General features: G+C 43.1%; 50 protein-coding genes (2 of these 50 running past the window's edge). 30 read left to right on the top strand and 20 right to left on the bottom strand.

The window, feature by feature from the left end; genetic code table 11:
- From DN53_RS11335 to DN53_RS11280, 12 genes are all read left to right on the top strand, one after another.
- A protein-coding gene (locus tag DN53_RS11335) for an isochorismate synthase (protein ID WP_242502123.1) crosses the window boundary here: on the top strand, positions 1-719 show its 3' portion. Its footprint begins 343 nt before the window's first position; 719 of the gene's 1,062 nt are visible here — the last part of the coding sequence; its start codon lies off the left edge, out of view; it ends in the stop codon at positions 717-719.
- 54 nt (positions 720-773) lie between these two features.
- Complete coding sequence (menD, locus tag DN53_RS11330; RefSeq protein ID WP_129654399.1) at positions 774-2,510, top strand: 2-succinyl-5-enolpyruvyl-6-hydroxy-3-cyclohexene-1-carboxylic-acid synthase; 1,737 nt, start codon at positions 774-776, stop codon at positions 2,508-2,510.
- 35 nt (positions 2,511-2,545) lie between these two features.
- Positions 2,546-2,887, top strand: coding sequence for a DUF2853 family protein (locus tag DN53_RS11325; RefSeq protein ID WP_129654398.1), 342 nt, complete (start codon positions 2,546-2,548; stop codon positions 2,885-2,887).
- Positions 2,888-2,962: 75 nt separating this feature from the next.
- The gene (locus tag DN53_RS11320) at positions 2,963-3,793 is read left to right on the top strand and encodes a CvfB family protein (RefSeq protein WP_129654397.1); all 831 of its coding nucleotides are present in this window, start codon (positions 2,963-2,965) and stop codon (positions 3,791-3,793) included.
- A 161-nt stretch (positions 3,794-3,954) separates the two neighbouring features.
- Complete coding sequence (locus tag DN53_RS11315; RefSeq protein ID WP_129654396.1) at positions 3,955-4,554, top strand: SPOR domain-containing protein; 600 nt, start codon at positions 3,955-3,957, stop codon at positions 4,552-4,554.
- A 74-nt stretch (positions 4,555-4,628) separates the two neighbouring features.
- Positions 4,629-5,465, top strand: coding sequence for a 1,4-dihydroxy-2-naphthoate octaprenyltransferase (gene menA, locus DN53_RS11310; protein ID WP_313790137.1), 837 nt, complete (start codon positions 4,629-4,631; stop codon positions 5,463-5,465).
- Positions 5,466-5,498: 33 nt separating this feature from the next.
- A complete protein-coding gene (locus tag DN53_RS11305; protein WP_129654394.1) occupies positions 5,499-6,254 on the top strand; it encodes a LytR/AlgR family response regulator transcription factor in 756 nt (251 codons plus the stop codon).
- Positions 6,255-6,799: 545 nt separating this feature from the next.
- Positions 6,800-8,761 (top strand): sensor histidine kinase, encoded by a 1,962-nt coding sequence (locus tag DN53_RS11300; RefSeq protein WP_129654393.1) that lies wholly within the window; start codon positions 6,800-6,802, stop codon positions 8,759-8,761.
- A gap of 49 nt (positions 8,762-8,810) precedes the next feature.
- Positions 8,811-9,863, top strand: coding sequence for an o-succinylbenzoate synthase (menC, locus tag DN53_RS11295; RefSeq protein WP_129654392.1), 1,053 nt, complete (start codon positions 8,811-8,813; stop codon positions 9,861-9,863).
- Positions 9,854-10,792: a CPBP family intramembrane glutamic endopeptidase gene (locus tag DN53_RS11290; protein ID WP_129654391.1), complete on the top strand. Its 939-nt coding sequence runs from the start codon at positions 9,854-9,856 to the stop codon at positions 10,790-10,792. The genes menC and DN53_RS11290 overlap by 10 nt, the downstream gene beginning before the upstream one ends.
- A complete protein-coding gene (locus DN53_RS11285) occupies positions 10,770-11,849 on the top strand; it encodes an AMP-binding protein (protein WP_129654390.1) in 1,080 nt (359 codons plus the stop codon). Before DN53_RS11290 ends, DN53_RS11285 begins: the two co-directional genes overlap by 23 nt.
- Before the next feature lie 72 nt (positions 11,850-11,921).
- On the top strand, positions 11,922-13,676 hold the full coding sequence (locus DN53_RS11280; protein ID WP_129654389.1) for a carboxypeptidase-like regulatory domain-containing protein: 1,755 nt from the start codon (positions 11,922-11,924) through the stop codon (positions 13,674-13,676).
- Positions 13,677-13,724: 48 nt separating this feature from the next.
- Here the strand turns inward: DN53_RS11280 and DN53_RS11275 are convergent, their stop codons facing one another.
- Entirely contained in the window at positions 13,725-15,500 is a 1,776-nt protein-coding gene (locus DN53_RS11275; protein ID WP_129654388.1) for a carboxypeptidase-like regulatory domain-containing protein, read from the bottom strand.
- Positions 15,501-15,653: 153 nt separating this feature from the next.
- Here DN53_RS11275 and DN53_RS11270 point away from each other — a divergent pair, with 153 nt between their 5' ends.
- The 3 genes from DN53_RS11270 (at position 15,654) to DN53_RS11260 (ending at position 21,090) form a co-directional block, all read left to right on the top strand.
- The gene (locus tag DN53_RS11270) at positions 15,654-17,000 is read left to right on the top strand and encodes a M24 family metallopeptidase (RefSeq protein ID WP_129654387.1); all 1,347 of its coding nucleotides are present in this window, start codon (positions 15,654-15,656) and stop codon (positions 16,998-17,000) included.
- A gap of 170 nt (positions 17,001-17,170) precedes the next feature.
- A complete protein-coding gene (locus tag DN53_RS11265) occupies positions 17,171-18,919 on the top strand; it encodes a carboxypeptidase-like regulatory domain-containing protein (protein WP_129654386.1) in 1,749 nt (582 codons plus the stop codon).
- Between the two features lie 2 nt (positions 18,920-18,921).
- Positions 18,922-21,090 (top strand): TonB-dependent receptor plug domain-containing protein, encoded by a 2,169-nt coding sequence (locus tag DN53_RS11260; protein WP_129654385.1) that lies wholly within the window; start codon positions 18,922-18,924, stop codon positions 21,088-21,090.
- Between the two features lies 1 nt (position 21,091).
- Here the strand turns inward: DN53_RS11260 and DN53_RS11255 are convergent, their stop codons facing one another.
- Positions 21,092-22,720: an acyl-CoA carboxylase subunit beta gene (locus DN53_RS11255; RefSeq protein WP_129654384.1), complete on the bottom strand. Its 1,629-nt coding sequence runs from the start codon at positions 22,718-22,720 to the stop codon at positions 21,092-21,094.
- Positions 22,721-22,783: 63 nt separating this feature from the next.
- Between DN53_RS11255 and DN53_RS11250 the strand changes: the two genes are divergently transcribed.
- From DN53_RS11250 to ettA, 3 genes are all read left to right on the top strand, one after another.
- Positions 22,784-23,767 (top strand): Gfo/Idh/MocA family protein, encoded by a 984-nt coding sequence (locus tag DN53_RS11250; RefSeq protein ID WP_129654383.1) that lies wholly within the window; start codon positions 22,784-22,786, stop codon positions 23,765-23,767.
- A 72-nt stretch (positions 23,768-23,839) separates the two neighbouring features.
- Positions 23,840-24,016: a CAL67264 family membrane protein gene (locus DN53_RS11245; protein WP_236640936.1), complete on the top strand. Its 177-nt coding sequence runs from the start codon at positions 23,840-23,842 to the stop codon at positions 24,014-24,016.
- A 33-nt stretch (positions 24,017-24,049) separates the two neighbouring features.
- On the top strand, positions 24,050-25,741 hold the full coding sequence (ettA, locus tag DN53_RS11240) for an energy-dependent translational throttle protein EttA (RefSeq protein ID WP_129654381.1): 1,692 nt from the start codon (positions 24,050-24,052) through the stop codon (positions 25,739-25,741).
- 9 nt (positions 25,742-25,750) lie between these two features.
- Here ettA and DN53_RS11235 read toward each other — a convergent pair whose 3' ends face one another.
- A complete protein-coding gene (locus DN53_RS11235; protein WP_129654380.1) occupies positions 25,751-26,431 on the bottom strand; it encodes a hypothetical protein in 681 nt (226 codons plus the stop codon).
- Between the two features lie 69 nt (positions 26,432-26,500).
- A complete protein-coding gene (locus DN53_RS11230; protein ID WP_129654379.1) occupies positions 26,501-27,295 on the bottom strand; it encodes an MBL fold metallo-hydrolase in 795 nt (264 codons plus the stop codon).
- Between the two features lie 165 nt (positions 27,296-27,460).
- Between DN53_RS11230 and DN53_RS11225 the strand changes: the two genes are divergently transcribed.
- The gene (locus tag DN53_RS11225; RefSeq protein WP_129654378.1) at positions 27,461-28,348 is read left to right on the top strand and encodes a hypothetical protein; all 888 of its coding nucleotides are present in this window, start codon (positions 27,461-27,463) and stop codon (positions 28,346-28,348) included.
- A gap of 75 nt (positions 28,349-28,423) precedes the next feature.
- Here DN53_RS11225 and fumC read toward each other — a convergent pair whose 3' ends face one another.
- Positions 28,424-29,821, bottom strand: coding sequence for a class II fumarate hydratase (gene fumC, locus DN53_RS11220; protein ID WP_129654377.1), 1,398 nt, complete (start codon positions 29,819-29,821; stop codon positions 28,424-28,426).
- Positions 29,822-29,959: 138 nt separating this feature from the next.
- Here fumC and DN53_RS17945 point away from each other — a divergent pair, with 138 nt between their 5' ends.
- Positions 29,960-30,133, top strand: a complete 174-nt coding sequence (locus tag DN53_RS17945; RefSeq protein ID WP_165357395.1) for a hypothetical protein — start codon at positions 29,960-29,962, stop codon at positions 30,131-30,133.
- Positions 30,134-30,186: 53 nt separating this feature from the next.
- Here the strand turns inward: DN53_RS17945 and DN53_RS11215 are convergent, their stop codons facing one another.
- From DN53_RS11215 to prfB, 4 genes are all read right to left on the bottom strand, one after another.
- Positions 30,187-32,682: a TonB-dependent receptor gene (locus tag DN53_RS11215; RefSeq protein WP_129654376.1), complete on the bottom strand. Its 2,496-nt coding sequence runs from the start codon at positions 32,680-32,682 to the stop codon at positions 30,187-30,189.
- Positions 32,683-32,783: 101 nt separating this feature from the next.
- Positions 32,784-33,254, bottom strand: a complete 471-nt coding sequence (locus DN53_RS11210; protein ID WP_129654375.1) for a hypothetical protein — start codon at positions 33,252-33,254, stop codon at positions 32,784-32,786.
- 49 nt (positions 33,255-33,303) lie between these two features.
- The gene (arsC, locus tag DN53_RS11205; RefSeq protein ID WP_129654374.1) at positions 33,304-33,645 is read right to left on the bottom strand and encodes an arsenate reductase (glutaredoxin); all 342 of its coding nucleotides are present in this window, start codon (positions 33,643-33,645) and stop codon (positions 33,304-33,306) included.
- A 35-nt stretch (positions 33,646-33,680) separates the two neighbouring features.
- Positions 33,681-34,776 (bottom strand): peptide chain release factor 2 gene (gene prfB, locus DN53_RS11200; RefSeq protein WP_129654373.1). Its coding sequence is split into 2 segments (ribosomal slippage): positions 33,681-34,712 and positions 34,714-34,776, totalling 1,095 coding nucleotides; the frame shifts between segments, so codons are not numbered across the junction.
- Positions 34,777-34,956: 180 nt separating this feature from the next.
- On the opposite strand from prfB, the gene DN53_RS11195 reads away from it, so the two are divergent.
- The gene (locus DN53_RS11195; RefSeq protein WP_129654372.1) at positions 34,957-37,359 is read left to right on the top strand and encodes a zinc-dependent metalloprotease; all 2,403 of its coding nucleotides are present in this window, start codon (positions 34,957-34,959) and stop codon (positions 37,357-37,359) included.
- 12 nt (positions 37,360-37,371) lie between these two features.
- Positions 37,372-38,397 carry a threonine aldolase family protein gene (locus DN53_RS11190; RefSeq protein WP_129654371.1) on the top strand — a complete coding sequence of 342 codons (1,026 nt, stop codon included), beginning with the start codon at positions 37,372-37,374 and terminating at the stop codon, positions 38,395-38,397.
- Position 38,398: 1 nt separating this feature from the next.
- Here the strand turns inward: DN53_RS11190 and DN53_RS11185 are convergent, their stop codons facing one another.
- A complete protein-coding gene (locus DN53_RS11185) occupies positions 38,399-38,725 on the bottom strand; it encodes a YbaB/EbfC family nucleoid-associated protein (protein WP_116218894.1) in 327 nt (108 codons plus the stop codon).
- 145 nt (positions 38,726-38,870) lie between these two features.
- Here DN53_RS11185 and DN53_RS11180 point away from each other — a divergent pair, with 145 nt between their 5' ends.
- The 3 genes from DN53_RS11180 to DN53_RS11170 all read left to right on the top strand — a co-directional run bounded on the left by DN53_RS11180 (position 38,871) and on the right by DN53_RS11170 (position 43,423).
- Positions 38,871-40,925, top strand: coding sequence for a S9 family peptidase (locus tag DN53_RS11180; RefSeq protein ID WP_242502122.1), 2,055 nt, complete (start codon positions 38,871-38,873; stop codon positions 40,923-40,925).
- A 72-nt stretch (positions 40,926-40,997) separates the two neighbouring features.
- Positions 40,998-42,038 (top strand): cysteate synthase, encoded by a 1,041-nt coding sequence (locus DN53_RS11175; RefSeq protein ID WP_116218892.1) that lies wholly within the window; start codon positions 40,998-41,000, stop codon positions 42,036-42,038.
- A gap of 125 nt (positions 42,039-42,163) precedes the next feature.
- Positions 42,164-43,423: a cysteate-C-fatty acyltransferase gene (locus DN53_RS11170; RefSeq protein ID WP_129654369.1), complete on the top strand. Its 1,260-nt coding sequence runs from the start codon at positions 42,164-42,166 to the stop codon at positions 43,421-43,423.
- Between the two features lie 14 nt (positions 43,424-43,437).
- On the opposite strand, the gene DN53_RS11165 is transcribed toward DN53_RS11170, so the two are convergent.
- Both DN53_RS11165 and DN53_RS11160 read right to left on the bottom strand, forming a co-directional pair.
- Positions 43,438-43,959: an SMI1/KNR4 family protein gene (locus tag DN53_RS11165; protein ID WP_129654368.1), complete on the bottom strand. Its 522-nt coding sequence runs from the start codon at positions 43,957-43,959 to the stop codon at positions 43,438-43,440.
- Entirely contained in the window at positions 43,952-44,170 is a 219-nt protein-coding gene (locus tag DN53_RS11160) for a helix-turn-helix domain-containing protein (protein ID WP_129654367.1), read from the bottom strand. Before DN53_RS11160 ends, DN53_RS11165 begins: the two co-directional genes overlap by 8 nt.
- Before the next feature lie 147 nt (positions 44,171-44,317).
- Between DN53_RS11160 and DN53_RS17940 the strand changes: the two genes are divergently transcribed.
- On the top strand, positions 44,318-44,476 hold the full coding sequence (locus DN53_RS17940) for a hypothetical protein (RefSeq protein ID WP_165357392.1): 159 nt from the start codon (positions 44,318-44,320) through the stop codon (positions 44,474-44,476).
- A 25-nt stretch (positions 44,477-44,501) separates the two neighbouring features.
- Here the strand turns inward: DN53_RS17940 and DN53_RS11155 are convergent, their stop codons facing one another.
- The 6 genes from DN53_RS11155 to DN53_RS11130 form a co-directional block, all read right to left on the bottom strand.
- A complete protein-coding gene (locus DN53_RS11155; protein WP_129654366.1) occupies positions 44,502-44,885 on the bottom strand; it encodes a hypothetical protein in 384 nt (127 codons plus the stop codon).
- A 121-nt stretch (positions 44,886-45,006) separates the two neighbouring features.
- Positions 45,007-45,633 carry an FMN-dependent NADH-azoreductase gene (locus DN53_RS11150; protein WP_129654365.1) on the bottom strand — a complete coding sequence of 209 codons (627 nt, stop codon included), beginning with the start codon at positions 45,631-45,633 and terminating at the stop codon, positions 45,007-45,009.
- Between the two features lie 54 nt (positions 45,634-45,687).
- Complete coding sequence (locus DN53_RS11145) at positions 45,688-46,272, bottom strand: Crp/Fnr family transcriptional regulator (protein WP_129654364.1); 585 nt, start codon at positions 46,270-46,272, stop codon at positions 45,688-45,690.
- A 64-nt stretch (positions 46,273-46,336) separates the two neighbouring features.
- Complete coding sequence (locus tag DN53_RS11140) at positions 46,337-47,149, bottom strand: DUF2490 domain-containing protein (protein ID WP_129654363.1); 813 nt, start codon at positions 47,147-47,149, stop codon at positions 46,337-46,339.
- Positions 47,146-48,264 carry a GTP cyclohydrolase gene (locus DN53_RS11135; RefSeq protein ID WP_129654362.1) on the bottom strand — a complete coding sequence of 373 codons (1,119 nt, stop codon included), beginning with the start codon at positions 48,262-48,264 and terminating at the stop codon, positions 47,146-47,148. Before DN53_RS11135 ends, DN53_RS11140 begins: the two co-directional genes overlap by 4 nt.
- Positions 48,265-48,330: 66 nt before the next feature.
- On the bottom strand, positions 48,331-49,317 hold the full coding sequence (locus tag DN53_RS11130; RefSeq protein WP_129654361.1) for a transporter: 987 nt from the start codon (positions 49,315-49,317) through the stop codon (positions 48,331-48,333).
- An 85-nt stretch (positions 49,318-49,402) separates the two neighbouring features.
- Between DN53_RS11130 and DN53_RS11125 the strand changes: the two genes are divergently transcribed.
- Genes DN53_RS11125 through DN53_RS11110 form a run of 4 tightly spaced genes read left to right on the top strand, consistent with a single transcriptional unit; the run spans position 49,403 to position 54,848 of the window.
- Positions 49,403-49,663 carry a DUF4834 family protein gene (locus tag DN53_RS11125; protein ID WP_129654360.1) on the top strand — a complete coding sequence of 87 codons (261 nt, stop codon included), beginning with the start codon at positions 49,403-49,405 and terminating at the stop codon, positions 49,661-49,663.
- Positions 49,664-49,687: 24 nt separating this feature from the next.
- Positions 49,688-52,120 carry a YfhO family protein gene (locus tag DN53_RS11120; protein WP_129654359.1) on the top strand — a complete coding sequence of 811 codons (2,433 nt, stop codon included), beginning with the start codon at positions 49,688-49,690 and terminating at the stop codon, positions 52,118-52,120.
- Positions 52,120-53,388, top strand: coding sequence for a glycosyltransferase family 4 protein (locus tag DN53_RS11115; protein WP_129654358.1), 1,269 nt, complete (start codon positions 52,120-52,122; stop codon positions 53,386-53,388). The genes DN53_RS11120 and DN53_RS11115 overlap by 1 nt, the downstream gene beginning before the upstream one ends.
- On the top strand, positions 53,388-54,848 hold the full coding sequence (locus DN53_RS11110; protein WP_129654357.1) for a lipopolysaccharide biosynthesis protein: 1,461 nt from the start codon (positions 53,388-53,390) through the stop codon (positions 54,846-54,848). Before DN53_RS11115 ends, DN53_RS11110 begins: the two co-directional genes overlap by 1 nt.
- A gap of 70 nt (positions 54,849-54,918) precedes the next feature.
- Here the strand turns inward: DN53_RS11110 and DN53_RS11105 are convergent, their stop codons facing one another.
- Both DN53_RS11105 and DN53_RS11100 read right to left on the bottom strand, forming a co-directional pair.
- A complete protein-coding gene (locus DN53_RS11105; RefSeq protein WP_129654356.1) occupies positions 54,919-56,082 on the bottom strand; it encodes a hypothetical protein in 1,164 nt (387 codons plus the stop codon).
- Positions 56,083-56,194: 112 nt separating this feature from the next.
- Positions 56,195-57,671: the 3' portion of an OmpA family protein gene (locus tag DN53_RS11100; protein WP_129654355.1), read on the bottom strand. It continues 458 nt past the right edge of the window; only the last 1,477 of its 1,935 coding nucleotides appear in the window; its start codon lies beyond the right edge, outside the window; the stop codon is at positions 56,195-56,197.

Genomic DNA, 57,671 nt, shown 5'->3' with positions numbered 1-57,671 from the left:
CTGTAGGCCGATTGGGAAAGGTGGTCCTCTCCAGAAAATTGGAAAAGGAAACCGAGAAACCCATAACCGAAATTTTCGACAAACTTCTGCAGTCGTATCCTAATGCGTTCTGTTATCTTTTTTTCCATCCTAAAGTGGGTACCTGGTGCGGTGCCACTCCAGAAACCTTGGTGCAGATTCAAAACAAAACAATGCGCACCATGTCCTTGGCGGCCACCCTTCCGTTTGTTCAAGGTGAAACCCCAAACTGGGGCCAAAAGGAACTGGAGGAACAGCAAATGGTCTCGGACTACATCAAGGAACGTTTGACACCCTCCATGGAAACCTTGGATGTAGCAGCGGCCAAATCGGTAAGGGCTGGAAACCTTTGGCATTTGCGCTCCGAAATCAAAGGGGTGTTGTCCCAAGAAAGTTCAGTGAAGGAAATCATTTCCCTATTGCATCCCACCCCTGCGGTTTGTGGTATCCCTACCCAAGCGGCCAGGACCTTTATCTTGGAAAATGAAGGCTATCAACGAACCTATTACACAGGATTTTTGGGGGAACTCAATCTTAATGCCAAGGCAGAAGTTTCCTTGTTTGTAAACTTAAGGTGTATGGAGCTTCAGGGTAGCACAGCTTCAATCTTCGTAGGAGGGGGTATTACCCAAGCCTCTGACCCTGAACGGGAATGGATTGAGACCCAGAATAAAAGTAGGACCATGCTCAATATCCTATAATTTGGTGTGGCATAATTTAGGGCAATCCCATTTTCAGATGTATTTTTGTATTCCATGATGTACTCAGATATCCCCTCGGCGCAGACACTGGTCCTACATTTTAAATCCCGAGGTATCAGAAATATTGTGATTTCCCCGGGATCTAGAAATGCTCCTTTGACTGTTGGGTTCACCAAGCATCCATTTTTTAAGTGCTTTAGTATTGTGGATGAACGATGCGCGGCTTTTTTTGCTTTGGGCATGGCGCAGCAATTGCAGGAACCGGTTGCCGTAGTTTGTACATCGGGCAGTGCGTTGTTGAATTATTACCCTGCCGTGGCCGAAGCATTTTACAGTGACATTCCGCTAATCGTGGTTTCGGCAGATCGTCCCAGTTATCGGATCGATATTGGGGACGGACAGACCATCCGCCAAGAAAATGTATTGGAAAAGCATGTTGGGTACTCCGCCAACTTAAAACAGGATGTTTCCCATGCCTCTGCTGCTGTTTCCAAATTGGGAGGGGAACGCTCAAAAGAAAATCAAGAAGATATACAGGCCTATAACGAAGAAGCTATTCAAAGAGCGCTGCAAACCGCTCTCCTTGAAAAATCCCCGGTACATATCAACATTCCTTTTGAGGAACCTTTGTATGGGACGGTATCAGAGCCTACCATAGCCATTCCAGCGGATAAACAAAGAGTGGAATTGGAAGGAGTCCAAATGGATTGGGACCGTTTGGCTTCGGTTTGGAAAGCCAGTAAACGGAAAATGGTATTGGTAGGGGTAAACCAGCCGAATGCAATAGAGAAGGAAGTGCTTGAAACCTTAGCCAATGATGGCAATACCTTGGTTTTTACGGAGACCACTTCCAATCTGCACCACCCCGATTTTTTCCCTAGTATTGATAGTATTATCGCCCCTATAGAAAAATCAACGGACAGGGAAACTCTTTTTCAGGATTTGCAACCCGATTTGTTGGTTACTTTTGGTGGACTCATCGTTTCCAAAAAGATCAAGGCATTTTTACGAAAGTATCAACCCAAGACCCATTGGCATGTGGATCCAAAAAAAGCTTTTGACACTTTCTTTTGTCTGTCTGAGCATTTAAAGGTAGACCCCAACACTTTTTTCAAGGAGATACTTTCTGATGAAAGTGCTCCCAGCACCTATAAAACCAAATGGCTCAAGATAAAAGAATGCTATGAAGAGAAGCGCCAGGCGTACCTGAACCAGATTCCGTTCACGGATTTTTCGGTTTTTGATGAGGTACTCCGAGGAATACCCAAAGGGTATCAGGTGCACTTGGCCAATAGTTCCACCATACGATATACCCAATTATTCCCAATGCATCCTTCACTGAAGGTATTTTGTAATCGAGGCACAAGTGGGATAGATGGCAGTACCTCCACGGCCGTGGGTGCCTCCATTTTTTCAGAAGAGCCCACACTCTTGATTACGGGCGATCTGAGTTTTTTCTATGACAGCAATGCGTTGTGGAACGCTCACATACGTCCAGATTTTAGGATTATATTGATCAATAATTCTGGAGGGGGCATATTTAGGATCCTTCCCGGAAATGAGGATACGGATGAGTTTTCTACCTTTTTTGAAACCCATCATGGCCATACGGCCGAGCATTTGGCAAAGATGTACGGGTTCTCGTATCAAAAAGTGGATGATGGAGAACAATTGAAGAATGGTTTGACCAATTTTTATGATGCGTCGGACAGTCCCAAGATTTTGGAGGTTGCCACCCCTCGATTGCTGAACGATAAAATTTTGCTTGGCTACTTCGATTTCATATCTTAGAGCAAGTATACATCATCAACAATAACCATTTAAAAATGAGCAAACGAGACGAACTCATCCAGAAGTACGCAGAGGAGATCAAAACAAAATTCGGAGAGGAACCCAACATGGACCTTTTGACCAAGGTAACCATAGGATTGGGACCTTCCATTTATAATCTGGACGCTTCAAAAGTTTCTGGATCCAATGAAAAGGAGATGGAGACGGTAAAGACCAATTTCCTGATCAAAAAACTAGGACTTTCGGATGGTCCCCAATTGTCCGAAGCCATCAATACCGTCATAGATGCCTATGGCCGGTCGGATAAGAATAAATATCGTGCCGTGATCTATTATATGTTGGCCAAGCATTTTAAGAAGGAATCCATCTATAATTAAGAAAAAAGCATCACAAGTAAGGCTGCTGAAAGGGCAGCTTTTTTTATACCCATAATTTCAATCTACCTTTGCCCCATGATTCAACTAGGCAACTATAACACCCTACAGGTACTGCGGAGTACCAGCGTAGGCCTCTTTTTGGGAGATGATGAAGGAACGGAGATCCTTCTTCCCAACAAATATGTTCCGGAAGATTTTAAGATAGATATGGATATGGAAGTGTTCTGCTATCTGGACAATAATGAACGCCCCGTAGCCACAACATTGAAGCCGCTCATTATCAGAAATGGCTTTGCTTTTCTGGAAGTGGCAGAGGTAGGGGAGTTTGGGGCCTTTATGGACTGGGGCGTGGAGAAACATCTGTTGGTTCCGTTCAAGGAGCAGACCGTGCGAATGGAAGAAGGGAGAAAGTATGTGGTGCACTGTTATTTGGATGAAAAAACGTTCCGGTTAACAGGTTCCAGTAAGGTGGACAAGTTTTTGTCCAATGTGGAAGTAGCCTATGAGGTAAATGATGAAGTAGATTTGCTGGTCTACAGGAGAACCCCGCTGGGATGGGAAGTCATTGTGGATGAAAGGCACAAAGGCCTCATTTTTGAAAGTGATGTATTCCGGCCCATTTCCATTGGGGACGCTCTTAAAGGATACATCAAAAATGTGAGGGAGGACAAAAAAATAGACCTGTCCCTTCAACCCATTGGAGCAAAAATGTTGGAGCCCACGGCCAAAATGATCTATGATAAGTTGGTGCAGAGCGATGGATTTCTGCCCTTGCATGATAAATCATCCCCAGAAGAAATACAGCAAGTTTTGCGCATGAGCAAAAAGGCTTTTAAAAAAGGGATTGGCATTCTGTACCGTCAGCGAAAAATCAATCTTCAGGAGGATGGCATCCACTTGTTGTAAGTAAAATACCATAAAGGCCCAAATAGCAAGGATTTATAAGGGATTTTGATACCATTGGGTTTTTTTCTTTCGCCAAAAACTTTACATTTGTAAGTGTGTATATTAACTCATTGACAGTTATGCGCTTAGCAGAACTGTAGAACCCGTAACCTTTTAGCAATATGCCTTTTATTGAAGAAAGCGATTTGTTGGACCTTCATAAGGATATCGATAAGGCCCAGATTATCAACGAAAGACTTCTAGATCAGATAAAATATAAGAACAAGGATTTGCGAAAAATAAAGTTGCAACGGAACATTCTTTTGGGTTTCGTTGGCCTTTTTGTAATTGGCACCTTGGCCATCACATCCTTTACCGCAGGGTTGAGCAGCAAACAATCCTATGAGAACCAGAACAATCTTTTGGTCAGTATAGACAGTCTGGATGCCATCAAGACCCGAATAGACAACCTCAAAAGTCAAAATGAAGAGCTCAGCTTGGTCAAGGAGTTTTACTTGGCGAAAGAGTTTCTGAACAAGGAAACCATCTATTCCGTGCAGGTAAAGTCGTTTGTGGACAATAATGTAACGCTTGCCTCAGAGGCATTGACCAATACACTATTTGTAAAGACCAATCCGTTTTATGCCTATTCCCTCGGGAACTTTGAGACCTTGGATGAAGCACAATCTTTCCGGAAACAATTGGTACAGATGGGCTTTCAGGATGCCTTTGTGGCCTCGTACCAAGACGGAAAACGAATTAAAATAGAAGATCCGTATTAATCTTGGGAAATTTTAAGGCCTGGGTACAGGCTGCTAGACTACGCACCCTTCCGTTATCTTTATCTGGAATAATAATGGGTACCGCCTTGGCTACCAAACAAGGTGTTTTCAATGGGACGATTTTTATTCTTGCATTGTTGACCACAGTTGGTTTTCAGGTCACCTCCAACTTTGCCAATGACTATGGCGACGGGGTAAAGGGAACCGATAATGAAGACCGGATAGGTCCGGCCCGTGCCCTGCAAAGTGGGTGGCTTACCCGTTCTGCGTTGAAGAAAGGAATCATCGTATCAATCGGAATTTCATTTTTGTTGGCCATTGGTTTGATTTACATCGCTTTTGGGTTGGACAATCTACCTTACATTCTATTATTTTTAATACTTGGCATTCTTAGCATTTGGGCAGCATTGAAATATACCATGGGTTCCAATCCTTATGGGTATATGGGCTTGGGCGATGTGTTCGTGTTTTTGTTTTTTGGACTTTTGGGCGTGTTGGGAAGCATGTTTCTCTATACAAAAAGCATAGCTTGGACGTCTTTATTACCTGCGATTGGCATAGGGGCATTGTGTGTGGGAGTCCTTAATTTGAACAACTTGCGGGATGTGGTTTCCGATGGAAAACACGGAAAAAACACCTTAGTGGTAAAAATGGGGTTTCAAAATGGAAAGAAATATCATTTCCTATTGTTGGTGTCCGCTCTTATTAGTTTTATGGCCTATATCTTTATTGAAAGATTGGGCATTACACAATCCTTTTTTATGATTGCCTTTGTGCCCATAGTGGCCCACTTGATAAAAGTCATGTCCACGCAAGTGCCAGGAGCATTGGATAATGAGCTTAAAAAACTGGCTCTCAGTACTTTTCTGTTATCCGTGCTCTTCTATGCGGCAGTAAATTATTTTTTGTAATTTTGAGATATAACCAGATAAACTTTAAGGAACGTGGAGCAACCGATTAAAATTTTAATTGTAGAGGACAACGTCATCATTGCAGATGATATGCAGTCCATGTTGGAAGAGATTGGTTATGAGATCGTGGACAATGTCATTGTTTACGAGCAAGCCGTTGAGGTATTGAAGAACAACCATGTAGACTTGGTTTTGATCGACATTATCTTGGCTTCTGACAAAACAGGGATAGATCTTGGAAAGCATATTCGTGATGTGTACAATATTCCATTCATTTTTGTGACCTCCAACTCCGATAGGGCCACGGTTGAAAATGCCAAAACGGTAAAACCGGATGGGTATTTGGTAAAGCCATTTGAGCAACAAGATTTATATACTTCCATAGAAATAGCCCTTTCCAACTTTAATTATTCAAAAAAGGCGGAAATAAAGGAAACGGATAGTGAGGATGGAGATACCATTACCTCCAATTCAGTACTCAAGGATTCCATATTCGTCAAAAAGCAGCATTTGTATTACCGAATCCAGTTTGGTGACATCCAGTTTATCAAAGCGGACAACGTGTATTTGGAAGTCAATACGGTGGACAAGAAATTCTTGGTACGTTCTCCCTTGAAGGATTATTTGGAGAAATTGCCCAAGAACAAATTCTACAGGGCACACAAATCCTACATCGTGAATGTGGACCATATAGATGCCATCAACTCCAAGGATATTATGATCAATAACAACCTGATTCCCATTTCCAAGGATTTCAAAGAGTTTATTCTCTCCTCAATGAACAGTTAATAGTTGAGGAAACATATGATATGATAAAGTGCCCAATAGGGCACTTTTTTTATGCAACAATCTTTTTTAAATACATGACCACAACTTTCAACCGGTTCACAACAAAGTTTTCATGCTTTGGAAGGATGCCGGTACTTTAGCAGTGTAATTAATTCAGAAAGTAATTTTTTCATTTTCATATAGTGTTCTCGTAAAAGGGTCTTGTTCAAAATTGGCAAGGCCTTTTTTAGTTTTGTACATGTGCCATGACTTCTGAAAATCCATGAAATGCACAAAACATCGACAAAAGACCCTTTCACATAACCAAAGGGTAGTTTCACAACAGAAATTTGGGGTTTCACAACATTGGTGGGCAAGTCTTTCCGTTTGGATTTAATTTTGGGGGTAAACTAGCGTTCTTTATATACCCCATACTTGCATTGCAAAGCTTCATTTTTAAGGCTTAGGCAGATTTACCGTTTTGCGTAATGGGGACATGAAAAAGGGCACAAACAATAGTATGGACCTTGAGGGTAATTCCCAAGGTCGATATATTTAATAGATTAATGGGACGTTACGTAAGATTCTTATTTGCCACCATATACTTTGCTTTCCTATTCAGTGGTTCTGCGCAATCCATCACTGGTGAAGAACCCAATACCCTAAAGGAATTTCAGGATATAAACACCCCATCTGGGAGGTTCAATGTCTTTTTCAATTCCGTGAACAGGTACCAGGAGCATTCGGCATACGATTGGCTGGATACTGTAAAAATATACCTCTCCAATGCCCAAAAGACCAATGACACTATAGCTACAAGGCTGTATCAGGTTATGCAGGCCCAGATATACAATGATCTTGGGGAATATGATAAAAGTACCGCACTGGCCAAGGAACTCTATTTTGCCAAGGATTCCCTGGACACTGAATCTCAGAAAATTGTTTTGGACGTCTTGGATGACAATTATGCCAACCTCCAATTGTACGACAAGCAAATTGAAATCCGTAAGCAGAAGCGGGAAATGGGCATTACGGAAAATGTGGCCTTTTATGATATTTACAGCAACTTGGGACTGTACCGAAAGGCTCGGAACCAATACATCATGGAGGTAAAACCCACCATAGCGGACAATGATTCCTATGGGTTGGCCAAATACCACAGCAAAGTGGGCAATTACCTGAGATTGGACAACTCGGCCCCAACTGCTTTAAGTGAGTTGAAAAAGGCAAAAGCCTATTTGGATGTCTATCTCAATGACATTTCGGTACAAAAGAGTGAAGCGGAGATATTTGAGAGTGATTTGCTAAAAGCGGATATCGAAGGTAATATTGCCAAATGCCACGTCATGTTGGGGGAATACGAGCAAGCCATTCCTTTGCTCAAGGGTAGTATTGAAGCCTTGGAGGCTTCTCCGAAAAATGCGCACAGAAACGAAATCATCGAAAACACGCTTTATTTGGCCGATGCCAACCTTCAATTGGAGCGTTACTCGGAAGCCAAGAAAAGTCTGGATGTCGATTTTGAGAATATTGGCATACTCCAAAGCATCAAACGAAACAGCTTGTTGGCTGCCTATTACGATAAGGTGGAGAATTACAAAAATGCCGCCATGTACTATAAGCGCAATGAACGGATAAAAGATTCCCTAGCGCAAAAACAATCTTCCATCATCAAGCAACAATTAGTGACCATAGTGGCCAATGAGGATTTGGAAAACTCCCAACGCTTGATCGATGAACAAAAAAGGATCAACGAATTGGCACGTAGTGAGATGAAGGCCAAGGACGAGCGCATCAACCTAGTGTTCATTTCCTTGATTTTCACTTTGCTTGGTTTTGCCGGATTGGTATATGCCTATGTAAAGAGTATTAAAAACCAACGGTTGATCGCGGAACAGAACCACATCATCGAGAACGCGCTTATCGAAAAAGATTCCCTGTTGAAGGAAATTCACCATAGGGTAAAGAACAACCTTCAGATGGTTTCCAGTCTTTTGAGCCTGCAAACAAAAAATACGCGGAGCAAGGCAGCCATTGAGGCCTTGGAAGAAGGAAAGAGCAGGGTAAAGGCCATGGCATTGATCCACCAAAAGTTGTATCAGAACGATGACCTTTCCGTAATTGAAATGCAGGGATATATTGAAAGTTTGATCAATAGCGTACAATCCGTTTATAAGAAAGGTGGACACAACATCAGCATTACCATTGATGCTGAAGGCACCGAACTGGATATAGACCGAGCCATTCCATTTGGATTGATTTTGAACGAATTGGTCTCGAACTCCTTTAAATATGCGTTTCCGGAGAATGATGAGAATGGAAAAATTTATATCCATCTCAGAAAAAATGGAGATCAAGGCTATTTTGAATATACCGACAATGGGGTAGGACTTCCGGAAGATGCCGAGGAGCGTGCCCATTCCTCCATGGGTATCCGACTGATGAACAGACTTGTAAACCAGCTTCAATCCAAATTAAATATTGATAGGGACAATGAAGGGGTGCGGTTCTGGTTCAACTTTAGCTAAGATCTTTACTGCTTGGGCTTCCTAAAATGGTTACATTTGATACCATTGGATGAAAGCACAGTATACAAAGTACACCCTTGACTTTAAAAGACCCAGCGGGACCTCCCGCGGCATTCTTACCCAAAAGGAGACCTGGTTTTTGATTCTCGAAGAAAAAGACCATCTTGGAATTGGGGAATGCGGTATTTTAAGGGGGTTGAGTGTGGACGATGTCCCCGAATACGAAGAGCAACTTGCCTGGGTTTGCGATAATATCCATTTAAGTGAGGTGGAACTACTAAATAGGCTCCAAGAGTTTCCTTCCATTCAGTTTGGACTGGAACAGGCTTTTCGCTCATTAAAGTCCTCGAATCCATTTGAATTGTTCCCTTCGGAATTCACTCAAGAAGAAGCACCCATATCCATCAATGGTTTGATTTGGATGGGGGACGAATCCTTTATGCTTTCCCAATTGGAGCAGAAATTGGAGGAAGGGTTCCGCTGCATCAAGATGAAGATAGGGGCCTTGGATTTCGAGAAGGAAATCGCCATTTTGGAAAGTATCCATAAAAATTTTGGTCCAGATGAAATAGAACTTCGGGTAGATGCCAACGGTGCTTTTACACCTCATGAAGCTTTGGGAAAACTCCAACGGTTATCCGAATACCAATTGCATTCCATAGAGCAGCCCATCAAGGCTGGTCAATCTGTGGAGATGGCAGTTTTATGCAAAAACACCCCCTTGCCCATTGCTTTGGATGAAGAGCTCATTGGTGTTTTCGATGTAACGGAAAAGGAAGAACTGCTACAAACCATACAACCCCAATATATAATATTGAAACCAAGTTTGGTAGGAGGTTTTTCCGGGAGTTTGGAATGGATTGATTTGGCCAAAGAACAAGGAATCGGGTGGTGGGTCACCAGTGCCTTGGAGAGTAACATCGGACTAAATGCCATTGCGCAATGGACCTATACCTTGGGCAACCAAATGCCACAGGGTTTGGGCACGGGAAGTTTGTATACCAACAATTTTGAGAGCCCGTTGGAAGTGGGACACGGCAATTTGTATTATAAGTCGAATAAGAATTGGAAGAAAGATTTAATCAAGAGTTTATGTATATAGAACAAGGCTATAAAGGAGAAATTGGGTTATGGAAATATTTTGTGATCCCATTGGCATTTATCGGTTTTATGATAATCAACTATATCGCCACAGTCAATTCACCCATAAGTGTTGAGGATACCATGCAGCAGTTGATAGAACAGATGGGTTCCAATGTGGTGTTGATTTTTCTATTGCTACCCTTGTCAGCAGGCTTGCTGGTGGTGTTGGGGTGGACCTATCTGGTCCACAGGCAGTCCATAACCTCATTGACCACCTCTAGAAAAAAGGTGGATTGGAAACGGATTTTTTTTTCTTTTGGTTTATGGACTATATTGACGATACTTCTGACAGGAATAGATATTTACGCTTCCCCGGATAAATATGTGCTCAATTTTGATTGGGCCAAATTTATTCCGTTGGCCATTATTGGGGTGGTCCTGATTCCCATGCAGACCAGTTTCGAGGAGTACCTTTTTAGGGGACATATGATGCAGGGTCTTGGTATATTGGCCAAGAACAGATGGGTGCCCTTGGTGGTAACCTCCACTTTGTTTGGTTTGATGCATATTGCCAATCCGGAAGTTGAAAAGCTGGGGCATGGCATTTTGGTCTATTATATTGGTACCGGTTTTTTCTTGGGAATCCTCACCTTGATGGATGAAGGGCTGGAACTGGCCTTGGGTTTCCACGCCGCCAACAATTTAATAACCGCTTTATTGGTGACGGCGGATTGGACAGCTTTTCAAACCAATTCCATTTATAAAGATATTTCCGAACCAGCCTTGGGATGGGATGTGCTCATTCCCGTGTTTGTGATCTTCCCTTTATTGTTATGGTTCTTCTCCAGGAAATATGGGTGGAAAAACTGGAAACAGCGATTGTTCGGAAAGGTAATGACCAAAGAGGAATTTGTAGCATTGACCCATGGCGAATCCGATATGGCATAATATCCATCCAGAGTTTAAGCTCAATGGCATTCCATATTCCCATGCTGAGCTCTGGGAAGTGGGGTATAGCTTGGTCAAAGAGGGTAGTACTTTTGAAAGCTCCATGGGTGATTTTTTATTGGATTGGCTTTCAGGAAATCCGATACTGGAGGTTTTCACCTCGGGATCTACGGGAGCCCCCAAGAAAATCCATTTAAAAAAGAAGCATATGGTCAATTCGGCCAAGGCTACCGGTCAATATTTCAACTTGGATGCGGGGCGTACGGCCCTGCTTTGTCTACCTTTTTCAGGAATTGCCGGTAGAATGATGTTGGTTAGGGCCATGGTCTTGGGTTGGCAATTGGATTATGTGGAACCTACCTCCACACCCTTGTCCCATACCAACAAACCATATGATTTCGCGGCCATGGTTCCACTTCAAGTGCAAAACTCACTGGAACAATTGGGGCAGGTTCGTACCTTGATCATTGGGGGGGCACCGGTGAATGCTGCTCTTAAAAAAAACCTTGACACCCTTGGCACCAACTGTTATGAAACCTATGGCATGACCGAAACCGTGACGCATATTGCCATAAAAGCCATTAACGGCCCCGAAGGCTCCGATTTTTTTAAAACACTTCCCGGGGTTAACATCTCAAAGGATGAGAGGGAATGTTTGGTCATAGAAGCTCCTGCTATTGCAGCGGAGGCCATAGTGACCAATGATTTGGTGGACATTGTTTCAGAAAATACCTTTCAGTGGTTGGGCAGGTTCGATTCCATAATAAATTCGGGAGGGATAAAGTTGGTCCCAGAACAGATTGAGAGAAAATTGGCACATCTCATGAATTCACGTTTTTTTGTAGCAGGTGAGCCAGATGAAAAATTGGGACAGCGTTTGGTTTTAATCGTGGAAGGAAAGTATGATGTGAAGCAGCTCCTTCAAGAAATAAAATCCCTCGAAACGCTACAAAAATTCCAGGTGCCTAAAGTCGTTTATTGCGTTCCCAAATTCATTGAAACCAAAACGGGAAAAATATTGCGTAGTGAAACACAGGAACTTACTTACACTGTGTAAGCTTTTTTTTCATATCTTCATAAAGTTCCCCGATTGATTTATAACCAGTTATATCATTGAAATCTCTAAAAAATGAAAAATACACTATTGTTATTGGTTTTGTGTGCGGTGTTGCCACTTTACCCCCAAGCCACGGATAGGATGGTTTCCGGGCAGGTCACCGATGTTTGGGAAACCCCTATAGAAGATGTGAACGTTTTGGTAAAAGGTACGGAGCGTGGGGTACAGACCGATACGGAAGGAAGGTTCTCTTTAAATGCCGACACAGGGGAAGTGTTGGTGTTTTCCGCGGTAGGGTATGGCAATGTGGAAATGGAGATACTGGAAATTGAAGAAAGATTTAAAATCATCCTTTCACCCAGAACCACAAAGTTGAAAGAGGTGGTTGTGGAAGAGACCAAGCGTAAGACCAGACAGGACTTGTTGGTAGAGTATGCCACCAATAAAAATTTGATCAAGACCACAATGGGCATTTTGGACAAGGATCGTTCTTCCACGGCCCTGGAAATTATTGATGGTGATAATCTGTTGCCGGTGGGTGCGGATTTTTTGGCGTCTTTGCAGAATTTTAACCTTAATATGCGGGTGGTTCGGCCTCCAGAAGCTCCGTATGGTGAAGTGAACGTGTATTTACGCAGAATCTCTTTTCAGGATGTGGCCGGTGATTCCCTTCGGTCTTCTCAACCCAGGGCTATTTTTGATGTGGATGGTTTTGTGCAGGAAACGGCTCCAACCTATTTGGCCGGTTCGGATATTGACCGTGTGGCCATATTGGAACGTAATGCTGCCGTAACCCGCTATGGGCCAAGAGCTATTGGAGGGGTGATCATCATTAATACCAAAGCCCAAAGTGAAATGGATGCGATGGGGTATGGCAAGGATTATACCGCTGCCGATGTTCGCAATAGTATGAACAACTTGTTTGAGGGAGCGGATTATGTACCCGCAATTCCGGAGTATATGGAAGCCTTTGGGACCATTGCCTCGGAAGGAGCGGCAATGGAGTTGCTCCAAACGAGCAAAGGAGATTACTTGAAGGATTCGTATTTTCTAATGGATATGGCTTATTATTTTCGAGTACGTTGGAAAGATGAAAAGGAAGCCAACAATATCTTAAAGGAAGTTCATGAAGAATTTTCGCAAAACATACCTGCTTTGAGAGGTTTGGCCTATAGATATGCCATGTTGGGCAAACATGATAAGGCTTTGGAGATTTTCCTTGAAGTATTGGAGAAAGACCCCTTATCCGCACAATCCTATTGTGATGTTGCACAGGCCTACGCGGAAAGAATGAACTATAAAAAAGTTTCCAAGACGTATGAGGATTATAAAGCCATAAGAGGGAATGACCTTCCTTTTGATGCATATGGCGCAGATTTGTTCATGACCACGGATTCTTATGGATACGTGAAGTCCAATAAAGAAAGACCGAGCTGGGAAAAAATAAGCGAAGGAATGGGAGGAGAGATTTCCCATACCCGAATCGCTTTGTCTTGGAACAACCCTGATGTCAAGATTGGGTTCCAATTGGAGGATCCCGAGTCTTCATTCAAGACATGGGAAGTAAAATCCCATGATGATGAAACGGATAGGGGATATGCCAGTACTCAATTTTTTCTGGATGAAAATGTGTCAGGTGAGTGGTTATTGAACTTACTTTATTATGAAAGTGAGACCCAAACCCCTACCTACTTGAGGATTACCAGTTATTTCAATTATGGACTCCCCACGCAGCGTTCGGAAACCCGGGTACTAAAATTAACCCAAGAATATGAAGGGAATGGTTTGGTGAAAATCAATACTTCCATAGGAACATTAGGGAAATAGTTTCAAACTCTTTTTGAGGAAGGAATTTTTTACTTAAGAAATTGGTAATCATCGCATAAGTGCAAAATTATCAATCTTCAAACGTGATTTTATTCTACCGTTCCATTTGCGCAATGCCTCAAGGTCATCCCCATGATCGGTTTCCTTCCTCATGTTTTTAGCTTCGGCATTGGCGCCATCGTAAACCTCATCGTAAATGGCTTTCATTTCGTCAAAGGTCATCCCATCCTTGATTCGGGAATTGGCCAACTGTCTATATATCTCATAGATATCAAAGAGCAGATTAATGTAAATAAGTTTGTTTCTGGTATGCTCATGATGAAACTCGGAAGAGTTGATATCCATAAGGGTTCTTCCTATAATCTTTCTATTTCCGTTCCAATCCCAGTACATATCCAGCATATAACCGATATTGATCTGGTTTCTTCCTTTGGGCCCCGAGGTTTTCCGTAGAACCTGAAAGGGGGAATCATAGCTCTTTCCCGTTTTATATTCGTTATCACCTTGAATCCCTTTGGGAACCTCTTCGGTTTCTTCCCTTAAATGGTCCCATGCAAAACGTTTGTCTTCTTGCCATGAAAGCACGGAAGGTCGCGCATAGGCCAAATCTTCGATGGGAATATAGCTGTCATAATTGATCAGGTATCCTTTTTCTTTCATATAATCCAAAGATCTTTGGTCATTGAAGCTTTTTGGGTATTGGTAATTGGTTTCCCAAAAATCATCGGATGCCTGTAGGGCGATTATTTTATCATAATCATTACTAAAGGAAATGTCCTTTGTAAAATAAGGTTCCTCAAACGATTTATTGTAATCATAGAAATAGATGAATGTTCGTGAATTGATGATTTCCGAAATACTTTCCGTGGTGTAATTCATCTGAAAGGAGAAATCCAAATATTGGATTTTCCCATAATCCAAAGGATTGAAAACAATATTGAACCCAATTTCCATTGGGGTCAGGGAGACAGTTTCATTTATGGAGGTCAGGGCATTGGTTACGGGGTCCTTGATGCCAAGTTCAATTTTCTTGACAATCAAGTTTTCATAATCCACGATCATTTTTCCATAGAACAACCTTCCATTTGGGTTTTTAGGTGTAAAAGAAATAGATGCTTCTTCTTGGGTGCACGAACTGCAATCGTCAATTCGTACGGTATACTTTCTTTTGAGGGCATTGTAGTCCATATTGCCAGGGTGATCGGGCAATATCTGACCGGTTTCCTCGAAAAAGGTAAAATCACTTAAAATCTGGGTGTTGTCCAGACTATAAAACGCAAAAGATTTGTTGAGGCCAAATCGTCCGCTTTTGACCTTTAGCTCTGTAATGCCTCCCGAAAGACTTTGCTCACTGTTGTAAAAACCTTCTATCTGTTCGAGGGGGATGCCTCTCACAGCGGAGGTTAGGGTCAAAAAGGCCTTACTCGGAGTGGTTTCCCCTTGTTGTCTGTACTTTTGAACAATATTATCCAATAACCTGTATGGATATTCTTTGTCCTCGCCAGCGGTGAGCACAACTTCCTGTAGGGAGGAAACATCGGGCTCCAAAAAAAGTTTGGACTCATCCGTAAAGTAGGTCAAGGCCACTATTTTTGTTTTAAACCCTAAATGCCGTACTTCCATTGAATCTTTTTGGATATGACCATCCACGGCAAATTTACCATCCTCATTGGTGATGGTGTGATGGGTATCCTCTCCAAAAACGGTAATTGTGGAAAAGGGTAATGGTTCTTGGGTGGCTTTATCAACGACAACCCCCTCAATTTTTGTTTGAGACCAACCTACAGCGCAAACAAATAGAAGTAAAAAGCAAACTTTCTTCATCCTTGGTTTAGTTTATCGGGGGAGTTTTCCTTGACTCCTAATATAAGCATTTGATTTTTAGTAAGAAAACAGCTTTCTTTTGTGTTGGGTAATCCTCGATACCATTTTAATGGAATATGGATGGATTTTGTAACTTCATCCAAAATCGACCCTATGAACAGACTTTTTACCATCCTTGGCATCTTTTCATGTTGTGTATTGCAATCCCAACAAATCCTTCCCGAAGTGGAACGCGCTCGGGTGGTGGACGAATTGCTGGAAGATCGGTTTACGAACCTACTTCCAAAATTGATGGATGATGTGGGTGTGGATATGTGGGTTTTGATTTCAAGGGAATACAATGAAGACCCGGTTCTGCGTACCATGCTTCCGGCTACTTGGTTGAACGCAAGGCGAAGGACCATTCTACTGTTTTATCGGGATAAGGAAAAGAACACCATGGACAAGCTCGCCGTGGCACGTTATAATGTAGGAAAAAGTATTGTTTCGGCTTGGGACAAGGAAAAGGAACCCGATCAATGGAAGCGGTTAATGGAATTGATCGCAGAGCGAAACCCAAATAAAATTGGATTGAACTTCTCCAAAGACCACAACATTGCAGATGGTTTGGACAAAACAGATTACGATGGTTTCATGGCCAACTTGCCCAAAAAGTTCCATTCAAGAGTGGTTTCCGCCGAACCATTGGCCGTACGTTGGATCGAAACCCGTACCGAACGTGAAATGGTCATCTACGACCAATTGGTAGATATAACCCATGATATCATTGCAGAAGCATTTTCCGAAAAGGTAATCACTCCCGGTATAACCACAACTACCGAGGTAGAATGGTGGATGCGGCAAAAAGTGACTGATCTGGGTCTGGAAACCTGGTTTCATCCAACGGTCGACATCCAGCGGGATAGTGAAGCGTTGGTGGGCCATTTATATTCCTTTTCGGGACGCCCAGATGATATGGTGATACTGCCCGGAGACCTATTGCATTGCGATTTTGGAATCACCTATATGCGCCTCAATACGGATTGCCAGGAATTGGCCTATGTGCTGAAACCAGGGGAAACGGAAGCGCCTTCCTTTTTGGTGAATGCCTTGTACGACGGAAACCGCGTACAGGATTTCCTCACCAAAAACATGATCAAGGGAAGAACAGGAAACCAAATATTGGCCAAAGCTTTGCAAGATGCCAAGGATAATGGGCTGCAACCAGCCATTTACACCCATCCGTTGGGAGCTTATGGTCACTCAGCAGGGACTACTATTGGTATGTGGGATGCCCAAGGAGGGGTCATGAAGGATGATGGTGAAAACTACCCATTGAACTCCAATACGGTTTATGCCATAGAACTGAATGCTACCGTAAACATTCCCGAATGGAAACGAGACATCCGAATTATGCTGGAAGAGGCTGGTTTTTATGGAGAGAATGGGTTTAGGTATGTAAATGGCCGGCAGACCGAGTTGTTGTTGATTCCGAGGATAAAACCACAGCAGGGCTATTGACCTGTACCATGTGAAACCACATTTTTACTTCGACCAAGCCTAGGGACGTGGTCGTTTATCCCTTTAATATTTGAATTTCTATGATACGATTTTAATTCGTAAAACCCAGATAACTAAATATTTAAATATTATTTTTAACTTGTAGGAAATCAGTCAAAAAACACATCGCCATGCTTCGTACTACAGTGTTCTCTCTTTTCCTGTTTTCTTTTTCAATGGTTTTTTCCCAATCCCAGATAAAGAAGGTTTGGGGTAGGGTATCGGATGGAGTATCACCCATATCCAATGTCAATATTTCCGTGAAGGATACAGACACAGGTGTGCAGTCCAATGCGGATGGAACCTATGAAATTTATGTGGATGAAGGTCAGACTTTGGTATATAGCTATGTGGGTATGCGAACCGTTGAAATCATCGTGGAAGACATCACCTCGGTCTTAAACGTTACCATGTATCCCAATATTGAGCAATTGGATGAAGTGGTGGTGACCAAGAAAAAAAAGAAAACGCAAAAAGAGCTGTTGTATGAGTATGAATCCAATAAAAACCTGATTAAAACCGGATTCGGTATTTTGGATAAGGATAGGGTTGGGTATTCTTTACGAATTTTTGATGGGGATGAGCTCAACCCGGCAGCCATTGATTTGGTTAGGGCACTTCAAGGAAGACTTCCAGGGGTGATTATAGAACCATCACCTGATGACCCAAATATCCCGGTGATGTATCTTAATACCATGAAGAAACTTTTGGGCCAAAGCGCCATTTATGAAGTGGATGGTATGATATATAGAACGGCACCAACTTTTGTTCTTCCCAACAACATAAAGCGAGTGGCAGTGATTGGCAGTTTGGCGGGAGCTTCCAAGTATGGAACGGGATCGGCAGGTGGAGTCATAGTAATCAACACGAAAACGGGCAATTACGCTACAAGAGAGCCGGGAACGAACAAACCCTATGATTTGGCCCGACGTCGTGATAATTACTTTGAAAAAGGAAGTGCCGTGGCCATTTCCAAGATGGCAGACCCAAAATATATAGAGGAAGTGTCGGTGGCCGCTAGTGAAACAGAAGCTGTTGCCCTGTATCAAGAACTGGAGAAAAAGTATCAAGCTTCTCCTTTTTTCTATTTGGATATGTTTTCCTTTTTTGGTGAAAAGCGGAAAGACGGTGGGATGCAAAAAAGCATTGGGGAAGAAATTGAAAACAAGTTCGCCACCGATCCTACAGTGCTCAAGGCATTGGCATATCTGTTGGAACAGCAGAACCAATACGAATGGGCCAGTGACCTATATAAACAAATTTTCGCCATGAGGCCCCATTATGCCCAATCCTATTCAGACCTGGCAAGAAGCTATGAAAATATGGGCGCGGTGGAAAGTGCAATGGTCCTGTATGCACGCTATTTTGATTTAGTGGAGAAATCGCTTTTGGATTCCTCCAAAACCTTCACACCCATCATTAAAAGAGATGTGAATAGCTTATTTGCCCGGCAAGGTTCCCTAATGGGGAGTACCAGTGTTGTCCAAACAGAAGCTGAGGATTTTGATGGTGTCCGGTTGTTGCTTGAATGGAACAACAGCGAGGCAGAGTTTGAACTTCAGTTGGTTAACCCGGAGAATCAATATTATTTATGGGAGCATACGATGTTTTCCAATGCAGAGCGAATTCAAGAAGAGAAAACCAGCGGATTTTCATCGGAAGATTACCTGTTCTATAAACCCATTCAAGGCAATTGGACGGTAAATGTGAAATATTTGGGAAACAAAAGCTTGACGCCTTCATATCTCAAGGCCACCATCTTCTATGATTTTGGCACCAAAAACCAGCGTAAGGAAATCAAAGTTTTTAAACTTACCGCCAAGAATATCAACCAAGCTCTTTTCCAAATCAAGAATGGTGGCTCCATAACAACATTTTAAAAATGGGAAAGTTTTTATCCATATTCATTCTCACGTTTGGGTTGCTTTTGGGAACCCATGTACAGGCGCAAAACCCTGAGAATATTACCATCTGCTGGGATGTGTCCCTGTCCATGCAGAATAGGGACTTGGATAAGGATTTTTATTTTTTGGACACCTACTTTAAAACAGTACAGAACGCCAAGGTTACTGTTCTGACCTTTAGTGATCAAATTCTATCAAAGTATGACTTTACGGTTTCAGCGGGAAGTTGGACCGACATTAAAGAAAAACTCCAAGGATTTTCCTATGATGGTGCTACTTCCTATGCATCCTTGGGGAATTATGTAACTGGTGGCACCGTGTTTTTGTTCACAGACGGAAAACAGAATTTAGGAACAAGTACCCCCAACTTTGGAGGAAAATTGTTCATTGTTAATAGCAGCAAAAATTTTGATAGGGGAAGCCTTAATTTATTATCCATCATGAATAATGGTGATGTGGTAAATTTTATGGAAAAGAAAGAGATGGATGAATCCATAGACCCCATTGAGGAATATTCTGGAACCATTTTAAGCGGTACTGCTGGTTTGTCCAATGCCGAAGTCTATATCCAAGGTAATGAAGAGGGAAAAGTGAAATCCGACGACAAAGGAGGTTTTAGGATTGATGGGAAGCCCGGGGATACACTTATTGCGGTGTATGGAAACAAAATGGAAAAACAGGTTTTAGGGGATTCCAAGACCATGAATTTTTCATTGGGTGATGGAGGTGTGCAGCTACAGGAAGTAGTGGTCAGTGAAAGAAAAGCAGAACCCGAAGAAAAGATAAACACGGCTTATGGGGAAGAGAACAAGGATGCCGTGGGTTATGCCGTTCAATCCATTACTGAAGACGATATTCCCGATGCTGCATCCACCGTAAATATGGCCGTGCAAGGAAAATTTTCTGGTGTCAATCTGGGCATCAATGAAGATTTAAGTCAAGTTAAAATGCGTCCACGAAATACCATTTTGGGAAATGTTTATGGTCTGATCGTGGTCGATGGGGTTCCTCTGAGACAATCCGGGTCACACAGTGGAGTGGTGTACAGTACAGATTTTGTAAATCCGGAAAACATAGCGGATATAACGGTTTTAAAAGGTTTGGCTGCTACCAATAAATATGGGAGCTTGGGAGCCAACGGAGTATTGTTGATTACCACAAAAACAGCAACTTATGCCAAACAAACTGGTGAAAAGAAAGACTTGGCCCGTTTGACGGATAACATCTACGAAGAAAAAATCAAGGTGAATGCCAAAACCTTGGTCACTCCATATTTAAAGGAACTAAAAGGGGGCAAAAACATCCGGGAAGCATATGATATCTATCTTGTCCAAAGGGCAAAATATCAAAATGAACCATCGTATTTCTTGGATGTCTCCAATTTCTTTTATGGGACCAGTCCAGAAATTGCCTTACGTATTTTATCCAATGTGTTGGAGAATGAGGATACCGATTATGGTACTTTGAGAAGCCTATATCTGCGGTCCGTGGAAATTAAAAATCATGATATGGCCCTTTTGGCGGCCAATCGAATGTTCGAAGTATTTCCCAACAAAATCCAGTCGTATATGGATGTGGCTATGGCACAGGAACAGTTGGGGAACTATCAAGAAGCACTCAATATGTACAATGGGATGCTAACGGGCGATGCCAACCCGCAATTGAATTTTAGGGGAATGGAAAAGGTGGTGGGGACAGAGGTTCGAAACCTGGTGAACACACATAGAGCGCAATTGGATATTTCAAAAGTCAACCCAAAATACCACAACAACCTTACCTATAATGCCCGATTGGTCTTGGATTGGAACCAACCTGACGCAGAATTTTCCGTACAGTTCGTAAATCCGCAGAAACGATTTTTCACTTGGGAACATACTGAAGTAGGAGATCGAAAAAGAATCTTGGATGAACTGGAAAATGGAAATTCCACCGAACAATTTGAAATTGTTGGTTCCGATACCAAGGGAGAATGGATTTTGAACGTCACTTATGACGGGAACAGAACCCCTGCCAATACATCGGCAACTTTTCTAAAATGTACTGTGGAGTACAACTTTGGAAAACCCAATCAAAGAAAAGAGGAGTTTCTAGTTCGTTTACAAGAAGTAGGGGAAGAGGTCCAATTGGCCAAATTTTCTGTGGATTAAATTATACCTGAAGCACTCCCATATTGAATTTTTTCTCAATGGGGGCATGGTTGGCAGCATCAATCCCCATGCTGATCCACTTTCTCGTATCCAAGGGATCTATAATGGCATCCGTCCATAACCGTGCCGCAGCATAATAGGGGGATATTTGGTCGTCATACCGCTGTTTGATTTTATCAAACAATTCTTTTTCCTTTTCAGCATCCAAAGGTTGTCCACTTTTTTCAAGGGATGCCTTTTCAATCTGTAACAGCACCTTTGCGGCCGAGTTTCCGCTCATCACGGCGAGTTCGGCACTGGGCCAGGCCACGATCAATCTAGGGTCATAGGCCTTGCCGCACATGGCATAGTTTCCTGCCCCGTAACTGTTCCCTATGATTATGGTAAATTTGGGTACCACGGAATTGCTCACTGCGTTCACCATTTTGGCACCATCCTTAATGATGCCCCCATGCTCGCTCTTGCTGCCTACCATGAATCCGGTCACGTCCTGCAGGAACACCAAGGGAATCTTCTTTTGGTTGCAGTTGGCAATAAAGCGGGTGGCCTTATCTGCAGAATCCGAATAAATGACTCCACCAAAGCGCATTTCACCTTTTTTGGTCTTGACCACTTTCCGTTGGTTGGCCACAATACCCACGGCCCAACCATCAATTCGGGCATAACCGGTCAAAATAGTTTTACCATAACCCTCTTTGTACTGTTCAAACTCAGAGTTGTCCACCAATCGTTTTATGATTTCAAGCATATCGTATTGATCACTCCGCGAACTGGGTAGTATACCGTAAATATCTTCTTGGTTTTCCGTTGGGTCTTTTGCTTCAACCCGATTAAAACCAGCTTTGTCAAAATCGCCGATTTTGCCTACGATACTTTTTATTTTATCAAGCGCATCCTTATCGTCCTTGGCCTTGTAATCCGTGACTCCACTGATTTCCGAGTGGGTGGTGGCCCCACCTAGGGTTTCGTTATCAATACTTTCGCCAATGGCCGCTTTCACCAGATAGCTTCCAGCCAAGAAAATACTTCCTGTTTTATCAACAATAAGGGCTTCATCGCTCATAATGGGCAAATAGGCCCCACCGGCCACGCAACTACCCATTACAGCGGAAATCTGGGTAATGCCCATACTGCTCATAATGGCATTGTTCCTGAAAATTCGGCCAAAATGTTCCTTGTCCGGGAAAATCTCATCCTGCATGGGAAGGTATACCCCCGCACTGTCCACTAAATAAATGATGGGCAATTTATTTTCCATGGAAATTTCCTGTGCCCTGAGATTCTTCTTCCCGGTAATGGGGAACCAAGCCCCGGCTTTTACCGTGGCGTCATTGGCCACTACCACACATTGCTTTCCTTGGATATACCCTATTTTCACCACCACCCCGGCAGACGGACATCCGCCATGTTCCTCGTACATGGCATCTCCTGCAAACGCACCAATTTCAACAGCCTTGGAATTCGGGTCCAATAAATAATCAATACGCTCACGGGCGGTCATTTTACCCTTTTCGTGATGTTTCTCGATGCGTTTCTTTCCCCCGCCCAGTTTAACCTCGGCAAGTCGCTTTCGCAGTTGGGAAAGCAAGAGTTTATTGTGGTCTTCGTTTTTATTGAAGTTGATATCCATGTACCGTCAATTTCTTCTTATTGGCTAAAGATAAGGAGTTATAATCATTACTTTTGATTCCATATGGAAACTAAGATACGATGGGGCATCGTGGGCCCGGGAAAAATTGCACGGAAGTTCATTTCAGATTTACAATTGGTGGAAGATGCCGAGGTTACGGCAGTTGCTTCCCGTTCGTTGGGGAAAGCACAGGATTTTGCCGCAGAATATGCCATTGAAAATGTGTTTGGAAGCTATGAGGAACTATTTGCTTCCGATACTGCGGATGTGGTCTATATTGCCACACCACATCGGTTTCATAAAGCATTGACCTTGCAAGCCCTGGAGTCTGGAAAACATGTACTTTGCGAAAAACCCTTGGGGGTCAGCAAAGCTGAAGTGCAGGAAATGGTGGATGTAGCCCAACGGAACAAGGTCTTTCTGATGGAGGCACTGTGGTCCCGTTTTAATCCCTCTATTCAAAAAGTAAAACAATTGGTGGTTGATGGAGAGATAGGGGATTTGACCCACATCAATGCAGATTTTGGATTTTATGCCTTGGACAGGGATGAGGAATCCAGGGTTTTGAACCCTGATTTAGCTTCTGGGTCGTTGTTGGATATTGGGATCTATCCTATCTTTTTAACGTATCTGTTTTTGGGAATGCCCAGTGAAGTCCTTGCCGTATCGAACTTCCACAGTAATGGAACGGAATTACAGACCTCAATGATTTTCCAATATCCCAAGGCGCAAGCCGTGCTTTACAGCGGATTTACCAGCAGGACCCGTACCGAAGCGGAACTATCAGGAAGCCAAGGGGAAATTTTCCTTCCTTCGAGATGGCACGAGGCCGATGCCTATACCTTGCTGAAGGATGGTGTTTCCGAGACTTTTGAACACCCGTTAAAAGGAATAGGATTTTACTACGAGATTTTGGAAGTTCATCAATGTTTAAGGGCGAAGAAAATGGAAAGTGATCTTTGGTCACATCAAAATAGTTTGGATGTAGCTGAATTACTGGACACTGTGCGTGAAAAATGCGGGATTCGGTTCCCTTTTGAGGGATAATCGACATATAACCATTTTGGAATAGTCCATTTTTTACGATATTTGACCTTCTACAGAACAATATATATGGGAATGAACAAAAATACTGTGCTCGCTTGGGCCACTTGGATTATGATTTTTGTGGGAGTTGGAATGATAGCACTTGGCGCTTTCAAGTACGATGAAGTGGCCGGATACGGTTTTGGAGCCGTGGGCATCGGTTTTTTTGCCGTAGCTTGGGTTTTCAATGCACTCAAGGGACGGGTATAAAGTTCTCTTTTCTTAATTTTTAAACACAGCCAAATGTCAGACGATAAAAAGGTCATTTTTTCAATGTCCGGGGTTACCAAGACCTTTAAAACGGCCAATACCCCAGTACTTAAAAATATTTATCTAAGCTTCTTCTATGGGGCCAAGATTGGGATTTTGGGTCTCAATGGTTCCGGTAAATCCACCTTGCTCAAAATCATTGCCGGAGTGGATAAGAACTATCAGGGGGATGTAGTATTTTCTCCAGGATATACGGTTGGGTATCTGGAACAGGAACCCCAATTGGATGAAGAAAAGACCGTCCTTGAAATTGTCAAGGAAGGGGCTGCCGAGACCGTTGCCATTTTGGACGAATACAATAAGATCAACGATATGTTCGGTCTACCCGAAGTATACGAAGATGCGGATAAGATGCAAAAGTTGATGGATCGTCAAGCGGTACTTCAAGATCAAATTGACGCATCGAACGCATGGGAATTGGACACCAAGTTGGAGATTGCCATGGATGCACTGCGTACGCCTGAATCGGACAAAAAAATAGGCGTGCTTTCCGGAGGGGAACGAAGACGTGTGGCCTTGTGTAGATTATTGCTACAAGAACCCGATGTGCTTTTGTTGGATGAGCCTACCAACCACTTGGATGCAGAGTCCGTACACTGGTTGGAACACCATTTGGCACAATACAAGGGAACGGTGATTGCCGTAACGCACGACCGTTACTTCTTGGACAATGTGGCGGGTTGGATTTTGGAGCTGGATAGGGGTGAAGGCATTCCTTGGAAAGGAAATTACTCTGGATGGTTGGATCAAAAAGCCAAGCGTTTGGCCCAAGAAAGCAAGCAGGCCTCCAAAAGACAGAAGACTTTGGAACGGGAGTTGGACTGGGTTCGTCAAGGAGCCAAAGGAAGGCAGACCAAGCAAAAAGCCCGTCTTAACAACTACGATAAACTTCTTAGCCAAGATCAAAAACAGCTTGAAGAGAAACTGGAAATCTATATCCCCAACGGACCCCGATTGGGCACCAATGTCATAGAGGCCAAAGGGGTAAGCAAAGCTTACGGGGATAAATTGTTGTATGAAGACCTAAACTTCAATCTGCCCCAAGCAGGAATTGTGGGGATCATTGGTCCCAACGGTGCTGGTAAGACCACTATTTTTAGAATGATCATGGGAGAGGAAACCCCGGACAAAGGTGAATTCATTGTCGGGGATACCGCCAAGTTGGCCTATGTGGACCAAAGTCATTCCAACATCGACCCAGAAAAGAGTATTTGGGAAAATTTCAGTGATGGACAGGAATTGGTCATGATGGGAGGGAAGCAAGTGAATTCCCGGGCTTATTTAAGTCGATTTAACTTCTCTGGTAGTGAGCAGAATAAGAAAGTGAACATGCTTTCCGGTGGAGAGCGTAACCGACTTCATTTGGCCATGACCTTAAAAGAGGAGGGTAACGTTTTACTTTTGGATGAGCCTACCAACGATTTGGATGTGAATACCTTGAGGGCTTTGGAAGAAGGTCTCGAAAATTTTGCTGGTTGTGCTGTTATCATTTCCCACGACAGATGGTTCTTGGATAGGATTTGCACCCATATTCTGGCGTTTGAAGGGGATTCACAAGTATATTTCTTTGAGGGATCTTTCTCGGATTATGAGGAGAACAAAAAGAAACGCTTGGGAACGGATATCATGCCCAAGCGTATCAAATATAAGAAACTTATTAGGTAAGCGGGAGTACTATTCCTCCCCGCCAATATTTTTCAGTCCTTCCTCAAGAAGCTTTCTGGCGTTTTCCAGATACATTTTTTGGTGATATTCCAAACTATTGGGGTCATTGTTGTTTCCATCAGGAGAGCTTCCAATGGTTTTGGAAAGTTCCACAAGTTGGTCAATAGCCTGTTGGGCCGAATTGAGTTTTTCGCTGGAGTGTTTCTCAAATACCTTGATCATCTCCAATTCCATAGCATTTTCGGGAGCTTCATCATCGGCATGGGCCTGATGTTCCATAGTGCTGGTTGCATTGTCAGCTATGGTCACCGTGGAGGAAGCCCCTAAGGTACATTCATCCAAAATAGTGATCAATTCATTGATTTGTGCCAAGGCCTTTTTGGTAAAGAACCTGCCAGCTTCCCAATCAACGGGTTCAATGGCTTTGTCCAACGTCTCTAGGGCGTCCAAGGTTTTGTTCTCAGCCTTGGCGCAGTCACATTCTTCCCTAAAAGCTTTGGATTTTTCAAGAGCGGTCAGTGCCCTTTCGGCATAGTACATTTGGTGCTCAAAATTGGTGGCCGACATTCCTTTTTTGCAATGGTTCAGCGCATAGGTCACCTTAGAATAAAAATTGTCACATTGGGAGAAAGCAGCTTGGAATGCACAGAAAAATGCAATAGCTACTAAAACATGGGATTTGGGAGCCATGGTAAAGTATTTTTTGATTTGGTTAAGTCTGTTATCTTAACGACAATGTAAGGGAAATATTTTATCCCATCAAAAATCGTTGTTTGGATACCAATCCAATTGTACTACTTTAATGTCGGGATTTCCTTTGTTTACAAGCTCTTTAAACTTTTTTACATCGCTTACATCGGGTCGACCTCTATAATGGTATGGGTAGACTTCCTTGGGTTGAAACTCCAAAACAGCATCCGCGGCACTTTCCTCGGTCATGGTATAGGGAAGGTTCATGCATACAAAGGCTTTGTCAATGTTTTTTAGCGCTCGCATTTCAGGGATGTCCTCGGTGTCCCCGGAAAAATAGAGACGCTCCCCACCTATAGTCAGTACATACCCGTTTCCACGTCCTTTGGTATGAAAATCCAAAGCTTCTTCCCGTAAGTTATACATGGGAATGGCTTCAACCTCTATTCCGGAATAGGTTTTGGTGTCTCCATTGTTCATGATATCCAACGTCAAGGTAGATTCGCTCGGAATTTCATCAGCAACAGCTTGGGGAACAATGATTGTAGTGTTTTCGGTAATAATTTTCTGAATAGTTTCTAAATTAAAATGATCACCATGTATATCCGTCACCAAAATTATATCAGGGCTGTTTTGTCCTTCAAAGGCGGATTTTCCTCCTACAGGGTCTATATATAAGGTAATATCATTCCATTCCAAAACCGTTGTGGCATGCTCAATAGGGATTATCGAAACTTCTGAAGAGACATCAGCCACTTTAGCTTCTACAGCGGTCCCCTCTGTTTCTTTATCTGGGTTGTTTTTTGATTTACAACTGGAAATCAGTACTATCCCTAAACACAAAATGGTGATTTTTCTCTTCATGATGATTTTTTTGAAGTTCCTTTAAAATTAAGGTATATGGATGTTAACGTCGATTTTTTTTAAGATTATTTTATTTGAAATGATCCAAACAACAATCTAAAGCGTATATAAACCAAACACGATTGATTAAAAACCTTAAACGAGAATCAATTAACACAAAAAGTTATGACAGAAGCAAAAAATAACAACGGATTGAAGGTAATTGCTGGTTTGTTGGGTGTAGTTCTTTTGGGAACCATTATCTACACTGTTAGCCTTTACCAAGATAAAAAGGAGACCACTCAAGCCCTTACCCAAGAAAAAGAGTTGGTTGTAGAAGATTTGAACAACTTGAAATCTGAGTACGACAAGGCTATCCTTGAAAGCAACGCCACAAATGAGGAGTTGGTTGCCGCAAGGGACAACATTGCAAAATACATCGATTCAGTACAGGGTATGAAAGCTGATATCGCTTCCCTTTCAAGATACAGAAGACAAGTGAGCGTTCTAAAGGCTGAAAGAGAAAAACTATTGAAGCAAGTAGATTCCTTGACACAGTCCAATAGCTTGTTGGCCATGCAACGTGACAGTACGTTCACCGAATTGGAAAAGCAAACTGTTTTCAACGATTCCTTGATTGTACAGAACACCCAATTGGCCGATGCGGTTGAAAGAGGTTCTGCACTTAACCTTTCCGTTATCAGCGTAGATGCTGTGAAGGAAAGAACCAGCGGTAAATTGGTATCTACTTCAAGAGCCAGGGCTACCGATAAACTTAAAGTATGTTTTACAGTAGCCAGTAACACCATTGCCGAGGCTGGTGACAGGGAGTTCTTTATTGAAGTATTGGGCCCTCAAGGAAACGTTCTTGGAGAAGGATTGACCAAAGCTACTGAGGAAGGCGCTTCCATTACATACAGCAAAGGAACCAACTTTTATTATGAGAACAGCTCCTTGGATGTATGTGATTACGTAAACAAGCCTGCAGGTGACTACCAAAAAGGAAACTACATGGTTAATGTTTATGACAGCAAGTTGAAATTGTTGGGTACTTCCAAATTTGAGTTGAAATAATACACACACTATCCATAAACCATAAAAGGCCCGTCCAATTTGGACGGGCCTTTTATTTTTTAAGAAGGTCAACAACTATTTTAAGCTGCCTACCATGTCTTCCGGTTTTACCCAAGCATCGTACTCTTCTGGGGTAACGTATCCAAGATTAACGGCCTCCTCTCGTAAAGTCGTACCATTTTTATGGGCTGTATTGGCAATTTCCGCGGCTTTATAATAGCCAATTTTGGTATTCAGCGCAGTAACCAACATCAAAGAATTGTTCAAAAGGGTCTTGATGACTTGATGGTTGGGTTCAATACCCACAGCACAGTTTTCCTCGAAACTTACACAGGCATCACCCAATAATTGGGCCGACTGTAGAATATTTGCGGCCATCATGGGCTTAAATACATTCAGTTCATAATGTCCTTGTGTGCCCCCAACACTTATGGCCACATCGTTGCCCATGACCTGTGCGCACACCATGGTCAGTGCCTCACATTGTGTAGGGTTTACTTTACCTGGCATGATAGAGCTTCCAGGTTCATTGGCAGGGATAATGATCTCACCAATCCCGGAACGGGGACCTGAGGCCATCATCCGGATATCATTGGCAATTTTGTTGAGTGACACTGCCAATTGTTTCAGCGCACCGTGGCTTTCCACAATGGCATCATGTGCGGCCAAAGCCTCAAATTTGTTTTCGGCAGTTATGAATGGAAGTCCTGTAAAATCCGCAATATATTTGGCAACCAACACATCATAGCCTTTTGGTGTATTAAGTCCGGTGCCTACCGCGGTTCCACCCAAGGCAAGTTCGCTCAAATGGGGCAATGTGTTTTTCAAGGCCTTTAGTCCGTGCTCCAATTGTGATACATACCCGGAGAACTCTTGTCCTAAGGTCAGGGGAGTGGCATCCATTAAGTGGGTACGTCCAATTTTCACGACTTCCTTGAATTCTTTGGATTTTTTCTCCAAGGTATTTTTGAGCTGTTCCACACCGGGAATGGTAACCTCTACAATCTTTTTATAGGCGGCAATGTGCATGCCAGTGGGAAAGGTGTCATTGGAAGACTGGCTTTTGTTCACATCGTCATTGGGTTGGATGGTCTTTTCGCCCTCTCCAATTTTTTTTCCTGCAATTTCGTGGGCCCTGTTGGCAACCACTTCATTGACATTCATGTTGCTTTGGGTCCCTGATCCTGTTTGCCAGATCACCAAAGGAAATTGATCATCGTGTTTTCCGGCCAGGATTTCGTCACAGACTTGGGAAATCAAATCTCTTTTTTCCACAGCAAGGACACCAAGCTCATGATTGGCATATGCAGCCGCTTTTTTCAAGTAGGCAAAGCCGTATACCACATCCAAGGGCATGGAAGCGGAAGGGCCAATCTTAAAATTGTTACGGGAGCGTTCGGTTTGTGCCCCCCAATATTTATCAGAAGGCACTTTTACCTCCCCCATGGTATCTTTTTCAATTCTAAAGCTCATTTCTTAAAATTTTGAGTTACAAAGGTAATTGTTAACAGAATTATATGGTAGTGCTTGTTGTCAAATACACTTTTTTGATTTCAGATTTGTTTTTTTTGAAAAGAAGAAAGTATCTTTGTTATACAAAAGGAAAGAATAATGTTCGAATTTGACCAATATCTAGGATTTTTAGCTTTTTTGACAATTTTGACCATCGGTTTTTGGTTGATGATTTTCTTATTGACCTTTGTGGTCCCTTATTGGTTGGTCGGCAACCTTAGGGAAATGATGAAAGAAAAACGCGAGGCCAAAAAAGCCCAACTCGAAGAATAAAAAAAGAAGATAAAAAAAAAGAAGCCAATTGGCTTCTTTTTTTTTGTCCCAGCTTAGGAATTTCCTCCGCCTTTAAACTCTCCCTGCTCTTCACCGCCACGTTCATCCCCGTCGGGTCGGTTTCCTTGTCTTCTGTCCTTAGGCTGGTTAAATCGGTATATAAATGATAGGTTCACCTGTCTTTTTCTCCACTGAAATTCACTGTCCCTGATAAACGAAGCAGTTTGTGTATAGCTTTGGCGCCTTCTTGAGTTGAACATATCACTGACATTCAAAGAAAGTGTAGCCTTATCCTGAAACAAATCCTTGCTCAATGCCATGTCCAAAGAAAACATTGCATCGGTTTCGGTTTGGGCATTTTGTCGTGGACCCATGTAAAATGAATTGGCCTGAAGCTCCATTTTGGCCGGTAGTGTAAACTTGGAACTTAACCTAGTGAAAAAGCTCGAGTTGGAGGCCCCGTAATCTACGTTGTTGAACTCTCCATCCGTGCTGAACAAAAAGAAGTTGACGCTCCCATTCAATCTCCACCATTTTGCAGGACTGTACATTACACCTGCTTCCGCACCCACACGTTCATTGGTGGATAGGTTAATGGGCAAAGATCGGATGATCTGGATGCCGTCTGAAGTTACCTGGCCTGTTTCTTCCGTAATGAACTCAAAAGATCTTGTTTCTTTTTGGTAATAAATGGAAGAAGTGAAGGTCAAGGTTTTCCATCTTTTCATGTATCCCAAGTCAAATGCATTGGCAAATGCAGGGTCTAGGTCTGGATTCCCTTGAAAAACGTTGGTTCTACTAGATCTTGATGGGAACGGGTTAATAAACCAGCCCCTAGGTCTGTTGATCCTTCTGTTGTATCCAAGAGAGATGTTCTGGGTCTCGGAAATTTCAAAAACCAAGTTAACCGTAGGGAATAGACCCAAATAATTTTTATCAAAATTAAGGTCAACATCTTGCCCGATGAGCTCATCCAATACAGCGCCATCAATGTCAGAATCCACACTCCCTTTCATTTGGGTATTTTCCAAGCGCAAGCCTAGCAAAACGGAGAACTTGCCATATTTGTTACCATATTGGGTGTAGAGTGCGTTTACGTTCTCGTGGTACGTAAATATATTGGTCAAGTCGGTGTTGGTCTCAAAATTACCTGTACCTTGATTCAAGGTATCTAATTGATAATCATTGACTTCCTTTTCAAAATTACCTCGGTAACCTGCCTCAAATTGCGCATCGCCCATGGGTAGGACATAATCTATCTGGGCTAAAATATCATCTTGGGTCTGCTTTTCATAAATGTTCTCAAGCGCCAATAAATTGTCATTTGGAAAGGTGTTGTTTTCCTGTATTACCGTCAAAAGATCCTCATCATCTGTTGAATACTGAAAATCTGCGGTAAGCTTGTGGCCGCTATCATTGATGTTATTGGTATAGTTTAAGGAATACTGACTGCTACGGTCATCCTCGCCTTGATCTTCCGTTCTAAAGGTTCGGCTGTCCAAGTTGTTGTCTATAAACCGCTGGTTGTCGTTTTCCGTCAAGTCATTTTCATCGGACCATCTAAAGAAAACACTACCGGTAATGGAAGATTTATCCGTTAGGAAATATTCCATCCCAAGATTTATGTTAAAACCATCATCATTACGGCTGATGTCCCTTTCTTCAATAATCCTATCAAACTGACTTGCATCGGAAAGGTAAGTATTGTCATTTCTTCCTTCTCCTGGAGATTCCCTGTGGAAATACCCCAATGTGTTGAAAATGTTGAATTTTTCAGTGCGAAGATTAAAATTGGTCGTTGCCCTTGCATTGAAAGGGATACCCACGGTGGTATTCACGGACCCGTTGATACCCAAGGTCTTTTCCTTTTTGAGTATGATATTCAGGATTCCCGCTGTTCCTTCTGCATCATAACGGGCAGACGGACTGGTAATTACCTCCACTTTTTCAATGGCATCTGCCGGTAATTGGCGTAGGGCGTCGGTTGAACCAAATCCTGCCAATGCGGAAGGTTTCCCATTGATCAATATCCGAACATTTTCGTTCCCCCGTAAACTTATGGCACCTTCAACATCCACTGAAACAGAAGGAATATTGCCCAGTGCATCACTAACGTTACCTCCGCTAGTGGTAATATCCTTTCCAATATTATAGACCTTTTTATCCAGTCTTACCTCCACAGTGGTTTTTTCCCCAACTACTTCAACTTCTTGCAGTTGTGCTACATCGGGTGCCAAGATAATGGAACCTAAATTTGTGGAAGCGTTATAGGTTTGATTGGTACGGGCATAGGTTTTATAGGAGATGTATTCAACCCGGATATTATATTGACCTGGTGAGGCTTCAACCTCAAACTTACCATCCAAATCTGTTATTCCACCGGTGACTTGGGCAGGGTCATTGGAGCTTTGAAGCACAAAAGTGGCATACTCCAATGGTTGGCCAGAGTCTTGATCGACCACTTTTCCAGAAATGGTGATGGAATTTTGAGCTTGGGTATTTACCGCAAATAGAGCGAATAAAAATAACGGGACAATGATTTTGTGCATAGTTTGGTTTTAAGTCGACAAAAGTGGTAGGAAATTCAGAAGAACTGAAATTAATATCTGTCAACAGCACAATTGGGCCCGTCAATGACCTTAAGGATTTGTTAATCTTTTTTCTTTTTCTTTTTCTTCTTTTTCTTCGTGGATTTGAAGCGGTTTTCTTGGAGTTCCATGAATGCGTTGTATTTGTCCTCCGGTAAGCCGGCCTTTAACTCCTCATTTTGTATTTTTTCGATCTTCTCTATTTCTTCTTTGGCCTTCAATGGCTCGAGACCCAAAATTTGAAGTTCTATGCGTTTTTGGACCGATTGCACCAAAGTAGTACGCACTACGGCCTCCTCAAAAGGGTTAAGGCCCAAAGCCTCTGTAATCGAGGGCATCTGCCCATCTACCACCTCTTCTGCTGTGGGTGGCTCCTCTTCTTTTGGGGTAGACTGTACTTGAGGGAGGGTACTTTGTCTTCTTCCATACCTGTTTCCATAGGGTGAACCATATCCATACTGGGCAAAAGCCTCACTGGCACATAACAATCCTATACATAAGGCGAGAAGACTAAGGATGCTAATTTTTTTCATGACTATTGATTCAATTTATTGTAGCACTGGATACATTTGAGCTCCAATACTATAGCAAGGTATTGATTTTTTCGGCAGGTCTGCCAATTACGGCTTTTTTCCCGTTGATCACAATGGGGCGTTCAATAAGTTTGGGATGCTTTACCATGGCTGCAACGATTTCAGCATCGGAAAGTTCCTTGCCCTTATAGTGTTCTTTCCATATGGCCTCGTTCTTGCGGACCAGTTCAATGGGCGAAATGCCCAAATACCCTATAATTTCGTTGAGCTCATCCTTGGTAGGGATCTTGTCCAAATACTTGATTACTTCAAAGTCTTGCCCTGATTGTTCCAAGACTTCCAGCCCTTCTCTGGACTTCCTACATCTTGGGTTGTGGTATATTTTGATCATATTTCTATAATTGTCTGATATCTGATGTCTGAATTTTATTCCTCTTTTTGTCCCATCATCATCAGATAGGCTTTCAAGAATGCGCTAATGTCCCCATCCATAACGGCATCCACGTTTCCGGTTTCTTCCCCGGTGCGTACATCTTTGACCAATTTATAGGGGTGCATCACATAGTTTCGGATTTGGGAACCCCATTCAATCTTCATTTTTGAGGATTCAATTTCTTTACGTGCCTCTTGTTTTTTCCGAAGCTCTATCTCATACAGCTGTGACTTCAACATCTTTAGAGCTGTGGCTCGGTTATCGTGTTGCGAGCGTGAATCGGAACAGGAAATTTGTATTCCCGTGGGCTTGTGTACCAATTGCACCTTGGTTTCTACCTTGTTTACGTTTTGTCCACCAGCACCACTGGAACGTGCCGTGGTTATCTCAATATCCGATGGATTTATTTCGATTTCTATGGTATCATCCACCAAAGGGTACACATAGACCGAAGCAAATGAGGTATGGCGTTTGGCATTACTGTCAAAAGGGGAGATGCGCACCAAACGATGCACCCCATTTTCACCTTTGAGCCAACCAAAAGCGTATTCACCATCAATCTCAAGAGTCACGGTTTTGATTCCGGCAACATCTCCTTCCTGGTAGTTGAGTTCCTTGACCTTAAAGCCATTCTTTTCGGCCCACATAAGGTACATCCGCATGAGCATGGAGGCCCAATCACAACTTTCGGTACCTCCGGCACCAGCCGTAATCTGAAGTACTGCGGTAAGCTCATCGCCTTCATCGGAAAGCATGTTCTTGAACTCCAGGTTTTCTATGATCAACAAGGTTTTATCGTATTGTTGAGTCACTTCTTCCTCAGAGACTTCCCCTGCTTGTTGAAATTCCATCAGAACCTCAAGGTCACCCAATAGGGCTTGGGCAGTATTGTAATCTTCTACCCATTTCTTTTTGGATTTTAGCAATTGCATCTGCTTTTGGGCTTCCTGCGGATTGTCCCAAAAATCAGGTTCGAGGGTTTTTTCTTCCTCGTTTTCTATTTCAATAAGTTTGGCATCAATGTCAAAGATACCTCCTTAACGCACCAAGGCGCTCAATAAGATCTTTCTGCTGATCTGTAGTGGTCATATACTTAACTTTCGCACAAAAATAAACTTCTTTTGGAATATAACTGAATCAAACTTGATTGGTAAACCAACACTTGTTTTGCTACTACCAGATTCATCTCACACCCAATCTTTTAAAAAGACGTTTTCATATGTTTTTAAAAATGAAATACATATTTTTAAGTCCAATTTCCACACCATTATGAAGAAAAGCATCACTCTGGCCATTATACTGTATTCGTTCTGTACTGTATTACAAGCGCAGACCTTTAACAAGGCAAAGGATTTTCAAAAGTTCAGCGGATATTTCAACTTTTACTACGACGATGAATCCGACAAAATATACCTCCAGGTGGATGAATTGGATAAGGAGTTCCTTTATGTGTATGCCTTGAGCAGTGGAATAGGGAGCAATGATATTGGGCTTGACAGGGGACAACTCGGGAACGAACAGGTGGTCTTTTTCAAAAAAGCAGGTAATAAATTGTTATTGGTTCAGCCCAATTTGGAATACAGGGCCATCACCCAAAATAATCTGGAACGAAAATCTGTGGAGCAGGCTTTTGCCAAATCGGTATTGCATGGATTTAAGATTGAGGAAGAGTCCCGCGGAAGTTACTTGATTGATTTTACGGATTTTTTAATGCGGGATGCCCACGGAGTGGCCAATCGATTGAAAAGCACCAAGCAGGGTTCGTACAGTTTGGATAAATCCAAAAGCGCGTTGGATTTTGAACGTACCAAAGCTTTCCCAAAAAATGTGGAGTTTGATGCCATACTTACCTTTGAAGGAACTCCCACGGGAAACTGGATCCAATCCGTGACCCCCAACCCGAGTCTGGTTACCGTGGCGCAACACCACTCACTGATTGAATTGCCGGATGATAAATACCAAAAACGGGAGTTCGACCCACGTAGCGGTTCATACCCTTTCTCATATTATGATTATGCCACCCCGGTCCAAGAGTCCATTTTAAAACGGTTTGTGACTCGACACCGATTGGAAAAGAAAAACCCAAGTGCTCCGGTCAGCGAGGCTGTGGAACCCATCATATACTATCTGGACAATGGCACCCCTGAACCGGTTCGCTCTGCTCTTTTGGAAGGAGGAAGGTGGTGGAACCAGGCCTTTGAGGCCATCGGTTACAAAGACGCATTTCAGTTAAAAGTATTGCCCGATGATGCCGATCCTTTGGATGTTCGTTATAATGTGATTCAATGGGTGCACCGTTCCACAAGGGGTTGGAGTTATGGCAGCAGTGTTACCGATCCACGTACAGGGGAAATCATAAAAGGGCACGTCAGTTTGGGAAGTCTACGCATTCGTCAGGACTTTTTAATCGCCCAAGCCTTGATGAACCAACCGTTTGCCGAGCGGGACGACAATTACCAGCCCATGCTGAACATGGCCTTGGCTCGAATTCGACAGCTTTCTGCCCATGAAATAGGCCATACCCTTGGCTTTGCCCATAATTTTGCGGCAAGTACCAATGATCGGGCATCGGTGATGGACTATCCCCATCCCCAATTTGAACTGAAAGGAAGCACCATAGATTTCTCCAATGCCTATGACACGGGGATAGGGGAGTGGGACAAAGTAACGGTAGCCTATTCCTATTCCGATTTTCCAAAGGGTACTAATGAAAAAACAGCCTTGAATGCCATTCTAAAGAAAGCCCAAGATGAAGGGTTGCGGTATATTTCCGATCAGGATGCCAGACCAACCGGAGGAGCCCATGCCTTGGCCCATTTGTGGGACAATGGCAAGGGTGCCAGCCAAGAGTTGGAAAATGTGTTGCAGGTCAGGAAAACGGCCATCAACAATTTTTCCATGGATAACATTCGGACCGGCGAACCCAATTCAGTTTTGGAAGATGTGTTTGCTCCCTTGTATTTCTTCCACCGTTATCAAACGGAAGCAGTTTCCAAGCTTGTAGGTGGACTGGATTACAATTACGCCACCAAGGGTGACGGACAGCGGACAGTCCATATGGTGAACGAAGCGCTACAGGAACAGGCCTTGGAATCCATACTGGAAACCTTGGATGCCAAAGTAATTGCCATTCCACAGGATAAATTAGATCTCTTTCCACCCAGGGCCATTGGATATTCAAGAACCCGGGAATCGTTCAATGGTAGAACAGGGGTGAGCTTTGATGCCCTTTCCGCTGCCGAAACTGCTGCGGATATGACCTTGGGACTTTTGTTGCATCCGGAACGTGCCTCTAGATTGATTCAGCAAAAGAGTTTGGATAAAAACCAATTGGGGCTTTCGGAAGTTTTGGAGGAAACCATAAAGAGTACCATAGGAGCGTCTAACCGAGATGCCTATTTGGATGAAGTACAGCAGACCATTAATTTCAGGATATTGTACCATATTATGAATTTGGCGGCCCATGATGCGGTGCATCCTCAGGTGAATGCTCTTGCCCATGAATCCCTTAAAAACATCAAGGCATCCTTGCTTGGAGGCGAAAAAACAGCCATTGCGATAGAAATGGTTCGACGAATTGATGCCTTTTTGGACAAGCCCGAAAATTTTAAATTGATACCAACTCCGAAAATTCCAGATGGATCTCCCATTGGAATGGATTGTATGAACTAGACCTCGATTTTAATGGAAATCAATCTGATCAGTGATACGGTTACCCGGCCTACAGCGGGAATGTTGGCGACCATGCTGGCAGCCAAAGTAGGGGATGATGTATTTAAAAACGACCCTACGGTAAATGCTTTGGAGGAAAAAGTGGCCAAATACTTTGGTATGGAAGCGGCTTTGTTCTTCCCTAGTGGTACCATGGCCAATCAGACCGCCATAAAACTCCATACCCAACCCGGTGAGCAATTGATTTGTGATAAATACGCCCATGTCTTTAATTATGAAGGAGGAGGAGTCAGCTTTAACAGCGGGGTAAGCTGCAGATTGGTGGATGGGCATCGAGGGATGATGACGGCCGAACAAGTGGAAACCTCCATAAATCCTCCAGATTTCTACCACAGTCCTTTGACCTCTTTAGTTTGTATCGAGAACACCACCAACAAGGGTGGGGGAGCCTGTTGGGACTTTAGTGAACTTCAAAAAATCAGAAAAGTTTGTGACGAACATCATCTCAAATACCATTTGGATGGGGCCAGGTTATGGAATGCGTTAGTGGCCAAGAAAGAGGACCCAAAAAGCTACGGAGCTCTTTTTGATACCATAAGTGTGTGTTTGAGCAAGGGAATGGGCTGCCCTGTAGGTTCTGTACTCGCAGGTGATTCCGAAACCATTGCAAAGGCGCTTCGTGTCCGTAAAGTGTTGGGTGGGGGAATGCGTCAGGCCGGTTTTCTGGCCGCGGCTGGAATCTACGCTATGGACCACCATATTGATCGATTGGCGGAAGACCATAAAAAAGCTGCTGAAATCGGAAAAATTCTCTCTAAGCTGGGCTTTATCAAAAAAGTGGAGCCCATAGAAACCAATATTATCATCTTTGAGTTGGATGAATCCCAAATGTCATCCCCGGATTTCTTGAGAAAATTGGAGGAAAACCAGATATCCATCATTGGAATGGGGCAGGGAAAGCTGCGTATTGTCACCCATTTGGACTATACGGATGCCATGCACGACCACTTCCTCACTATTTTGAAAAAAATAGGATAGTTTATTTCATAAAGGAATCCATCCCCGGGATATTGGGCATCCCTTCTTTGGCCACGGCAGCCAATTCGGTTTCATTGACCTCGGTAGCTTTGGCAATAGCCTTATTTAGGGTGAGCACCAAATAATCTTCCAGTTGCTCCTTGTCTTCCAACAAAGAATCGTCCACACTAATGGATTTTATTTCCCTATTGGCGGTAAGGGTTACTTTTAAAAGGCCATCGGCGGATGCTTCATCGATCAGTACGGTATTCAAACGCTCTTTGGTGGCGGCAACCTTTTTCTGGGTCTCCTTCAATTTTCCCATCATACCCATTAAATCTCCAAACATAATCGCAATTTTTTAGTTGTAAATGACCTCAAAAGTAATACATTGGAAGAAATCTAAATCTATGGGACATGCCAAAACACTCACTTATAGTTTCATTTTAAGCCTTATTTTTGCAGGCTCTTGCCAAAATAATAAACAAGAATCCATGAGTATACAACCCCCGGTGGCCCAAAAGAAACCTACAAAACTGGAAAAACACGGTGATGTAAGGACCGATGATTATTATTGGATGAACAATAGGGAAGATCAGGACGTGATCGATTACCTGAATGCCGAAAATGAGTATTATCAAAAAATGACGGCCCATACGAAGGAGTTCCAAGAGACGCTGTTTCAGGAAATCAAGTCCCGAATCAAGGAAGACGACTCCTCCGTGCCCTACAAATTGAATGGCTACTGGTACATTACTCGCTACGAGGAAGGAAAGGAATATCCCATTTTCTCGCGTAAAAAAGAAAGTTTGGAGGCCGAGGAGGAACTCATGTTCGATGGCAACCAGATGGCCGAAGGCCACGAGTACTTTAACCTAAAAGGCGTTACCATAAGCCCGGACAATACCTTGGCTGCTTTTGCCACGGATACGGTATCCAGAAGACAGTACAATATCCAAATAAAGAACTTCCAGACCGGTGAAATTTTTCCGGATATTATAGAAAACACTACAGGGAGCTCGGTTTGGGCCAATGATGGAAAAACCTTGTTTTATACCAAAAAGGATCCTGTAACATTGCGTTCGGATAAAATTTATAAACATATATTGGGGACTTCCTCAGCGGATGATGTATTGGTATTTCATGAAGAGGATGATACGTATAATACCTTTGTCTATAAGACCAAGTCCCGAAAATTTATCGTGATCGGTTCGGTGAGTACGCTCACTTCGGAATATCAAATTTTGAATGCCGATGACCCCAATGGGAATTTCAAGATATTTTCGCCCCGTGATTTGGGCGTGGAATATTCCATTTCACATTACGAAGGCAATTTTTATGTCCTTACAAATAAGGACAAGGCCATCAATTTTAAGCTGATGAAAGTCAGTGAAGGCCAGACTTCATCGGAACATTGGGAAGAATTTATCCCGCACCGGGAAGATGTATTGTTGGAAGATGCTGAAATCTTCAGGGACTACTATGTACTTTCAGAGCGTGAGAACGGACTCAACCAGCTCAAAATCTCCCGTTGGGACGGTACGGACAGCTATTATCTGCCTTTTGATAGCGAAACCTATGTGGCCGGACCTTCGGTAAACTTGGATTTTGACACCAACGAACTTCGCTATTACTACAATGAAATGGGGGCGCCTTATGCCGTCATTGATTTCAACATGCAGACCAAGACCAAGAAAGTTTTGAAGGAGCAAGAAGTCCTTGGAGGTAAGTTCGACAAGGCCAATTATACCACGGAACGTTTGTGGGCCACGGCATCGGATGGCAAAAAAGTACCCATTTCATTGGTGTACCGAAAAGATACCCCTTTGGATGGGACCAGTCCGTTGTTGCAATACGCTTACGGTTCTTATGGGAGTACCATTGACCCTTATTTTTCATCTGTCAGATTGAGTTTGTTGGATAGGGGCTTCATTTTTGCCATTGCCCATGTAAGGGGAGGAGAGTATTTGGGAAGACCTTGGTACGATGATGGTAAAATGCTTCACAAAAAGAACACTTTCACCGATTTTATAGCCTGTTCCCAATTTCTGATTGAGAAAAAATACACCAGCCCGGAGCATTTGTACGCCAGTGGCGGCTCTGCAGGAGGTTTGTTGATGGGTGCCATCATCAATATGGCCCCTGAACTCTATAACGGGGTCATTGCCTCGGTGCCTTTTGTGGATGTGGTCACTACTATGTTGGACGATACCATTCCTTTGACCACAGGAGAATATGACGAATGGGGAAATCCCAATGACAAGGAATACTACGATTACATAAAATCCTATTCACCTTACGACAATGTGGAGGCCAAGGAATACCCTAATCTTTACGTTACCACAGGACTGCACGACTCGCAAGTACAGTATTGGGAACCAGCTAAATGGGTGGCCAAGCTAAGGGACTATAAAACAGACGATAAGCTGTTGTTTTTGGATACCAACATGGATGCCGGGCATGGTGGGGCATCCGGTAGATTTGAGGCTTTACGGGAAACGGTGAAGGATTACGTATTTATTTTAGATCTTGAAGGAAAAGCCTTTTAAAAATAAAAATGTTACTTTTGTGCCGGACTTTTGGCGAAATATGGCTAATTTGTCCCTTACCTAATACCAGTTATGAAGAAACAGATAAATGCGCACAGCAGTATCCTTGACCTAATTGGAAATACCCCCTTAGTTAAGCTTAACACTATTGCAGCTCCCCTAACCGGAAACTTTTATGCCAAGTTGGAGTCCTTCAATCCAGGACATTCCTCCAAGGACCGTATAGCCGTCCATATTATTGAGGAGGCCGAACGAAAGGGAATCCTTAAGCCAGGAAGTACTATTATTGAAACCACATCGGGCAACACAGGCTTTAGCTTGGCCATGGTCAGTATAGTAAAAGGGTATGATTGTATTTTGGCCGTGAGTTCAAAATCATCGCCCGATAAGATAGATATGTTGCGTTCCATGGGTGCCAAGGTATATGTATGCCCTGCCCACGTAAGCGCAGACGATCCACGTTCGTATTATGAAGTGGCCAAACGTCTTCACCAAGAAACCGAGAACTCCATTTATATCAACCAGTATTTCAACGAACTCAACATTGAGGCCCATTATCAGACCACCGGGCCGGAGATTTGGGAGCAGACCAACGGGAACATCACCCATTTGGTGGCCTGCAGCGGTACTGGGGGAACCATTTCCGGGATTGCACGGTATCTCAAGGAACAGAACCCCAATGTTAGGGTTTTGGGTGTGGATGCCTATGGTTCCGTACTTAAAAAATACCACGAGACCGGGGAGTTCGATCATAATGAGGTATATCCCTACCGTATTGAAGGTTTGGGAAAAAACCTTATTCCAACAGCCACGGATTTTAACAGTATAGACCGTTATGTTAAGGTCACTGATGGTGAAAGTGCCCATATGGCCCGAAAAATAGCCCATACCGAAGGGATGTTCGTAGGTTATACCAGTGGGGCCGCCATGCAGGCACTGTTCCAGTTGAACACCGAAGGTGAATTTACCGAGGACAGCAACGTGGTGGTTATCTTCCCAGACCACGGCTCACGTTATATGAGCAAGGTTTACAGTAATGAATGGATGGAAAACCAAGGCTTTTTTGATATCCAAAATGCCGAGGTACCAGAAAAAATAGAATACATTAAGTAGTAAGATGTACCGCATAACCTAAATAAAGACGGCAATGATCTCATTGTCGTTTTTTTGTATAAAAATTTCGTTGTGCGTACTTCGTAAAAATCTATACTTTTGCAATTCAATCAATTTTAAGGTAGATGAAAGATTTATTTGATAGGATCATTGAAAACAAAGGACCTCTAGGGAAATGGGCATCGCAGGCAGAAGGGTATTTTGTATTCCCGAAGCTGGAAGGACCCATCTCAAATCGAATGAAATTCCAAGGAAAGGACGTGATAACGTGGAGTATCAATGACTACTTGGGACTTGCCAATCTACCAGAGATCAAAAAAGTTGATGGGGACGCCGCCTACGAGCACGGTGCTGCCTATCCCATGGGCGCCCGAATGATGAGCGGCCACACCGATTACCATGAGCAATTGGAAAAGGAATTGGCCGAATTCGTTCATAAGGAAGCCTCTTATTTGTTGAACTTCGGATACCAAGGATTTATGTCCGTGATAGACGCCTTGGTGGCCAAAGACGATATTATTGTCTATGATGTGGATTGCCACGCCTGTATCATTGATGGGGTGCGCTTGCACATGGGCAAACGCTTCACATTTAAGCACAACGACCCGGAAAGTTTGGAGAAAAACCTGGAACGTGCCACCAAATTGGCCAACGAGACCGGTGGTGGTATCCTCGTAATTTCCGAAGGGGTGTTTGGGATGCGCGGAGAGCAGGGAATCCTCAAGGAAATCGTGGAGCTGAAGAAAAAATTCCAGTTCCGTTTGTTGGTAGATGATGCCCACGGCTTTGGTACCCTTGGTAAAACCGGGGCCGGAGCAGGAGAGGAGCAAGGTGTACAGGATGAAATCGACGTATACTTGGCCACTTTTGCCAAATCCATGGCAGGTATCGGGGCTTTTGTGGCGGCCGACAAAGAAATCATAGAATACCTTAAATACAACCTAAGATCGCAAATGTTCGCCAAATCGCTGCCCATGGTCTACGTGAAAGGGGCATTGAAGCGATTGGACATGCTTCGTTCCAGACCAGAGCTCAAGGCCAAATTGTGGGAGAATGTAAATGCCCTACAAAACGGACTTCGTGAGCGTGGTTTTGATTTGGGAACCACCAGTAGCTGTGTTACCCCGGTCTATTTGAACGGAAGTATCCCAGAGGCTATGGCCTTGGTAAAGGATCTGCGTGAAAACCACGGTATCTTCTGTTCCATTGTGGTATATCCGGTTATCCCAAAAGGATTGATATTGTTGCGATTGATCCCAACGGCTACCCATACCCTACAGGATATTGCGGAGACCCTGGATGCCTTTTCATCCATTAGGGAGCGATTGGAAAACGGTACCTATAAAAGACTTTCTGCTGCCGTAGCGGCTGCGATGGGGGAGTAACGAGTAGAATAAGCTTACATGCTATCTATACTACTTATTACATCAAGAAAGTAATCAGTAAGATTTTTGTATTCGATTTCACCTGGAATCCAACTGGCGAACTTCCAATATCGCCATACGGTTGTTGTGTTATTAGGAGGAATTAACAAAAAGTATTGCTCCTCGTTCATTCCGGCAATGATAATGCTTTGTTCAAGTATAGCACCTGTTTCATCATTTCCAGTTCCTTTCCAAATTTCAACAATTTCATGGTCGTAAGTTTTTAAATATTGAATTTGACCTACTTCTAAAAAACTTGGTTCTACAGCATCATTGTGTGTAGGGTATCCATTTGCTATGGAAAGGAATTCTTTATAATCCTCAGGAAGTTGGATTCCAAGTCTTAATTCAGTTTCTTGAACTTCGGAAGTGGTTGCAGCAGGATTTCCTATCCAATTTCCTTGAACTTGTTGAGGAGTAAAATAATTATTGCCTACTTGGGTCATTGATTTTTTTAAAAGATCTGAAAGTATTTTTTCCACTCCTTCTTTAATCATTTTTCAAGGACAGATCCTTATACATTTCTTTGAACATTTCTCCCGGGTCTACGTCCAAGGCCAATGCAATCAAATAAAGTTCCCAAGCCCGAAGTTGGGTAGAAGGGTTAAGGGTCAATTCACTTATCCTTGATTTACTGATGCCAGTTTTTCTGGAGATTTCTGCCTTGCTAGCTGACTTTTTGGATAAAAACAATCCTAATTCTGTCATGATAATTTTTGATTTTCGATACTCTAATTTAACAGATTGATATCCGAGTTTAGAAAATCTGTACTAAAATTTTGATTTATTCCCGAAAGTAATTACCTTGGTTTTGATTTTCGAACTATAATATAGAATTTCTAAACTTTTTAACGAATGAAAAAATACACCAAATCTGACCTTGAGGCCATTATTGGCACCCAACAAGAAAATCTTACCGTGATACAGGACTTTTTGGGCATCATTAAACACCAGAATGAACTGTTGCACCAAGCCAACCAAAGGTTGCGGGACCAGATTGCAAAGATGGAGTAGGGGATGCGCCATAATACCAAGGGTCTTAGGATTCTATATGGACTAATAAGGTGCTTCCCGGTTCTGGTTTGAAGTTTGCATGGTCCATGGTCGGAGCTAAAATGTACCCGTAAATGTTGCGTCTTCTTTTTTCCAGCTCATTATTGAAGGCTTTATCACGCTCGGCCTCTGTCTTAAAGGCAAAACTTAAGTGCTCAAACTCAGTTTCGCAATCAAAAACTATTTCGGAATCGGCCATCATAAGCAGTCCGGAGAAGGCCCTTTTCTTTACTACCCATGCCTGTTTGGAGTTTGGATCCATCAGTACGGTATTGGGAGGAAGTCCATCAAGGCTATGCTGAATTTCAGTCAGCAACCCTCTGCCAGTAATCGTATAACATTCAATGATTTTTACGGAAGTATGGTCCATGATGCACCTCGGTCAATGGTTTTTGATGTGATTTGGGGTATTCTAAGATCATAAAAATCCTTCAAAAACAAAAAAAGTGAACCCAATGGCCCACTTTATGTTCAAAGTTTTTGAAATGACTTTAGGGAATTGCGTTGATTTGCTCATAGATCCTTTGTTTCGACTTTTCAAAGATCTCCCCTCCAAATTCCTCATTGTCCAATGAAATGATGGTGGTATCGGTCACACCCATCATCCCAAAAATAAATTTCAGGTACGTGGTCTGAAAGTTCATGTGTCCGTTCTTTTCGTTTTCCCCATATCCGGTATCGCCCCGAGTGGACAGGATGAACAGTTTTTTGTTTTCCAATAGTCCCACATAATCCCCATCTGGTTTTCCCGAACGGAATTTCCAAGTCTCGTTGATCCGCATGATCTGGTCTATATACGCCTTGAGACCACTGGGAATGGACCAATTGTACATGGGGGTTCCCAAGACATAAACATCATTTTCTTGAAGTTCCTTGACCAGTATGTCGCTCAAAGCAACCCAGGTTTGGTTTTTTTCCTCCCTGTTTTCAGGCCTAACAAACGCACTGGCAATCCAATTTTCGTCAATGGGTGGGATTTCGTCCAGTCCCACTTCCCTGTGGGTAAAGGAATCATCGGGATTCTTTTTTCGCCAATTGTCCAAGAACAGCTGGGTAAGTTGTCTACTCTGCGATCTTTCTTTTCGCACGCTGGCGTTGATGATAAGTACTTTTTTCATTTGCTCTCCATTTTGAAAGCAAAGTTGTGCCAAAAGAAAACCCTAAAAATTGACCTAGTTCAATTTCGGTTTGTTTTTTCGTATTCGGCTTATAAATTCGGGAGTCACTCCCAAATAGGAAGCAATGAGGTATTGGGGCACCCTTTTGGCGAGTTGGGGATAGTTTTCCAAAAAATCGGCGTAGCGATGGGCAGCGTCATACGTATTGTTGATGACGATTCTCCGTTGTAGACTGGCCGTGTAACCTTCCAGAATGATACGGAAATACCGTTCCAACCTTGGGATTTCCGCCAACATGTTCTGGAATGCATGGTATTGGATTTGGAGCAGTTCTGTCTTTTCCAACGCCTGAATGGTGTACATGGAGGGTTCTTGTTTTTGAAAGCTGAGGATATCCGTGGCCCACCAATCATCAATGGCAAAATAGAGAATCTCTTCCGTGCCTTTTTCGGGATTGATGAAGTAAGCTTTCAAGGAACCGGAAATGACATAATTGTCCGTTTTGCACACCTTCCCGTTTTGGAGCAAATAATCTCCCTTCTCCAAAGTCTTGGTGGTCCAAAAAGTATTGAAAAGCGTAATCTCTTCGGGAGAAAGCTTTACATGTTTGGATATGTTTTGTAACAAGGATTCGTGCATCGGACCAAATGAGAGTTTAAAATTCACCAAAACTTGGCAGAAAAACAATTCTAAGCCCTTCTCATTAATCCGCTGCGGCCTGCTGAAAATTGGAATTGGCCGGGGGCAGTGTAAATTCCTCATCCTGCCCATGCGTTTTTTTGGAGAGGTGCAGGGTATGGGTGTGCACCCAAAGGGCATTGGTGTAGATGTAGTGCCCGGCCGTGGTGGTACTGGCAAACTGGTTGTTCCACCCAACGGATATGGACATCCAGCGGTTAAACTGTACCGTGGGCATCACGATGAACCTGTTTTTGTCAAATACGTTATGTACAATGTGGTCCCCAGCATTGAACATGACCTCGTCACTGATATTGATCCTGAATTTGCAATCCGATCTGGTCTTGGAAAGGGAAAAGAGATCAAACCCAGTCATCAAGGCATAACGGAGGCGGAGGGCAAAGATATTGTCGGATTGTACCTTGCCTTCCACCACGGGATTGTAGAAACGCTGCTCGAACCGGAACCTATGGTTCAACCGGAGTTTATCGCCATTCCCGCGGACAAAAAGCTCTTGATAGGGGCGGTATTCCACTTGATATCGGTCCTCGTTATAGAATTCAACATAGGTGAAGCCCGTGGCCACACGGATGTTGTCCGTGATAGCACAGCTTCCGCCCAATCTGCCAAAGAAAATGGAGAATGTATCAAAACCATTCTTCCAACGAACGCCTGTATTTCCGAAAAGCATCCATTTTTCGTTCAGATGGGTGATGTTGTTGTACTGAAACCATTGCTCGCCCCTGTGCGTGACCTCTCTTCGCTGCCCAAATACATGATGACCCCAAAGGGCAAGCAGTATGAAGCTTAAAACAAAGGTCTGGCGGGATGGGTTCATAAATCTTTTCGATAGGTTCTTCGGCGTTTGTGCACCACGGGATCAAAATGCTTCCACATTTGTCGTATGGCCACATTCTCTTCCAATTCTGGGGTTCGGATGCAGTTCACAACGCCTTTTTCACTAAAAGTTTTGTAATACTCGTTAAAAATGATGGCCGTGACCCCTTTGTTCTGATAATCGGGACGGATGCCAATCAGGTAAAAAATAACATCCTTGCTTTTCTTTTTGGCTTTCAGCAAGTGATAGATCCCAAAGGGGAACAATTTCCCATTGGCTTTTTGCAATGCTTTTGAGAACGAAGGCATTACAATGGCAAAGGCCACAAGTTTGTCATCGGAATCCACCACAAACTTGATATACTCCGGATTGATGAAGCTGATGTACTTCTTTTTGAAATACTCTTTTTGGATGTCCGTGATTTTTACAAAAGAAGAGAGCTTGGAATAGGTGTCGTTAAACAGGTCGAACATTTTATCCACCCACGGCATAATGTCCGCGCTTTTGGTAAAGTTCATTTCCCGAAGCCCATACCTTTTTTTTACCAGTAAATTAGCCTTGTGGAACAAGGCGGGGTCTGCTTTGGCCGCCAAAAACTTGTTTTCTAGATATTCCTTTTCCTTGACAAATCCGTGTTTTTCGTAATGGGACTGATAGTAGGGATGGTTGTACCAGGTAATCATGGTCCCGATATGGTCAAAGCCTTCAATGAGTACCCCAACCTTGTCCAGATTGGAAAAGCCCACGGGGCCTTCCATATAGTTGAGTTGGTGCTGTTTGCCAATTTCCGCAACCTTGTCCAATAAGGCTTTGGACACTTCAAGATCGTCCACAAAATCGAACCACCCAAAGCGCATTTTTTTGAGTTGTTGTTCGTTCACTTCCAGCCAATTGACAATGGCGGCGACCCTGCCCACGATTTTCCCATCCTTGTAGGCCAAGAAAAAAGAAGCTTCGGCATTTTTAAAGACCGGATTCTTGGTTTCATCAAAGGATTCAATTTCATCCTTGATGATGGGCGGAACCCAATAGTCGGAGTTTTTATATAGGGAAAAGGGAAACTTTACAAAGTCCTTTAGTTCTGCTTTGGATTGAACCTGTTTAACCGTGATCATACATCAACTTTTACAGGTTCAATAATAGGAATATTACCTACAGCATGAAAGCGTTGGGGGAAAAACTTAGAAATCTATATCGTCTTTGTTTTTCTTGTCGCGTTTTTTTGACTTTTTCTTATTGGAATTCTTTTTGATCTTTCCATTTTGACCACCACTTTGCTCGTCAATGGGGATGAGTTTGTCCTTGTGGAAATCCAATCGGTAGGAGAAACCCGCAACGGCAAACATCCGTGATGGGTCACTTTTAAAGTTGGAACCCACGTGAAAGTCGGCTTGGAAGTTTTCACTGAACAGGTAAGCCAATCCAGTACGCGCCAAAATATCGGAATAACGGTCACTGTTGATGCCCTGACCTTCCAAGAAAACACTCCATTTAGGGTTTCTAAAGGCATGGGTCACGGAAAGGGCATAACGCCATTCCGGAAAATCGGTACCGATACGGTCGTATGCAATGTTGGATATCAGTACAAACCTTGGAGACAGTCTACTTTGTGTGGCAATGGCCCCACGGTATGCTACTACAGGGTCGCCCACATAAAAAGGGTTGTCCCCCACGGTAAATGTAGCCCCGCCATACAGGGAAACGGCAGGAATCAGGTTTTTCAACTGAAACACATTGTTGGCCCGCCAGCTATATAGGTTGGGTTTGTTCTTTTCTGGATTTTTAAAGGGATCATATACCAAATATTTTAGCCCCACACGGTTTCTGGAAAAATCGGTTCGCCTACCATCCGTTCCCAATGGGGAGGAATAGTCAATATTCTGCGAAATAAAAGAACCCTCGTATACAATCTCCAGTTCCTCAAAAAGGAGTCCGTACCGTAGGGCAAAATCGGTCCCAAAAATATTGGAGTCAAAATTTTGCTCGGAATCGTTCCGTTGCTCATACAACAGCCCCATTTCAACCTGCGCCACATTTTTCCCAACGGCATAGGCACTTACCGCCCGGCCAGGTCTATTGGAATTGATGACATCGGTATATTGGGCACTTAAAAGGGTAGGGGCAAAAAGGGATAGAAACAGTGCTTTTCTGACGAAGGAAAAATCCATATAACTGATTTTAATACTATTTTATGAAACGTTTGGGTTTATTAAGCAACTAACAGTGTAATTTTGATACAATAACTAAGGTTATATGGTTTTACTAAAAACGATTTTATTCCTCATATTAGTATACTACGCAGCTAAATTACTGCTAAAGTGGTTGGCCCCCAGATTGTTCAATTACGCCATGAAGAAGACCCAAGAGCGTTTTGGACAGGATTTTGGGCAGTACCAACACTATGCAAATGAGCCTACTGAGGAGGGCAAGACCACTGTTTTTAAAGGAACGTCCAAAGGTTCCAAACCCTCAAAAAAAGTTGGAGAATACATAGATTTTGAAGAAATTGACTAATATTTGTCTTTTCAAAACCTATCCATGAAACTTTCTCCCAAGGCCTTTATCATCCATCTTTGTGTTTTTGGCTTATTCATACTTACGGCATTGGTCTACTTTTATCCTGTATTGCAGGGAAAGGCCATTTTTCAATCCGATATTGCCCAATACAAGGGTATGGCCAAGGAACGAGATGACTATAAGGAACTTACAGGAGAGGAGTCGTACTGGACCAACAACGCCTTTGGCGGTATGCCCACCTATCAATTGGGGGCCAATTATCCGCATGATTACGTAAAAAAATTGGACCGCTTGATTCGGTTTTTGCCTAGACCTGCCGATTACCTCTTCCTATATTTTATTGGGTTTTATATTTTATTATTATGTCTTAAGGTTGATTTTAGGCTGGCGGCCTTGGGGGCACTGGCATTTGGCTTTTCCACGTATCTCATCATCATTCTAGGGGTGGGGCACAATGCCAAGGCCCATGCCTTGGGCTATATTCCCATGGTGTTGGGAGGCATAGTCTTGGTATTTCGAAAAAAGTATCTCTGGGGATTTATCTTGACCGCGCTGGCCATGGCGTTGGAAATCAGTGCCAACCATTACCAAATGACGTATTATTTTATGTTGTTGGTACTGGTGTTGGGACTGGTTCAGCTTATTTATGCCATCAAGGACAAGACACTAAAACATGTATTCGTTTCCGTAGGGATTTTGATTTTGGCCGTGGCCCTTTCCATAGCGGCCAATGCCACGGGGCTAATGGCCACCAAGGAATATGCGGATTGGAGTACCCGCGGTAAGTCTGAATTGACCGTAAACCCAGATGGAACGCCCATGCAGGCTTCCAATGGATTGGACAAGGAATACATTACACAGTACAGCTATGGAATTGCTGAATCGTTGGATTTGTTTGTTCCAAGAATGTTCGGAGGTTCCGGCAATGAAGATCTAGGAACGGATTCCAAGGTGTTTGAATATTTGGTGGGTCAAGGACTGCCACCTTCCAAAGCTTTGGAATTGTCCAGTGGACTGCCGTTGTATTGGGGGGACCAACCCATAGTGGCAGGGCCTGCCTATGTGGGGGCCATAGTGGTATTTCTGTTTTTTTTAGGACTATTCCTAGCGAAGGGCAAGCGAAAATGGTGGCTTTTAACCGGCGCTATATTGGCACTTGTTTTGTCTTGGGGTAAAAATTTCCCGGTCCTTACCAATTTTATGATTGATTACTTCCCATTGTACAACAAGTTTAGGGCAGTTTCCTCCATTCAAGTGGTGTTGGAGCTCTGTTTACCTGTTTTGGGCATATTGGGTCTGTGGGAGCTTTTCAAAAAATCCGGGGACGACAAAGAAAAACTAAAGGCCTTGAAATTGAGTTTCTTTATCACTTTGGGGTTGGGCGTGTTTATTTTTCTTCTAAAAGGATTCTTTGATTTTGAAGGACTGCGCGATGAGATGTACCGCGGATATTTTGGTGATGACGTCATGACCATGATCCAAAGGGATAGGGAAGCAGTGTATACTAGCGACACGATACGGTCTTTGATTTATGTGACCCTTGCCGCTGTGGTCCTATGGTTGTTCATAAAAGAGAAAATAGGTAAGAATTTCTTAGTGTTGGCTCTGGGTGTTTTGATAGTGTTTGATTTGGTGGGGGTGGCCCTTCGCTACGTGAATGAAGGTGATTTTGTACGCCAACGTCAGGTAAATACTCCTTTCCAGGCGAGTGAACTGGACCAAATGATCCAACAGGATGATTCCATCTACCGAGTATTTGATCCACAGGAAGGCCTGAACGGTGCCCGAACCTCCTATTTCCATAAGTCCATTGGAGGATATCATGCCGCAAAACCTAGAGCATTACAAGATTTGTTCGAATACCATCTGTACCAAAACAATCTGCAGGTGTTGAACATGCTCAATGTAAAATATATCATCCAGCAAGATGAGGAAGGGAACAGTTTTCCTGCATTGAATGATAATGCCAATGGCAATGCTTGGTTCGTGGAACGTCTGCTTTCGGTTTCATCGGCGAATGAAGAGATTGCAGCACTCAAGGATTTTGATTCAAAATCGGAGGCAGTGGTCAATACCACAGCGTATCCCCGTTTGACCAAGAACCGATATGAGTTGGATTCACTGGCTTCCGTAGAATTAGTGGATTATCGCCCCAACTATTTAAAATACCAGACTAACAATGGCAACGAAGGTTTTGCCGTGTTTTCCGAAATGTATTACCCTTCAGGTTGGAATGCCTTTATTGATGGTAAACCCGAGCCCCATTATAAGGTAGATTATGCACTTCGTGGGATGAAGGTGCCGGCGGGAACCCATGAAATCGAGTTCAAATTTGAACCCAAGGTGGTGGAAACAGGTAGTCAGATTAGCTTGGCGGCCTGTATTTTACTGGGATTGATTATCGTTGGCGGCGTTGGCTATTCCTTTGTTTCCAACAAATCCGAGGAATCCTGATGCAAAAGATTCTGGTCATAGCGTACTATTGGCCTCCTGCCGGGGGACCAGGGGTACAGCGGTGGCTAAAGTTCACAAAATACCTGCCCGAATTCGGATTCAGTCCCATAGTCTATGTACCGGAAAATCCTAGCTATCCTATCATTGATGAGAAACTGGTCGGGGAAGTTCCCAAGGGAGTCAAAATACTGAAACAACCGATAAAGGAACCCTATGCTTGGGCTTCCTTGCTTTCCAAAAGGAAAACGAAGACCATCAGTTCCGGAATCATTAAGGAAAAGAACCCCTCGTTTATGGAAAAATTGTTGCTATGGATACGGGGCAATTTTTTTATCCCCGACGCCCGTAAGTTGTGGGTAAGCCCTTCTATGGAATATTTGGCCAAGGTCATAGCGGATGAAGGCATTAAAACTGTGATCACTACAGGACCGCCCCATAGTTTACACTTGATAGGCTTGGGTTTGAAGAAACGATACGCCATCCAATGGATTGCCGATTTCAGGGACCCATGGACCACCATAGGGTACCATAAAAAACTACGCTTGACCTCATACGCAAAGCGAAAACACAAAAAACTGGAACAAGAAGTATTGGTTTCCGCCGATAAAATTGTGGTGACGAGCCAAACCACCAAAAAGGAGTTCGAAGCCATCACGGACAAACCCATTAAAGTGATCACCAATGGGTTTGATGAGGATTTAAAACCTACCACCCAAGATACCAACTTTACGATTTCCCATATTGGGTCATTGCTTACAGGGAGGAATCCTATCGGCTTATGGCAAGCTCTTGCCGAACTTGTCCAAGAAAACAAGGATTTTGGGAATACGCTTCGCATTCAATTGGCTGGAGTGGTAGGGGAGGAAGTGCTCAAGTCCATCCATGAATTTGGACTTGACACCTACCTGAATCAGATGGGATATCTTTCCCATGACCAAGTTTTGGAAGTACAGCAAAAGTCGCAGGTATTGCTATTGCTGGAAATTGACTCCGAAGAAACCAAGGGTATTATCCCAGGCAAGCTTTTTGAATATTTGAATGCCAAACGACCCATTTTGGCCATAGGTCCGGAAGATTGGGAAGCGGGTACCATGGTGACCACGGCTCAAGCCGGAGCGTTCTTTTTACATGCTGATGTGGCATCCCTAAAAAGAGTACTTTTGGATTGGTTCAATACGTATCAACAGGGGGAATTGCAAATAAATTCAATTGATGTGGAGCAATACCACAGAAGAGCTTTGACCCATAGTTTGGCTAAATTTATCTAATGGGAATCGTACTAAAGCAGTCCATACAAAATGTTGTGGTCACCTATCTGGGTTTTTTGTTTGGTGCGGTGAACACCCTTTTCCTATATACCAAAATTTTACCGGATGCCTACTACGGATTGGTCACTTTTATCTTGGCATCAGGCGCCATTTTAATGCCCTTGATGGCCTTTGGGGTGCACAACACTATGGTGAAATATTACAGTTTCTGCCAAGATTCCGAAAAGGATTCTTTTTTAACATTGATGCTATTGATTCCCTTGCTGGGGACTGTTCCTGTGGCTTTGGTAGGGTTCTTTTGGTATGAGCCTTTGGGGAATTTGATTTCTGAAGTAAACCCAATGGTAAAGGATTATCTCTGGTATGTTTTTGTGGTTGGGTTGGCCATGGCATATTTTGAGGTTTTTTATGCCTGGTGCAAAGTACATCTGAAATCGGTTTTTGGAAATTTCATGAAAGAGGTGTTCGGTAGGATAGGGGTTTCCATCCTTTTGATTCTATTGCATTTTGAAATTATTTCGCTGGATTTCTTTTTCAAAGGTTTGGTGGGACTGTACCTGTTGCGAACAGTGATTATCAAGATATATGCCTATACCCTTAGGTTTCCCCGGTTGGATTTTAAATTTCCGGCACATACCAAAGAAATACTCTCCTATTCCTTTTTGATTATTTTGGGGGGTTCGGCGGCCTTGATTTTGTTGGAAATCGATAAGGTGATGCTCAATCAGTTCATCAGTATTGAAAATGTAGCGTACTATGGGGTTGCTGTATATATTGCCACAGTGATCATAGTGCCATCGAGGTCCATGCACCAAATCACCTATCCACTGACTGCTGAATTGTTGAATACCCAAGACCTAGTGGGTCTGAAAAAATTGTATCAAAAAACCTCATTGACGCTTTTTATTGCATCAGGGATTTTATTTGTTTTGATCATACTCAACTTGAACGACCTATATCTGTTGCTCCCGGAATCGTACCGGAATGGGTTCATCATTGTTTTCCTGATTGGTCTGGCCAAGGTGTTCGATTCGCTATTGGGAAACAACAACTCCATCCTGTTCAACTCCAAGTATTATAAAACGGTTTTAATTTTTGGGGTCTGCTTGGCCGTGTTGACCATTGTGTTGAATTTTTTACTTATTCCAAAGTGGGGCATGACAGGGGCAGCTTTGGCTAGTTTTGTCTCCATTTTCATTTTTAATGTGGTGAAGTTGGGTTTTGTAAAGCAAAAGTTTGGCTTTTTGCCTTTTACAGGGGCTACTTTCAAGGTTTTTGCTACATTGTTCTTATTGGCCGTTTTGTTTAATATGTTGCAGTTTCCCTTTCATCCCATCCTCAATATTGCGCTCAAATCCATGTTGATTGTTGTGATGTACGTAGGGATTTTATATCGGTTTGAAATTTCTGAAGATGTTTCCGGTGTACTTTCCAAATGGTTGAAGAAAAGACAGGAGTAGTGCAAAAGAGAACCCCGTAGCGGATAAATCCAACTACGGGGTAAACAACTAACCAACCTAAAAACTATCTTTATTGCCTTCTGGAACTTTTTGATGTTCTTCCAGCGCTACTGCTTCTATTGCTTGTGCGACCAGTACTTTTTCTCACATTAGTACTTTTGGTACTTCTGGAAACCGTTTTCTTGGGAGTACTTTGTCTGCTCACTACAGACCTACTTGAATTGCTTCTAGCCTGTGGCTTTTTATAGGTACTTGTAGTGGTTCTGGTCACGGTTTTACGATTAGGGGTAGTGGTAACCTTTCTTTGCGATACGGTTTTCCGGTTTGAGGTCCGAGTCACCTGCTTTTGGGCTACGGTTCTACCACTGTTTCGGTTTACACCATCCACTTTCTGGTACACTCTTTTACTGCTGGTCCTGTTAGGGGCAACCTGTCTTTTTACAGTGTTGGAGCGGGATACGGTATTTCCTTTCCTATAATCGTTGCGGGCCACAGTTTTGTTGCTACGTCCTGTGTATCCTCTTCGTATACTGGCGTTATCACGTACCGCTACTCTTTTGTCATTTCTATAGACCCTACTTCTTCTGTCAGGATTGTACTTGTACGACCTTCCAACTTTGGCGTAAGCCCTTCTATAGTTGTTTCGGTAAGGAGCATAGTACGTATATCTGATAGGGCTGTAGTATCTTCTATATGGTGAAGAATATACGGTACAGAATCCTATGGCAGGTCTGGCAAAGTACCTGTGGAACGGACGGTACACATAATGTCTGTTATAGATATTGATGAATCCTGTGTAGTGACTGAACACACCTCCATTATAATATACGTGCAATCCACCTAGGCGTCTTACCCTACCATTGTTGTACCAGATATCCACACTTCCAATTTGTGAAACCCGACCATAATAATCATAAAAAATAGGGGTGTTCTCTACTTGGATCACGGCACCGTAATCATCATACTGCACATAAGGGTCGTAGTTATACCCAGAGTTGAAGGTAATGCCCACATTTCCAATTTGGGCACCTACACCAACATTCACTCGGTTGTCCAAGTAAAAATCGAACTCACCATCAGGGTATACTGAAAAAGTTACCCCGTCTTCCACGAAGATGAATGAGTTTCCATATCGATATGTTGTGGCGGTCACAACATTATCTTCTGTTTTGGCGGCTTGGGTACCTAGTGTACCGAAAGCGATCGCTGCTATAAAGAGTACTAACTTTTTCATACTACAAGGTTTTATGTTCTAGATGTACCTATTTACATCCACCTATGTAATAGCAAGCAGCGTGCCAAAAAAATAAAATTTTTATAACATATTGATTGTCAATAAAATAAATTTAATCTTTGATGATGAACATCGAACGTCTATTGAGTTGGTGTTCTTCTTCTGAGCACCTCACTCCATTGGAGCAGTTGTTCAACAATTGGGTTTCTCCATAGCCCTTTGCAGATAACCTATTTCGGTTTATCCCTTGTTTCACCAACCATTCCAGGGTGGATTGGGCACGTCTTTCGGATAGGTTAAGGTTAAAACGGCTACTTGACCTTGAATCGGTATGGGACTCAATATGTATGGAAAGCTCGGGATACTGTTTCATGGCTTCGAGGATTTTGGCCAGTTCCACTTCGGCATCAGGGCGTATTCTGGATTTTCCGTAATCGAAGTAAATTGGCTGTAGAGTCAGTCTACATCCCAAATCATCAATAGGACACTCTGGAGGCGTGAGTTCAATATCCATTTGCTCGGTATGGGAACCTCGAGGAGTGACCGTGCTCTTCTGGTTGGGAGAATAATCTTTGTATTCCGCATGAACCGTGTACTCTTTGCTGCAATCCACTATACCCTTAAATATGTAATTGCCACTGCTGTCCGTGGTGGTTTCGGCCACAATATTGTTGTTCTTGTTCAAGAGGGTCACCGTAGCCCCATTCAAGGGTCGGCCTGTTTTGGAATCTGAAATGGCTCCTTGTATAATGGTTATGCCACAGCTTTCCCACACCCTGTAGATGTCATCGGAACTACTTCCGGCATCACCATCCCGGTTGGAGGCCAGATAGCCAATCTTTTTTTCTTCATTCAAGATAAAACCAAAATCATCCTTATTGGAATTAATGGGTTGCTTTAGATTGGTTACCTCTTCAAACTCTCCCTGGGATTCCAACGAAACCACAAATATATCGAGTCCCCCGAGTCCCAAATGCCCATCACTGGAAAAGTAAAGGTTGTTGTTCTTTCCAATAAAAGGAAAGCCTTCCCGTGTTTCCGTGTTTATTTTCGGCCCAAGGTTAACGGGTGTCCCAAAGGAGCCGTTGCCTAGAATATCCACGTACCAGATGTCAGATTCCCCATGGGTGCCTTCCATGTCCGATGAAAAGTACAGGCGCTTTTCATTTGGGGACAAAGCCGGATGTGCAACAGAGTGTGAATCACTGTTAAAGGGAAGTTCGGTAATATTTTTCCAGGAACCATCATCCATTTTAGTGGCTTGGTATATTTTAAGGCTGACCAGTTTTTGTCTGCTTTTTCTTTTTCGTCCCTTGAAATAGTTGTTTCGGGTAAAATACACTGTTTTTCCATCCTTGGTAAAAACGGCATTGGATTCATGATAAGGGGTGTTAATGTCACCTTCAAGCGGTTTAGGATGGGACAATCGCCAATCTTCATCCACTTCGGCCTCAAACAGATCCAGATAGGGCAGGCCCGTCCAATTGTGTATTTTGTCTCCTTCGGTTTTTCCTGAAGAGGATGCGAAAACGACCTTGTCCCCATAAAAGGCTGGGGAGAAATCAGAACTGGTGAGTAGACCTGTAATA

This window comes from Flagellimonas olearia, assembly GCF_004150225.1.
GTDB classification, from domain to species: Bacteria; Bacteroidota; Bacteroidia; order Flavobacteriales; family Flavobacteriaceae; genus Flagellimonas; species Flagellimonas olearia.
This window is presented reverse-complemented; position numbering and strand designations above follow the sequence as displayed.

Coding starts and splice junctions, on each gene's coding strand:
- menC (WP_129654392.1), top strand. CDS start 8,811: ATGAAAGCACAGTATACAAAGTACACCCTTGACTTTAAAAGACCCAGC.
- DN53_RS11170 (WP_129654369.1), top strand. CDS start 42,164: ATGAAAGATTTATTTGATAGGATCATTGAAAACAAAGGACCTCTAGGG.
- DN53_RS11260 (WP_129654385.1), top strand. CDS start 18,922: ATGGGAAAGTTTTTATCCATATTCATTCTCACGTTTGGGTTGCTTTTG.
- DN53_RS11245 (WP_236640936.1), top strand. CDS start 23,840: ATGAACAAAAATACTGTGCTCGCTTGGGCCACTTGGATTATGATTTTT.
- DN53_RS11175 (WP_116218892.1), top strand. CDS start 40,998: ATGAAGAAACAGATAAATGCGCACAGCAGTATCCTTGACCTAATTGGA.
- DN53_RS11280 (WP_129654389.1), top strand. CDS start 11,922: ATGAAAAATACACTATTGTTATTGGTTTTGTGTGCGGTGTTGCCACTT.
- DN53_RS11125 (WP_129654360.1), top strand. CDS start 49,403: ATGGTTTTACTAAAAACGATTTTATTCCTCATATTAGTATACTACGCA.
- DN53_RS11160 (WP_129654367.1), bottom strand. CDS start 44,170: ATGACAGAATTAGGATTGTTTTTATCCAAAAAGTCAGCTAGCAAGGCA.
- DN53_RS11115 (WP_129654358.1), top strand. CDS start 52,120: ATGCAAAAGATTCTGGTCATAGCGTACTATTGGCCTCCTGCCGGGGGA.
- DN53_RS11230 (WP_129654379.1), bottom strand. CDS start 27,295: ATGAAGAGAAAAATCACCATTTTGTGTTTAGGGATAGTACTGATTTCC.
- DN53_RS11155 (WP_129654366.1), bottom strand. CDS start 44,885: ATGGACCATACTTCCGTAAAAATCATTGAATGTTATACGATTACTGGC.
- DN53_RS11120 (WP_129654359.1), top strand. CDS start 49,688: ATGAAACTTTCTCCCAAGGCCTTTATCATCCATCTTTGTGTTTTTGGC.
- DN53_RS11190 (WP_129654371.1), top strand. CDS start 37,372: ATGGAAATCAATCTGATCAGTGATACGGTTACCCGGCCTACAGCGGGA.
- DN53_RS11165 (WP_129654368.1), bottom strand. CDS start 43,959: ATGATTAAAGAAGGAGTGGAAAAAATACTTTCAGATCTTTTAAAAAAA.
- DN53_RS11235 (WP_129654380.1), bottom strand. CDS start 26,431: ATGGCTCCCAAATCCCATGTTTTAGTAGCTATTGCATTTTTCTGTGCA.
- DN53_RS11135 (WP_129654362.1), bottom strand. CDS start 48,264: ATGATCACGGTTAAACAGGTTCAATCCAAAGCAGAACTAAAGGACTTT.
- DN53_RS11325 (WP_129654398.1), top strand. CDS start 2,546: ATGAGCAAACGAGACGAACTCATCCAGAAGTACGCAGAGGAGATCAAA.
- DN53_RS11275 (WP_129654388.1), bottom strand. CDS start 15,500: ATGAAGAAAGTTTGCTTTTTACTTCTATTTGTTTGCGCTGTAGGTTGG.
- DN53_RS11290 (WP_129654391.1), top strand. CDS start 9,854: ATGTATATAGAACAAGGCTATAAAGGAGAAATTGGGTTATGGAAATAT.
- arsC (WP_129654374.1), bottom strand. CDS start 33,645: ATGATCAAAATATACCACAACCCAAGATGTAGGAAGTCCAGAGAAGGG.
- DN53_RS11110 (WP_129654357.1), top strand. CDS start 53,388: ATGGGAATCGTACTAAAGCAGTCCATACAAAATGTTGTGGTCACCTAT.
- DN53_RS11210 (WP_129654375.1), bottom strand. CDS start 33,254: ATGAAAAAAATTAGCATCCTTAGTCTTCTCGCCTTATGTATAGGATTG.
- DN53_RS11105 (WP_129654356.1), bottom strand. CDS start 56,082: ATGAAAAAGTTAGTACTCTTTATAGCAGCGATCGCTTTCGGTACACTA.
- DN53_RS11215 (WP_129654376.1), bottom strand. CDS start 32,682: ATGCACAAAATCATTGTCCCGTTATTTTTATTCGCTCTATTTGCGGTA.
- DN53_RS11185 (WP_116218894.1), bottom strand. CDS start 38,725: ATGTTTGGAGATTTAATGGGTATGATGGGAAAATTGAAGGAGACCCAG.
- menA (WP_313790137.1), top strand. CDS start 4,629: ATGGGTACCGCCTTGGCTACCAAACAAGGTGTTTTCAATGGGACGATT.
- menD (WP_129654399.1), top strand. CDS start 774: ATGATGTACTCAGATATCCCCTCGGCGCAGACACTGGTCCTACATTTT.
- DN53_RS11195 (WP_129654372.1), top strand. CDS start 34,957: ATGAAGAAAAGCATCACTCTGGCCATTATACTGTATTCGTTCTGTACT.
- DN53_RS11300 (WP_129654393.1), top strand. CDS start 6,800: ATGGGACGTTACGTAAGATTCTTATTTGCCACCATATACTTTGCTTTC.
- DN53_RS11315 (WP_129654396.1), top strand. CDS start 3,955: ATGCCTTTTATTGAAGAAAGCGATTTGTTGGACCTTCATAAGGATATC.
- DN53_RS11145 (WP_129654364.1), bottom strand. CDS start 46,272: ATGCACGAATCCTTGTTACAAAACATATCCAAACATGTAAAGCTTTCT.
- DN53_RS17945 (WP_165357395.1), top strand. CDS start 29,960: ATGTTCGAATTTGACCAATATCTAGGATTTTTAGCTTTTTTGACAATT.
- DN53_RS11140 (WP_129654363.1), bottom strand. CDS start 47,149: ATGAACCCATCCCGCCAGACCTTTGTTTTAAGCTTCATACTGCTTGCC.
- DN53_RS11150 (WP_129654365.1), bottom strand. CDS start 45,633: ATGAAAAAAGTACTTATCATCAACGCCAGCGTGCGAAAAGAAAGATCG.
- DN53_RS11130 (WP_129654361.1), bottom strand. CDS start 49,317: ATGGATTTTTCCTTCGTCAGAAAAGCACTGTTTCTATCCCTTTTTGCC.
- ettA (WP_129654381.1), top strand. CDS start 24,050: ATGTCAGACGATAAAAAGGTCATTTTTTCAATGTCCGGGGTTACCAAG.
- fumC (WP_129654377.1), bottom strand. CDS start 29,821: ATGAGCTTTAGAATTGAAAAAGATACCATGGGGGAGGTAAAAGTGCCT.
- DN53_RS11285 (WP_129654390.1), top strand. CDS start 10,770: ATGGCGAATCCGATATGGCATAATATCCATCCAGAGTTTAAGCTCAAT.
- DN53_RS17940 (WP_165357392.1), top strand. CDS start 44,318: ATGAAAAAATACACCAAATCTGACCTTGAGGCCATTATTGGCACCCAA.
- DN53_RS11265 (WP_129654386.1), top strand. CDS start 17,171: ATGCTTCGTACTACAGTGTTCTCTCTTTTCCTGTTTTCTTTTTCAATG.
- DN53_RS11320 (WP_129654397.1), top strand. CDS start 2,963: ATGATTCAACTAGGCAACTATAACACCCTACAGGTACTGCGGAGTACC.
- DN53_RS11250 (WP_129654383.1), top strand. CDS start 22,784: ATGGAAACTAAGATACGATGGGGCATCGTGGGCCCGGGAAAAATTGCA.
- DN53_RS11225 (WP_129654378.1), top strand. CDS start 27,461: ATGACAGAAGCAAAAAATAACAACGGATTGAAGGTAATTGCTGGTTTG.
- DN53_RS11270 (WP_129654387.1), top strand. CDS start 15,654: ATGAACAGACTTTTTACCATCCTTGGCATCTTTTCATGTTGTGTATTG.
- DN53_RS11255 (WP_129654384.1), bottom strand. CDS start 22,720: ATGGATATCAACTTCAATAAAAACGAAGACCACAATAAACTCTTGCTT.
- DN53_RS11180 (WP_242502122.1), top strand. CDS start 38,871: ATGAGTATACAACCCCCGGTGGCCCAAAAGAAACCTACAAAACTGGAA.